The following is a 56,964-nucleotide window of genomic DNA, read 5'->3' as shown; positions in this document are numbered from 1 at the left end:
AATCCGGCTCGCTTCGCGCCGTCAAGGGAGCCCGAGGCGGCCGGGCTGGTACCGGCAGGCCCGCGCCGCACCGCCCGGAACCGGACATGGCCGAACCGCTCCCCAAGGAGCCCTCCGTGGTGGACCATGGACCCGTGGTGGCCGGGACGCGGGGTGGCGGGCCCGGGGCCGGGGACGAGAGGGGCGTCGTGGCGGGGAACGGGCCGAGCGGCCGTACGGGGCGGGGACCGGCCGAGGGGCCGTCGTGACCGAGAACGTGCCGGTGCGCTGCCCGGCCTGCCGCCGGACGCACGGCTACACCCCGCCGTCGTACCCCTGCCCCTGCGGGACGCCCGTGGTGCCGCCGGTGCTGCGGGGCGCCCCGGCCGAGCCGATCACCCACCGCACCTGGACCGACGCCTGGATCACCGCGCGCTGCGCGGCCTGCGGACGCCAGGACCAGTGGCCGCAGCCGGAGCTGGGCTGCCCGTGCGGGACCGTGCTGCGGCTGCCGGTACGGCCGGTGGCCAGCCCCGCGCCGCAGCGCGAGACCCAGGGGGGCGGCTCGGGCCCCACCTCCTCGGCGACCGGCCTGTCCACCGCTCCCGCGCACATCCCGCTGCCGCGCACCGCGGCCCCGCCGCGCCCGGCCTTCCGGCCGGTGACCATCCGCACCGCCCGGGACGCGGTCTCCACCGCCGCCCGCTATCTGCGCTGGCTGGGCTTCCGGGACGTGGTCCAGCCCGAGGAGCGCCCCGCCGGGCCCGTCACCGGGGTGGACCTGCGCGGCCACGGGCTGGTGGCGCGGGTGGATCCGACGACCCGGCCCACCTCGCTGCGGGCCGTGGAGTGCCTCTGGCTCACCGGACTGGCGACCGAGGCCCGCGGCGTCGCCTTCTCGCTGGCCGGATACGCGCCGGAGGCCCGGGCCCGCGCGGAGGGAATCGGACTGCCGCTGTTCGTGATGGACCTGACCGGCATCCCGCAGCCGCTGGGCGGCGCCGCCGACGAACTCCTCGCCGGCGGCGCGTAGGAGGTACGGGAGCGGGGCCGCTCAGCCGGACAGCTCCCGCTCGTCGTACTCCACCCCGGACCCCACCGAGCCCGCGGCCGTGCGCTCGCGCAGCTCCACCCGGCGGATCTTGCCGGAGACGGTCTTGGGCAGCTCGGCGAACTCGATGCGGCGCAGCCGCTTGTACGGGGCGAGGACCGCCCGCGAGTGCGCGAACAGCGCCCTGGCCGTCTCCGGGCCCGGCTCCCAGCCCTCGGCGAGCACCACATACGCCTTGGGCACCGCCAGCCGCACCGGGTCGGGTGCCGGGACGACCGCGGCCTCCGCCACCGCCTCGTGCTCCAGCAGCGCGCTCTCCAGCTCGAAGGGACTGATCTTGTAGTCGCTGCTCTTGAAGACGTCGTCGTCCCGGCCCGTGTAGAACAGGTATCCGTCCTCGTCCCGGGCCGCGATGTCGCCGGTGCGGTAGTAGCCGCCGGCCATCGCCTCGGCGGTGCGTTCCGGGTCGCCGTGGTAGCCGGTCATCAGGCCCACCGGCGCGGCCGCGAGGTCCAGCGCGATCTCCCCTTCCTCCGCGCCGGGCTCGCCGGTCACCGGGTCGAGCAGTTCCACCCGGTAGCCGGGGCTGGGGCGGCCCATGGAGCCGGGCTTGAGTCGCTGGCCGGGGGTGTTGGCCACCTGGACCGCGGTCTCGGTCTGGCCGAAGCCGTCCCGGATGGTGACGCCCCAGGCCCGCCGCACCGCCTCGATGACCTCCGGGTTCAGCGGCTCGCCCGCGGCCAGCGCCTCCCTCGGCGGGGTGCGCAGGGCGGACAGGTCGGCCTGGATGAGCATCCGCCAGACGGTCGGCGGGGCGCACAGGCTGGTGACCCCGTGCCGGTCCATCTCGGCCATCAGCCGGGCCGCGTCGAAGCGGGTGTAGTGGAAGAGGAAGACGGTCGCCTCGGCGTTCCACGGGGCGAAGAGGTTGGACCAGGCGTGCTTGGCCCAGCCGGGCGAGGAGATGTTCAGATGGACGTCGCCCGGCTTCAGCCCGATCCAGTACATGGTGGCCAGATGGCCCACCGGATACGAGACATGGGTGTGCTCGACCAGCTTGGGGCGGGCGGTGGTGCCGGAGGTGAAGTACAGCATCAGCGGATCGCCGGCCAGGGTCTCCCCGTCCGGCGCGAAGGCGGCGGGGGCGCCGGCCGCCTCCTCGTACGCCAGCCACCCCGGCACCGGCCCGCCGTCCGGTCCGCGCCCGACCGCGATCCGGGTGTACCCGCCGGGGACCTGGTCGAACTTGGCGGTGTCCTCGGCGCGGACCACCACATGCCGGGCCCGGCCGCGCTCCACCCGGTCGGTCAGGTCGGCCGGGCCGAGCAGCGGGGTGGCCGGGATGACCACGGCCCGCAGCTTCATCGCGGCGAGCGCCGTCTCCCACAGCTCCACCTGGTTGCCGAGCATCACCAGGACCCGGTCCCCGGCCCGTACCCCCTGCCCGCGCAGCCAGTTGGCCACCCGGTCGGAGCGCTCGCGCAGCGCGGCGAAGCTCAGCCGGGTCTCCCGGCCGTCCTCCTCCACCAGGTGCAGCGCGGTCCGCTCGGTGCCCTCGGCGAGGTCGCGCTCGGCGATCGTGTCGAACCAGTCCAGCGCCCAGTTGAACCGCTCCGGCCGGGGCCAGCGGAAGCCCTCGTACGCCGCGGGGTAGTCCTCCCGGTGCTTCAGCAGGAAGTCCCGGGCCTCCCGGAACGCCGCGGCCCGGTCGCCGTCGTGCTGCGCCATACGCCCTCCTGGTGGTGACCCGCCGGCGGGCGGGAGCCCATCGTCCAACCCCCGCCGGGCCCGGGGCCACCCCGGCGCCCGCCTCAGTCGATCACGGTGCCGAACCGCACGTCCCGGTCCTCCGCCCCGCTCAGCACCCCCGCCGTCCGCCCGGCCTCCTCGACCAGGGCGGTCCGCTCGTCCCGGCTCAGCCTGCCGAACGGCTCCAGCACCACCACCGCCCGCCCGGCGCCCTCCTCCAGCCGCCACACCCCGGCGACCAGCCCGTCCACCAGGAAGACCGGGAACGCCTGGTTCCCCTTCCAGGTGCGGTCCTTGGCGGCGGGCGGCACCAGCCGGCGGCGGTCGGCGTGCGACAGCAGCAGGTTGTCGAACTCGGGCAGCAGCCGCGGCGGAGCCTCCTCGGCTCCGCCCGGGCGCGGGGCGTCCGGCAGGTCGAACAGCTCGGTGCCGCGCTCGTCCCGGAAGACCGCCAGTTCGGGGCGGAGCCGTTCGAACGCCGGGCGCAGCCGGGTCAGTCCGGCCCACAGCTGCATGTCCTTCACCGACGCCGGCCCGAAGGCGGCGAGGTAGCGCTTCACGGTGGCCTCCAGCCCGGCCGGCTCGGCGGCCTCCCGGCCCAGCCACTTCTCGGCCGTGGTCAGCGCGACCTGCCCGCTTCTTCCCCACAGCCCGCGCGGGGTGACCTGCACCAGCGGCAGCAGACAGCGGGCGGCGACCGAGAGGGCGGGCGGGTCGGCGTCCGGCCAGAGCGGCGCCAGCTCCTCGCGCAGCTCCTTCGGTGTACGGGGGCGCTCCTCCACCAGCTCGCGGGCGAGACCGGCCAGCCGCTCCAAGTCGACCCCGGTCAGCCGCCGGCGGAAGATGGACAGCTCCCGTTCCCGGGCGGGCTGCACCAGCGCGCGCAGGGCGAGGACGTCCTCGGCGGTGTGGGTGTGCAGGGTGGAGCGCAGGGTGACGGTACGGGCCACCGCCCGCCGCTCCATCAGCCCGGACAGCTCCTCGGGCCGGAACCCCTCCAGCCGGGCCGCCAGCGCGAGGTAAGGCGGCCGGGTGTTCTGCGCCTGGAGGCCGACCAGCCGGTCCACCGCCTCCTCGGCACCCGTCGGGGCGCGCCGCAGCAGCAGCTGGCGGGCGAGGGTGGCCCTGTTCAGCGCGCGGTCGTCGAGCAGGGGCGCGGCGGGCGTCGTCCGGGTGGTCATGCTCCGCACCGTACGCCGCCTCGCGGACAGCAACTGTCCGCAAGGCGGGCCCGGGTGATGCGGCTCAGCTCGGCGGGGCGTCCAGTGGGGCGGCCTGGAGCGCCTTGGCGACGCCGTACAGGTTGGCGGCCATCGCCCGGCCGGTCCGGTGCGACCAGTCCCGCCCCTTCTCCTCGTCCAGGTAGTCGGGGCCCGGGCCGGGGCCGAGGTGCCAGTAGGTCCAGGACTGGCCGGGGATGGTGTAGCCGATGTCCACCAGCGCGCCGTTGATCTCGCTGATGACGTGGTGGGCGCCGTCCTCGTTGCCGGTGACCACGACCCCGGCGACCCGGTTGTAGGCCACCGGCCGCTCCTGGTCGTCGGTCTCGGACAGCATGGCGTCCATCCGCTCCAGCACCCGCTGGGCGACCGAGGAGGGGCGGCCCAGCCAGGTCGGCGAGGCGACGATCAGGATCTGGGCCTCCAGCAGCCGGGCGTGCACCTCGGGCCAGTCGTCGCCCTCCCCGGCGTCCGTCACCACGCCCGGCTTGAGGTTCAGGTCCACCGCCCGGACGTGCCGCACCTCCACCCCGTAGGAGACGAGCTGCTCGGCCACCACCTCGGCGAGGGCGTGGGTGTTGGAGGGTTCGGGCGACGCCTTGAGCGTGCAGTTGATCACGAGTGCCTTCATGGGGTGACCCGTACCCGCGCGGCCTCCGGCGGGTCGGCGCCCCTGCGCCGTACGGCCCAGCCGTGTCCCCCGCCCGGCCCCGTACCGTGCCCCGTCGTCACTCCGTCAGGTCGCGCGGCTCGCGGGGCGCGTGGCCGGGCTCGATCACGTCCCGGCGGCCCGTGGTGTGCCCCGGCTCCAACCGGGCGATCTCCGGATGGTGCAGGTCGAAGGCGGGCGACTCGGAACGGATCCGGGGCAGGGCGAGGAAGTTGTGCCGCGGCGGCGGGCAGGAGGTCGCCCACTCCAGCGACCGGCCGTACCCCCAGGGGTCTTCCACGGCGATCCGCCGCCCGTACTTGGCCGTCCGCCAGACGTTGTAGAGGAACGGCAGCGTGGACGCGCCCAGCAGGAAGGCGCCGATGGAGGACAGGGTGTTCAGCGCGGTGAAGCCGTCCACGGCCAGATAGTCCGCGTACCGGCGGGGCATGCCCTCGGCGCCCAGCCAGTGCTGCACCAGGAAGGTCAGATGGAAGCCGGTGAACAGGGTCCAGAAGTGGATGCGGCCCAGCCGCTCGTCCAGCATCTTCCCGGTCATCTTGGGCCACCAGAAGTGGAAGCCGGCGAAGGTCGCGAAGACCACGGTGCCGAACACCACATAGTGGAAGTGGGCCACCACGAAGTACGAGTCGGTGACATGGAAGTCCATCGGCGGCGAGGCCAGGATCACCCCGGTCAGCCCGCCGAACAGGAAGGTCACCAGGAAGCCCAGCGCCCAGAGCATCGGCGCCTCGAAGGAGAGGGAGGCCTTCCACATGGTGCCGATCCAGTTGAAGAACTTCACCCCGGTCGGCACCGCGATCAAAAAGCTCATGAACGAGAAGAACGGCAGCAGCACCGCCCCGGTGGCGAACATGTGGTGCGCCCAGACCACCACCGACAGCCCGGTGATGGCGATGGTGGCCGCGACCAGCCCGATGTAGCCGAACAGCGGCTTGCGGCAGAACACCGGCAGCACCTCGGTCACGATGCCGAAGAACGGCAGCGCGATGATGTACACCTCCGGGTGGCCGAAGAACCAGAACAGGTGCTGCCACAGCAGCGCCCCGCCGTTGGCCGCCTCGAAGATCTGCGCCCCGAACCGGCGGTCCGCCTCCAGCGCCAGCAGTGCGGCGGCCAGCACCGGGAAGGCCAGCAGCACCAGCACCGAGGTGAGCAGGGTGTTCCAGCAGAAGATCGGCATCCGGAACATCGTCATCCCGGGGGCGCGCATGCAGATGATGGTGGTGATGAAGTTGACCGCGCCGAGGATGGTGCCGAAGCCGGAGAGCGCGAGCCCCATGATCCACAGGTCGCCGCCGGTGCTGGGGGTGCGCTCGGTGCTGTTGAGCGGGGCGTACGCGGTCCAGCCGAAGTCCGCCGTCCCGTCGGGCGTCAGCAGCGAGCCCAGCACGATCAGCCCGCCGAAGGCGAACAGCCAGTAGGCGAACATGTTCAGCCGGGGGAAGGCCACGTCCGGGGCGCCGATCTGCAACGGCATCACCGCGTTGGCGAACCCGGCGAAGGTCGGGGTGGCGAACAGCAGCAGCATCACGGTGCCGTGCAGGGTGAACGCCTGGTTGTACTGCTCAGTGGAGACGATCTGCAGCCCGGGCCGGGCCAGCTCGGCGCGCATCACCAGCGCCAGCACCCCGGCGACCAGGAAGAAGACGAAGGAGGTGATCAGATACAGCTGGCCGATCTTCTTGTGGTCGGTCGTCGTCAGCCAGTCCACCACCGCCCTGCCCCGTCGCCGGCCCGCCTCGTTGGTGACCGGGGGCTTCGCTGCCGCCGCCCGCCCCTGCTCGCTCACTCGCTCCATCCTCCGGAACCTAGGGTTTCCCCCGGTCCGGGCACGGGTTCCCCGGCGGCCGGTCCGCGTACGTCACCCGAACGCCGACCGGCGGGCGGCTCAGCGCAGGGCGGCGAGCACCTTGTCCGGGGTGAGCGGCAGCTCGCGCAGCCGTACCCCGATGGCGTGGTGGACGGCGTTGCCGATGGCGGCCGGGGTGCCGACGATGCCGATCTCGCCGATGCCCTTGGAGCCCATCGGGTTGAGGTGGGTGTCGACCTCGTCCACCCAGTGGGCGTCGATCTCGGGTACGTCGGCGTTGACCGGGACGTGGTACGAGGCGAGGTCCCGCTCCGCGAAGCCGCCGTGTGCCGCGTCCGAGGTGGAGTGCTCGGTGAGCGCCATGCCCAGGCCCATGGTCATCCCGCCGATGAACTGCGAGCGTGCGGTACGGGCGTTGAGGATCCGCCCGGCCGCGTACACCCCGAGCATCCGGCGCACCCGCACCTCGCCGCTGACCGTGTCCACCCGCACCTCCGCGAAGGAGGCGCCGAAGGCGTGCCGGGCGAACGGCGGCGTGGCCTCCGCCGCCTCGGTGGTGTCGCTCTCCGCGGTCAGCCCCTCCCCCGGCAGGGGGCCGTGGTGGTCCGCCAGCCGCCGGGTCAGCGCGGTGCAGGCCTCGTGCACCGCCCAGCCCCAGGAGGCGGTGCCGGCGGAGCCGCCGGCCAGCGGGCCGTACGGCAGCCGGGTGGAGCCGATCTCGATCGCCACCGAGTCCAGCGGCACCCCGAGCGCGTCCGCGGCGATCTGCGCGAGCACGGTACGGGCTCCGGTGCCGATGTCGGTGGCGTCGATCCGCACCAGGAAGGTGCCGTCGGGGCGGGCGGTGGCGCTCGCCGAGGCCGGGTCGCACATCACCGGATAGGTGGCCGCGGCCACCCCGGTCCCGGTCAGCACATCGCCCTCCCTCCGCACCCCCGGCCGCGGGTCGCGCTGGTGCCAGCCGAAGCGGCGGGCGCCCTCGCGCAGGCACTCGGCCAGATGGCGGCTGCTGAACGGCAGCCCGCTGTCCGGCTCGGTGGCCGGCTCGTTGCGCAGCCGCAGCTCGATCGGGTCCATGCCCAGCTCGGTGGCGAGCTCGTCCATGGCCGACTCCAGCGCGTACATGCTGGGCGCCTCGCCCGGCGCGCGCATCCACGACGGGCTGGGCACGTCCAGCCGGACGGCCCGATGGGTGGTGAGGCTGTGCGGTACGGCGTACATCACCCGCGCCGCCACCGCCCCGTGCTCGACGAACTCCTTGATCCTGGACGTCTGCGCGGTCATCTCGTGCTCGACCGAGGTGAGGGTGCCGTCGCGCTCGGCGCCCAGCCGCAGCCGGTGCAGGGTGGGCGAGCGGTAGCCCACCACATGCGCCATCTGCCCCCGGGGCAGCGCCAGCTTGACGGGGCGTCCGGTGTGCCGGGCGGCCATCGCGGCCAGCACCACATGCGGGCGGGGCGTGCCCTTGGAACCGAAGCCGCCGCCGACGTGCTCGGAGACCACGGTGATCCGCCCCGGCTCCAGCCCGAACAGCCCGGCGAGCGCGGTCCGCACCGGGTGGGCGCCCTGGCTGGAGTCGTACACCGTCAGATGGTCGCCGTCCCAGCGCGCGTAGGAGGCGTGCGGCTCCATGGGGTGGTTGTGCAGCGGCGGGATGGTGTACGAGGTCTCCACCCGTACCGGGGCCGCGGCGAACGCCTCCCGGGCGTCGCCCCGCTCCCGGCGCCCCGGATGCCCGTTGGCGGTCTCGGGGACATAGGCGTCCGGGTGGTCCTCCCGCAGCACCGCGTCATGCGGCCGGACCTCGTACGACACCGTCACCGCGGCGGCCGCCGCGCGGGCGTTCTCCAGGGTGTCCGCCACCGCCAGGGCGACGAACCAGCCTCGGTGCGGGACCTCGTGGTCCTGGAGCACCCTCAGGATCGGGTCGTCGCTCTCCCCGACGCGCGGGGCGTTGTCCGGGGTGAGCACGGCGAGCGTCCCGGGCAGCGCGAGGGCCGCGGAGGCGTCCACCGCGGTGACCCGGCCTGCCGCCACGGTCGCCGGCACCGGCCAGGCGTAGGCGCAGTCCGGGGCGGTGTGCGGCTGCTCGGTGGCGTACCGGGCCGTACCGGTGACCTTGTCGCGGCCCTCCAGCCGCTCGGTCGCCGCCCCCAGGGCGGGCTTTCGCCCTACGGCCCCGGCGGCGGTGGACGTGGCGGTGGGACGCATGGCGACTCTCCTGGGGTCCTTGGTCTGCCGGGTCAGAGGCGTTGGGGGCTGCGGGCCGGGGCGAGCCCGCTGAGCGTGTGCACGGCCAGGTTGCGGGCCAGCGGCACCTTGAAACCGTTGTCCCGCAGCGGCTCGGCCAGCGCCAGTTCGGCGTCCACCGCGCGGGCGACGGCCTCCTCGGTGAGCCGCTGCCCCAGCAGCGCGGTCTCGGCGAGCCGGGCCCGCCAGGGGCGGTGCGCCAGCCCGCCGAACGCCAGCCCCACGGCCCGTACCGTGCCGTCCTCGTCGGTGTCCAGCACGGCCGCGACCGAGGCCAGCGCGAAGGCGTAACTGGCGCGGTCGCGCGCCTTGCGGTACGCGGAGGGCCGGCCCGCCGCCGTGCCCGGCACGGTGACCGCGGTGATCAGCTCCCCCGGCCGGATCACGGTGTCCCGCTCGGGGTGCTCCCCCGGCAGCCGGTGGAACTCCGCCACCGGCACCGTGCGCGCCCCCTCCGGCCCGTACAGCTCCACCACGGCGTCCAGCGCGGCCAGCGCCACCGCCATGTCGGACGGGTGCGTCGCGACGCACCGCTCCGAGTGCCCGAGCACCGCGTGGTCCCGGTGCACGCCGTCCCTCGCCGCGCAGCCGCTGCCCGGCTCGCGCTTGTTGCAGGCGGCGGAGGTGTCCTGGAAGTAGCCGCACCGGGTGCGCTGGAGCAGGTTGCCGCCGGTGGTCGCCATGTTCCGCAGCTGGCCCGAGGCGCCCGCCAGCAGCGCCTGCGACAGCACCGGGAAGCGGTCGTGCACCAGCGGGTGCGCGGCCAGGTCGCTGTTGCGCACCGTGGCCCCCGCCCGCACCCCGCCGTCCGGCAGCTCCTCCACCGCGTCCAGCGGCAGCCGGCTCACGTCCACCAGCACGGCCGGGGTCTCCACCCCGTGCTTCATCAGGTCCATCAGATTGGTGCCGCCCGCGAGGTACCGCGCCCCGGGCGTCGCCGCGAACGCCTCGACGGCCGCCTCCACCGTCGCCGGGCGCTGGTATCCGAAGGGCTTCACCTGGTCACGTCCTCGATGGCGGCGACGATGTTCGGATACGCGCCGCAGCGGCAGAGGTTGCCGCTCATCCGCTCCCGGATCTCGGCGCGGCTCAGCTCCACGGGGCCCTGGCCCGAGGCCCGCCCCGGGTCGGTGACATGCGAGGGGTGGCCGGCGGCGGCCTCCGCGAACACCCCGACGGCCGAGCAGAGCTGGCCGGGGGTGCAGTAGCCGCACTGGAAGGCGTCCCGGTCCAGGAACGCCTGCTGCACCGGATGCAGCTCGTCCCCTGCCGCCAGCCCCTCCACCGTCGTGACCTCGGCGCCGTCCTGCGCCACGGCGGGCAGCAGGCAGCTGTTGGCCCGCCGCCCGTCCACCAGCACGGTGCACGCCCCGCACTGCCCGTGGTCGCAGCCCTTCTTCGCCCCGGTCAGCCCCAGGTGCTCCCGCAGCAGGTCCAGCACCGTGGTCCGGTTGTCCAGCTCCCGCCGGTACTCCACCCCGTTGACCGTCATCGTCACCCACGAAGATGTCCCCGACCCGGTGCCTGTGCTCATCGCGGGATCTCGTCCTCGTCGTCCGGCACCGTGTGCATCGCCGCCTCCTCCGCCGAGGCGGCGGCCCCGTCGATACCGACGTCGGTGGCCACCACGTCCTTCTCCTCGTCGCCGTGCGCGCCCTCGTCGGGTGCCACCAGCCGCCCGGACCGCTCCCGGCCCACCTGGTCCCCGCCGGCGACCTCGCCGTCACCGCCGGGCAGGTCACCGATGCCGTCCCCGGGTGCGACGTCGTCCAGCGTCGGGTCCGGCACCTCCTCGGCCAGCCGCTGGTCCAGCGACTCGCCCTCCCGCTGCTCCCGCGCGGTCGTGCCGTGGTCCTCCACGGCGTACGGGCGCTCCGGCGGGGAGTACCCCTCCTCGTACGGGTCGGCGTCCCGCTCCGAGAGCGTGTCCTCCGGGTCGAGGATGCCGGTGTCCTCCCGCTCGTCCGCGTCGTCGGGCTGGTGGTAGACCTCGTCGCCCATGCTCTCGTCGCTGTCCATGCGGCCTCCTCTGGTACGTGCGGTTCAGGCCCACGGCCCACGGCCGTGTCCGGCTCGCCTGATCGCGTATCCAGCCTGGTACAGGTCACACATCCCGGCACGCCGGGGTGGTCCGGGCGGGGCGGTGGGCGGCTCACGCCGCCGGTGTCCGGGCCTGCCTGCCGCCCGGTGGGTGCGCTGATGGGGGGCGGGTCTGCGCTTGGTTGCGGTCCGGTGGCCGGGTGCGGGCCTGGCTTCGCTGACGCGGGGTGGGTCTGAGCTGGGTGCGACCGGGGGGCCGGGCGCGCGCCCGGTGGGTGCGCTGACGCGGGTGGGTCTGTGCTGGTGGCGGTCCGGTGGCCTTTCGCCGGTCCGGTGGTCGGGTCCGCTCTGCGGTGGGTGGGGGCGTGGGCACTCCGGGCTCACGTGCTCGCGGCTCGTGCTTGCACGTCAGACGGTCAAGCGAACCGTTCGACTTACACTCGTCCGCTGCGCGCGCGACCCTGCGTACCCCCACCCGACCGGCGGCCGACTGACCCGTCTCGCCGTGGCTGATGACCCCCGGGCCGACGGCCCGAACCACCTCTTACCGGGCCCCGCCCGGCCGCGGGCTCCCTCCTCGGGGCACAGGCCCGCACCGGCCGGACCTCACCGCGCGGCGGGTGAGACGGCACGCCGGCTCCGGTCCCGGACCACTTCGCACCCGGGCCCCATTTTCCGGGCCGAGGGCCCGCACCGATCGGGCGCCGTCGCCCGGTGGGATGTACGGCCCTCACCGGGCTCCGGCCCTCGTACGTACCGCCGCGCCGGCGCTATACCCCCGCGACGGGGCCATGCCGGGCCCAGGGCCCGCACCAACGGCGGTGCGGGTCAGGCGTCCGCGGTCCAGTCGAGTACCTGGGAGGCCTGTTCCTGGGTCTGTTCGGCCAGCTTGCGGGTCTCGGTGAGGACGTCGCCCTGCTCCTCGACGAGCTGGTCGTAGATCGGGCTGGTGGGGTGGGCGGTCATGGGGGGTCTCCTTGCGGGGCGGGGCATGCGGGTCGGGGCGTCCCCGGCGCGCAGCTCGCCTGCCCAGGGGTGGCGGGGGCATGCCGGAACGTGGCGCAGGACACGTCAGGCCACCGGGTTCAGGCGGGTGTCGTGGTGGATGGGGGTGTGCGCCCCGGTGAGGGAGGCGCCGCTGCCGCCGCGGCGGGTGGCGACGATCTCCGCGCCGATGGAGAGGGCGGTCTCCTCGGGGGTGCGGGCGCCCAGGTCGAGGCCGATGGGGCTGCGCAGGCGGGCGAGGGCGGGTTCGCCGACGCCGACCTCGCGCAGGCGCCGCTCGCGGTCGAGGTGGGTGCGGCGGGAGCCCATCGCGCCGATGTAGGCGACGGGGAGGGTGAGGGCGAGTTCGAGGAGGGGGATGTCGAACTTGGCGTCGTGGGTGAGGACGCACAGGACGGTGCGGGAGTCGGTGGGGGTGGCGGCGAGGTACTCGTGGGGCCAGGCGACGACGATCTCGTCCGCGTCGGGGAAGCGGGTGGCGGTGGCGAAGACCGGGCGGGCGTCGCAGACGGTGACGTGGTAGCCGAGGAACTTGCCGACCCGGGCCAGGGCCGCGGCGAAGTCGATGGCGCCGAAGACGATCATGCGGGGGGCGGGGGTGCTGGACTCGATGAGGAGAGTGAGGGGCTGCCCGCAGTGGGAGCCCTCCTCGCCGAGGGTGAGGGTGCCGGTGCGGCCGGCGTCGAGCAGGGCGCGGGCCTCCGCCGCGGCGGTGCGGTCCAGCTCGGGGTGGCCGCCGAGGCCGCCCTCGTACGAGCCGTCGGGGTGGACGAGGAGGGCGTGGCCGAGGAGGCCGGCAGGGCCCTCGGTGATCCGGGCGAGGGCCGCCGCCTGGCCTTCGGCGGCGGCCCTGAGGGCGGCGGGGAGGACCCCGCCGCGTACCGGGGTGACGAGGATGTCGATGAGACCGCCGCAGGTCAGACCCACGGCGAAGGCGTCCTCGTCGCTGTAGCCGAAGCGTTCGAGGACGGGTGCGCCGTCCGTGAGGGCCTGTCGGCAGAGTTCGTATACGGCTCCTTCGACGCAGCCTCCGGAGACCGACCCGATCGCGGTGCCCTCGCTGTCCACGGCGAGGGCGGCGCCCGGTTGCCGGGGCGCGCTGCCGGTGACGGCCACCACGGTGGCCACGGCGAAGTCGCGTCCCTGCTCGACCCACCGGTGCAGCTCCTCGGCGATGTCCAGCATGTCGGCCTCCTTGGCTACGGCTGTGTGAGGGGTTCCCAGGTCAGTGCCCGTTACCCATGGCGAAGTAGAAGACGAACACCGCCGAGAGGACCCACATCAGCGCGCTGGGCTCGCGCCACTTGCCCTGGGCGGCCTTGATCGCGCAGTAGGCGATGACGCCGGCGCCGACACCGGTGGTGATGGTGTAGGTGAACGGCATCAGGACGACCGTCAGGAAGACGGGGACCGCGACCGACCAGTCGGTCCAGTCGACGTGGCGGGCGTTCTGGAGCATCATCGCGCCGATGACGACCAGGGCCGCGGAGGCGACCTGGCCGGGCACCAGCTGGGTGAGCGGGGTGAAGAAGAGGCACGCGGCGAAGAACAGGCCGGTGACGGTGGCCGAGAGGCCGGTGCGGGCGCCTTCGCCGACTCCGGTGGCGGACTCGATGAAGACGGTCTGGCCGGAGGCGCCGGCGGCGCCGCCGACCACGCCGCCCGCGCCGTCGATGAACAGGGCCTTGCTGAGGCCCGGCATCCGGCCCTGGGCGTCGGCGAGCTTGGCCTCCTGGCCGACCGCGATGATCGTGGCCATGGCGTCGAAGAAGCCGGCCAGGACCAGGGTGAAGACGATCATCGAGACGGCGGCGTAGCCGACCTTGTCCCAGCCGCCGAACTCGATCGCGCCGAGCAGGGAGAAGTCCGGCATGGAGACGACGCTGCCGTGCAGGACGGGGGCGGTGCCGCCCCAGGCCTTCTCGTCGATGAGGCCGGTGGCGGTGGCGGTGACGGAGATGACGGTGCCGACCACGATGCCGATCAGGATGGCGCCGGGGATCCTGCGCGCCTGGAGCATGAAGATCAGCAGCAGGGTGAGGCTGAAGAGGGCGACGGGCCAGCCGGTGAGCGAGCCGCCGACGCCGAGGGTGACCGGGCCGCCGGCGGTGCTCGGGCCGACGAAGCCGGCCTTGACGAAGCCGATGATCGCGATGAAGAGCCCGATGCCCATGGTGATGCCGTGCTTGAGGGCGAGCGGTATCGCGTTCATGATCACTTCGCGGACGCCGGTGACCACCAGGAGGCAGATCACCGCGCCGTAGATCGCGCACATGCCCATGGCCTGGGGCCAGGTCATCTCGGGCGCGACCTGGGTGGCGATCACGCCGGCGACGCTGAGGCCGGCCGCGAGGGCCAGCGGGACCTTGCCGATGAAGCCCATCGCCAGGGTGGTGACCGCGGCGGCCAGCGCGGTGGCGGTGATCAGGGCGGGCTGGCTGAGCTTGTCCCCGTTCACGTCCCCGCCGCCGAGCAGCAGGGGGTTGAGGAGCAGGATGTAGGCCATCGCCATGAAGGTGGTGATGCCGCCGCGCACTTCCTTGGCGACGGTGGACCCTCGGTGGGTGATGTGGAAATAGCGGTCGAGCCAGGATCGGCCGGCGGGGACTCGGGAGCCGTTGCCGGCTTCCTCCGCTGCGGTCCTGGGCTCCACGGACGACTGGGTCATGGTGCCTGTTCTCCCAAGGTTCAAAGGGGCACCCGCGCGCAGAGGGGCGCATCTGCGGGATTTGGGATGGTGCGTTGGCTGCACGACCCGGGGGACGGCCCGAGACGAACGGGGTCCGCGCGCGGCGTGGGGGCCGCTGGGCGGGGGTGCCGGCGCTTACACGGGTACGCGGACGGCGGGTGCGGGGTCGTCCCGCGTGGGGGTTCTCCGGGCGGTGCGGCGGGTGGAAGTGTGACGTTCCCGGGAGGCACGCACCGCCCGGAGGTCTGACGGGCCCCGGGTGCGGGGCCGGCAGGTCTCCGGGGTGTCCCCGCCCGGTGTGTGGTGGGCCGGGCGAGGGATCCGGAGGGGCTTTCAGGGGGTGCCGGTGAGGTGTTCGGGTCGTACCGGCGTCCTGGTGAGGTCCAGGCCCGTCGCGTTCCGGATCGCCGCGAGGACGGCCGGGGTGGACGACAGGGTCGGGGCCTCGCCGATGCCGCGCAGGCCGTAGGGCGCGTGGTCGTCGGCGAGTTCGAGGATGTCGACCGGGATGGTCGGGGTGTCGAGGATGGTGGGGATCAGGTAGTCCGTGAAGGAGGGGTTGCGCACCTTCGCGGTCTTCGGGTCGACGACGATCTCCTCCATGACGGCCATGCCCAGGCCCTGGGTGGTACCGCCCTGGATCTGGCCGAGGACGGAGAGCGGGTTGAGCGCCTTGCCGACGTCCTGGGCGCAGGCCAGTTCGACGACCTTGACCAGGCCGAGCTCGGTGTCCACCTCCACGACCGCGCGGTGGGCGGCGAAGGAGTACTGGACGTGGCCGTCGCCCTGGCCGGTGACCAGGTCGAACGCCTGGGTGGGACGGTGGCGCCACTCGGCCTCGATCTCCACCGCCTCGTCGGCCAGGACCTCGGCCAGGTCGGCGAGGACCTCGCCGCCGTCGGTGACCACCTTGCCGCCTTCGAGCAGCAGCTCGGCGGTGGCCCAGGCGGGGTGGTGGGTGCCGAACCTGCGGCGGCCGATCGCCAGGACCTTCTCGCGGACCAGCTCGCAGGAGTTCTTGACCGCGCCGCCGGTGACATAGGTCTGCCGGGAGGCGGAGGTGGAGCCGGCGGAGCCGACCCGGGTGTCGGCGGGGTTGATGACCACCTGGGTGACGCCCAGCTCGGTGCGGGCGATCTGGGCGTGCACGGTGATGCCGCCCTGCCCGACCTCGGCCATCGCGGTGTGCACGGTGGCTACGGCCTGGCCGCCGACGACCTCCATGCGCACCCGGGCGGTGGAGTAGTCGTCGAAGCCCTCGGAGAAGCCGACGTTCTTGATGCCGACCGCGTAGCCGACACCGCGGACGACGCCCTCGCCGTGGGTGGTGTTGGACAGGCCGCCGGGCAGGGCCCGTACGTCGGCGCCGGCGGTGCTCTCCCACTGGCGCTCGGGCGGCAGTGGGCGGGCCTTGACCCGGCGCAGCAGCTCGGCGACCGGGGCCGGGGAGTCGACCCGCTGGCCGGTGGGCATCAGGGTGCCTTGCTCCATGGCGTTCATTTGCCGCAGCTCGACCGGGTCCATGGCGAGGGCCTTGGCGAGCTTGTCCATCTGGGCCTCGTAGGCGAAGCAGGCCTGGACCGCGCCGAAGCCGCGCATGGCGCCGCAGGGCGGGTTGTTGGTGTAGAGGGCGACGGCCTCGATGTCGACGTCCTCGACGGCGTACGGGCCGACGGCGAGGGAGGCGGCGTTGCCGACGACGGCCGGGGAGGCGGAGGCGTAGGCGCCGCCGTCCAGCACGATCCGGCAGCTGATGTGGGTGAGCCTGCCGTCGCGGGTGGCCCCGTGCTCGTAGCGGAGCCTGGCCGGGTGGCGGTGGACGTGCCCGAAGAAGGACTCGAACCGGTTGTAGACGATCTTGACGGGCTTGCCGGTGCGCAGCGCCAGCAGACAGGCGTGGATCTGCATGGACAGGTCCTCGCGGCCGCCGAAGGCGCCGCCGACGCCGGAGAGCGTCATCCGGACCTTGTCCTCGGGCAGGCCGAGGACGGGCGCGATCTGGCGCAGGTCGGAGTGGAGCCACTGGGTGGCCACATAGAGGTCGACGCCGCCGTCCTCGGCGGGAACGGCGAGGCCGGACTCGGGGCCGAGGAAGGCCTGGTCCTGCATGCCGAAGACGTACTCGCCGGTGACGACGACATCGGCGCGCCTCGCGGCCTCGGCGGCGTCGCCGCGGACCACCGGCTGGCGGTGCACGATGTTGGGGTGCGCGACATGGCCGGCGTGGTGGTCGTCGCGGTGCGGGTGGAGGATCGGGGCGCCGTCGGCGAGGGCGGAGGTCTCGTCGGTGACCACGGGCAGCTCCCGGTACTCGACCCTGATCCTGGCGGCGGCGCGCCGGGCGGTCTCCGGGTGGTCGGCGGCGACCAGGGCGACCGGTTCGCCGTGGTGGCGGACCACCCCGTCGGCGAGGACCGGGGTGTCCTGGTACTCCAGGCCGTACTTCGTGACGTCGGTGGGCAGGTCGTCGTGGGTGAGCACGGCGTACACCCCGGCCTGGGCGAGCGCCTCGGACACGTCGATGGAGACGATCTCGGCGTGCGCGGTGGTGGAGCGCAGGATCTGGCCCCAGAGCATGTCCTCGTGCCACATGTCGGACGAGTAGGCGAACTCGCCGGTGACCTTGAGGGTGCCGTCGGGGCGGAGGGTGGACTCGCCGATGCCGCCCCTGGTCCGCGAACCCTGGGTGACCTGGGTCGGGGTGCCGGCGGGGGTGGGGGTGGCCGGATTGCCGGTGGGGTTTGGCATGGGGATCAGACCGCCTCTCCCTGGCGTTCCTGGCGGGCGGCCGCCAGGCGGACGGCGTCGAGGATCTTCTCGTAGCCGGTGCAGCGGCAGAGGTTGCCGGCAAGCGCCTCGCGGATGTCCTCGTCGGAGGGTGAGGGGTTGCGCTCCAGCATCTCGTCGGCGGCGACCAGCAGCCCGGGGGTGCAGAAGCCGCACTGGACGGCGCCGGCGTCGATGAAGGCCTGCTGGACGGGGGCGAGCGCGGTGCCCTCGCCGGTCTGGGAGTCCGTACCGGTGGCGGACCAGCCCCGGGCGTCCTGGAGGCTGGTGCCGGGCGCGGCGCAGGCGCCGGTGGCGCAGTGTCCCCCGTGGCCGTGTTGCTCGCGCTGCCGGGCGTAGTCGGCGAGGCCCTCGACGGTGACCACCTCCCGGCCCTCGACCTGGCCGGCGGCGACCAGGCAGGCGCAGACCGGCACGCCGTCCAGGCGGACCGTGCAGGAGCCGCACTCGCCCTGCTCGCAGGCGTTCTTGGAGCCGGGCAGGCCCAGCCGCTCCCGCAGCACGTACAGCAGGGACTCGCCCTCCCAGACGTCGTCGGCCTGCTGCGGGCGTCCGTTGACGGTGAGGTTCACGCGCATGGTCAGACGGCTCCTTCCAGGGCGTGTCCGGTGGAGCGGTACTGCTCCCAGGTCCAGCCGAGGGTGCGGCGGGCCATGACGCCGACGGCGTGGCGGCGGTACGCGGCGGTGCCGCGGACGTCGTCGATGGGGTTGCAGGCGCCGGCGGCGAGGGTGGCGAACTGCCGGGCGATGGCGGGGGTGAGCACGGCGCCGCTGTCCCAGAAGCCGCCCTCGTCGAGCGCGGCGTTCAGGAAGGCCTCGGCCTCCTTGGCGCGCACCGGGGTGGGGGCCGCGGAGCCGATGCCGGTGCGCACGGTGCGGGAGTCGGGGTGCAGGGCGAGGCCGAAGGCGCAGACCGCGATGACCATGGCGTTGCGGGTGCCGACCTTGGAGAACTGCTGGGGGCCCGCGGCCTTCTTGATGTGGATGGCCCTGATCAGCTCGTCCGGCTCCATCGCGTTGCGCTTGACGCCGGTGTAGAAGGCGTCGATCGGGATGAAGCGGGAGCCGCGGACCGACTCCACCTCGACCTCGGCGCCGGCGGCGAGGAGGGCGGGGTGGGCGTCGCCGGCCGGGGACGCGGTGCCGAGGTTGCCGCCGACGCCGCCGCGGTTGCGGATCTGCGGCGAGGCGACCGTGTGGGCGGCGAGGGCGAGGCCGGGCAGTTCGGTGCGCAGGTTCTCCATGATCCGCGTGTACGGGACGGAGGCGCCCAGGCGGACGTTCTCCTCGCCGACCTCCCAGTCGTGGAGCGGCTCGACGCGGTTGAGGTCCAGGAGGTACTCGGGCCGCCGGTGGTCGAAGTTGATCTCGACCATGACGTCGGTGCCACCCGCGAGGGGGACGGCCGAGGGATGCTCGGCCTTCGCGGCGAGCGCCTCCTCCCAGCTTGCGGGGCGAAGGAAGTCCATAGCGGCTCTCTTCTTCGGATCGGGGGGACCACGGGTGGCCGGGGGTCCGCGCGATCCGTCGCGATGGCGGGGCTCCCGGTGGCGGGTGGTCGGTTACTCGTGGGGCCGGCTGCTTCTCGGGGGGGGCTTCCGGGTGGGTGGGGATCGGCCGGCCCGGCGGGTTCGTGTTCATGTGCTGTTCACGCCTCGTGGGCCCAGTACACCCAGCGGTGCTCCACCCGGTGCAGTCACCGAAACCATGAAGGAGTTGGCTGGGCACCCCCTCGGTCTTGTAGATTCGAACGAAAGGCGCGGAGCGGTAACCTCTCCGTTTCCCCCTGGAAACGGTGGCCACAGCCCACCGGCGACATCGAGACACCTCGTGGCCCGGCCCGCCACCCTTCGCCCACCCCTCCCCTCCCTCACGACTTTCACGAGAACAGATCGGCGGACGACGACATGCGGCTGCGCGCACTGCTGGAGACCGACGCGCTGGGCCTCAGGCTCCTCGGCGGCGAGGACGAGCTGGACCGCACGGTACGTGGGGTGATGACCACCGACCTGCGGGACCCCAGCCGCTACCTGTCCGGCGGTGAGCTGGTGCTGACCGGGCTGGCCTGGCGCCGGGACGCGGCGGACTGCGAGCGGTTCGTCCGCATCCTGGCCGGCGCGGGTGTCGCCGGGCTGGCCGCCGGCGAGGCCGAGCTGGGGGCGATCCCCGACGACCTGGTAGAGGCGTGTTCACGCCACCATCTGCCGCTCTTCGCCGTCCATGAATCCGTTGCGTTCGCAACGATCACCGAGCATGTCGTTCGACAGGTGTCCGGCGAGCGGGCCGGCGACCTGGCGGCCGTGGTGGACCGCCACCGGCGACTGATGACCTCCGGACCGACCGGCGGCGGCCCGGAGGTCGTGCTCGACCTGCTCGGCTCCGACCTGGACCTTCACGCCTGGGTGCTCTCCCCCACGGGCCGCCGGATCGCCGGGGCCGGGGCGCCGCTGCCGGGCGACCGGGGCGCCCTGCTGGCCGGCGAGCATCTGGCCGCCACCCGCACCGGCCGCCGCGGCCCGCACCGCGCGGTCATCGGCGGAACCACCTACTCCCTCTTCCCGATCCGGAACACCGGCCGTACCACCGCCCCCGCCACCGCCCGGGACACCCGGGACGTCCGCGAGACGGTGCTCTCCGACTGGCTGCTGGCCGTCGAGGCGGACGCCGGCGACTGGCCGGCCGCCCGGCTGGACCTGCTCCAGGGCGTGACCCAGCTGATCGCGGTGGAACGGGACCGCCGGGACGCGGCCCGTACGGTACGGCGCCGGCTCGCCCAGGAGGTGCTGGAGCTGGTGCAGACCGGCGCCCCGCCCGCCGAGATCGCCGCCCGGCTGCGGGTGGCCGCCCCGGTGCTGCTGCCCGGCCTCGGCTCCGCCCCGCACTGGCAGGTCGTGGTGGCCCGGGTTGAATGGGGCGAGGGCGGCGCGGCCGGCCTGGACGCCGGTCCGGTCGCCCAGTCGCTGCTGGAGGAGATCCTGGTCGACCCGGCGACCTCCGGCCCCGACACGGCCGACCGGATCGCGGTGGCCCACACCGGGGACGAGGCCATCGCGCTGGTCCCGCTGCCCGCCGCGGCCGACCTGGACGGCGCCCCCGCCGAGAGCACCGGCGAGGACCCGGCCGAGGACGGCGCCACCGGCCCGGGGCTGCACGCCGAGGTGCTGCTGACCGCCGTGCAGAACCCGCTGTCCGCCGGCCTCGCCGACGACGGCCGGCTCACCCTCGGGGTGAGCGCCCCGGTGCACTCCGCCGAAGGGCTGCGCGGCGCCCTGGAGGAGGCCCGGCACGCCCGCCGGGTGGCCGCCGCCCGCCCCGGCCGGGTCTGCGCGGCCGGGCACCACGAACTCGCCTCGCACGTCCTGCTGCTGCCGTTCGTCCCCGACGACGTGCGCCGCGCCTTCACCGCCCGGCTGCTGGACCCGCTGCGCGACTACGACCGCCGCCACCGCGCCGAGCTCATCCCCACCCTGGAGGCCTTCCTCGACAGCGACGGCTCCTGGACCCGCTGCGCCTCCCGGCTCCATCTGCACGTCAACACGCTGCGCTACCGGATCGGCCGCATCGAACAGCTCACCGGACGCGACTTGTCCCGGCTGGAGGACAAGCTGGACTTCTTCCTGGCCCTCCGGATGTCCTGAAAGACTGTTCCGCCAACGCACGGACGACCGCCCCACCGCTCGACGAGGACCAGGTGAACGACTCCTCCCCCGCCCACCCCGGTGACCGCCCCGCCGGGACCGGGCAACCGCTCCCCCTCGTCGCCCCCGACCCGCTGCGCGGCGACTGCGCCCACTGCTTCGGGCTGTGCTGCGTCGCGCTGCCCTTCACCGCGTCCGCGGACTTCGCCGCCGACAAGCCCGCCGGTACGCCCTGCGGCAATCTGCGCGAGGACTCCCGCTGCGGCATCCACGACCGGCTGCGCGGCTCCGGTTACACCGGCTGCACGGTCTACGACTGCTTCGGCGCCGGCCAGAAGGTCTCCCAGGTCACCTTCGGCGGGCGCGACTGGCGGCGCGACCCGGCCGCCGCCCGGGAGATGTTCGCCGCCTTCCCCGTCGTACGCCAGCTGCACGAACTGCTGCGCCACCTGACCGAGGTGCTGCGGCTGGCGCCCGCCCGCGCCCTGCGTCCGGAGGTACGGGAGGTGCTGGCCGAGACCGAGCGGATGACCCTGCTCACCCCGGCCGAACTGGCCGCCCTGGACGTCGCCGCCCACCGCGCCCGCGTCGGCGCCCTGCTGCTGCGCGCCGGGGAACTGGCCCGCGCCGACGTGCCCGGCCGCAAGCGCGACCACCGCGGCGCCGACCTGATGGGCGCCCGACTGCGCGGCGCCGACCTGCGCGGCGCACTGCTGCGCGGGGCGTATCTGATCGCCGCCGACCTGCGCGGTGCCGACCTGCGCCAGGCCGACCTCCTCGGCGCCGACCTGCGTGACACCCGGCTGCACGGCGCGGACCTCACCGGCGCGCTCTTCCTGACCGAGCCCCAGCTCACCGCCGCGCACGGTGACGCGGCCACGAAGCTGCCGGCCGGCCTGCCCCGCCCCTCCCACTGGCCGGACACCCTCACTCCCCCGCCCGCTCCCTCCCCCCAGCCCCGCCGCGGCCGCCCGCGCGACTCCGGCCGGCCCCGCCGCGGCCGCCCCCACCGCCCCTGACCGGCACCGGGACCCGGAGTGCCCGGTGGGTGGGGGCGAAGACCTGGCTCCGGCTCCAACGGGCTCCGGCGGCGGGCGCGTTCACCAATTCGGGGGAATCGGGTGGGGGCCGGTGGCGGTGCCGGGGCGAGGGGGTGAGGCCTTGGCGGCGGGTGAGGGGCGCTCCCTGGGAGCGGTCCGCTGTCCCGGGATTGTGAATTGTTTCACTCATCCCTCTTGGCGGGCCCCCCGATCCATGCTGAGATTCTCCGGACCCAACAGCTCAATGGTGTGCTCGGGGAGGGCGATGTGGCGCATACCGTCGTGTCCGGATCCGGAACGGCCGAGAGCGACGATCCCCTCCAGACCGCGGTGTGGCGGCTGCGTTCGCGCGGCTGCTGGAGCGACGCGGCCGAGTTGCTGACCCCCTCGGCGGGTGATCCGCCGGTGGCCCTCCAGCGGGCGGCGCTGCTGATCGAGCGGTGCCTCTACACCGAGCGGGGCTGGGCGGAGGCCGAGGACGCGCTGCGCGCCGCGGAGGCCGTCGCCCGGGACGACGACGAACGGGGCGCGGCCGCCTGTGAGCGGGGCTATCTGGCGTACGCCTCCACCTTGCTCGGGGTGCGCGACCGGGCGGACGAGGCGCGTGCGGCGCTGGGCCGGTCCGCCGCGCTCTACGCCCCCGCCGCACCGGGCCGGGCGCTGCTGGACTTCCGGCGCGGCCTGGTCGCCCAGAACCTGGCGGACTCCCCGCAGGCGGCCCGGGCCGCCTACCGCCGCGCCCATGCGGCCGCCGCCGCCCGGTGCGACGACTTACTGCTCTCCTCCACCTGGCGCCACCTCGCCGGACTGGCCCTGCGCGAGGGCGAGTTGGCGGAGGCGCGGCACGGCTTCGCCGAGTCGCTGCGGCTGCGTGAGGAGCTGGGCTACCTGGTCGGTACGGCACCGGCGCTGGCGTCCCTCGCGGACGCGGAGACCGAGCCGGAGGCCGCCCGGCTGCTCTCGGAGGCGCGCCGGCTGTTCCAGCTGCTCGGCGGGGTGCCGACCTGGCTGGCGGCCAAGCTGGCGGCCGCGCCGGCGGCCTGAGGTGATGTGACGACGGGCTCGCGGACTGGTGGTCAGAAGCGGAAGCCGATGACGCCGAAGCCCGGGCGCCTCGCCGCGTGGCCCATCCAGCCGAGGCACTGGGAGACGGCCTCCTCGACCTCGGGCTCCAGGGACGGTGCCCGGCCGGACTCGGCCTCCGCTCGCCGGGCGGTCTCGAACTGCTCCAGCGCCCGGGCTATCCGATCGGGCGTCCACTCGCCGCAGCCGAGCTCCCAGGTGGACGGCACCGGCGCGGGCGGGCCGCCGTAGCTGAAGTCCTCGACGGACACGGCGGTGACGCCCACGGCCTTCAGGCCCTCGTCGACCTCCGACAGCCAGGCGCCCCGGTGCGGGGTGAAGCAGGCGTTGTCCAGGAACGAGCCGGTGAGCGAGCAGAGGCGCTGGTAGGCGTAGCCGTACTGGAAGGCGTGGTCCGGGTTGTCGCTGAACGGCCCGCCGTGGACGACCGCGTGCAGGGCGTCGTACGCCGTGGGGGCGCCGCCCTCGATCGCGTCGGCGAAGTAGTCGTCGTCGCGGGCCAGCGAGTCCGCGAAGTCGGTGCGGACCACCTTCAGCAGCTGCTCGTCACGGGACCCGACCAGGGCACGGGTGGCGGCGGTGTCGAGCAGATACACACTCAGGGAGGAACTCATGAGAGTGACGGTAGAGGGTGGCACTGACAGTGCCTCCGGGCACTGAGCCGGCGGCACCATCGCGGCCGGCGCCGTACCGGGTCAGGCGGCCGGGGCCAGGCAGAGCAGCGCCTCGTCCATGCCGATGACAAGGGTGCCCGCGCCGGTGACGGCGACCGCACGGACCGGTGGGCCGGGGCGGAAGTCGAGCGGTCCGGCGCCGCCCGGCCGGTGGAGCCGTACCAGGCCGTCCGTCCAGGCGGCGGCGAGCACCGTCCCGGTGCCGGTCCGGGCGGCGTGCACGGCGGCGACCGGGCAGTCCCGCCGGAGCAGCGGGGTGGCGGTGGCCCCTCGGCCGGGGCGCCAGGCCCGTACGGTGCCGTCCGCGCCGCCGCTGTAGACCGTGACCCCGGACCGGCCGCCGGGGGCGGCCAGCGCGCTCGCGGCGGTGACCCGGCCCCGGTGCGCGGCCGTCTGGTGGAGGCCGGTCGCCTCGAAGGCGTGCAGCGAGCCGACCCGGTCCCCCACGACGAGGGTGCCGGCGGCGGCGGTGAGGGCGCTGCCGGGGTGGGCGGTGAGCACGGCGGCGACGGCGTCGGTGAGGGGGTCGGAGTGATCGGCGCCGGAGGGGCGATCGATACCGATAAGGCCATCGAGGTGGCCGGTGGCCAGTCGGCCGCGGTCGTCCAGCCGCAAAACCCGCCCGTCGGCTAGGGGCGCCAGGGCCCGGATCCGCCGGCCGGTGTCCCAGGGCCGCCCGGCCGGGGTGCCGTCCTCGGGGTGGACGGCGTGCAGCCGGCCCGCCGGGTCGGCGGCGAGCAGCCGGCCGGCCGCGGTGGCCAGCGCGCCGACCGGGCCGGGCCACGGCGGGCGGATGTCCCCCTGGACCCGGTTCCAGACCACCCGCCAGGGCGCGGTCGCCGCCTGGGCGGCGAGGGCGGGGCGCAGCCGCGGGTCGGCGGCGTCGGACAGCGCGGCCAGCAGTACCAACGCACGCCGGGCGGGATCGGGTTCGGCGCAGAGCGCCTGCCCGGCCCGCAGCCAGGCCGGGCGCAGCCCGCCGTGGTCGTCCTCGTCGGCGGCGTAGGCCGCGGTGACCGCCAGCGGGTCGGCGGCGCACACGGCGAAGGGGTCGTCCAGCCGGCCGAGGCGGAAGGTATGGCCGCCGGCGCAGCCAGGACGGGAGGGGTGGCCAGGGGCGGCGTCCGGTCGCCTCGGGCCGCCGGTCGGGCCGCCGGCGGTCTCGGGGGTGGCGGGCGGCTCGGGGGCCAGCTCCAGGGTGCCGCGGCGGACGGCGGCCAGCCGGGTGTGGGCGGGGCTGCCGGGGCGGGCGGTGACCCGTAGCCGTACCGTGCCCAGCTCCGCCAGCCACTCGACCAGTTCGCAGACCGCGAGCGGTTCGCGGGCGGCGTCGGCTCCGCTCAGCGTGAGGGTTCGCCGCCGGGGGTCGGCGGCGAGCGCGGCGACCAGCTCGGCGGGGGTGCGGGCGACCACGCCGAGCCGTCCGGCGAGCGTCCACACCACCCCGAGCACGCTCTGCCCCGCCAGTGCGACATCCGCGGTCCGCGTCCCGGCGGGCGAGGTCTCGGTCACTGGGGCTCCCGTGAGGCGGTGCGAAAGGCCATCAGGTATACCCCACCGGCCCCGGCCGGCGGGGCGGCGGTCAGGGCTGGGCACCGGTGAAGTGCTCCCGTACCAGCGCCTGGACGACGGTGAAGTCCTGGGCGGCCAGGGCGTCGAGCAGCGCGGTGTGCTCGGCGGCGTCGGCCAGCAGGTCGGCCTGGCGGGGGGCCGGTCCGGAGACCAGCGGCCACTGGGAGCGGCGGTGCAGGTCCTCGGCGACGGCGACCAGTTGCTCGTTGCCGTCGAGGGCGAGCACCGCGCGGTGGAAGGCGCGGTCGGTCTCGGCGTAGTGGGCGCGGTCGCCGCGGGCGGCGGCGCCGGCGGTGGCCTCGGCCAGCGGGCGGAGCGCGTCCCAGCGGGCGGCCGGGACGGTGCGGGCGAGCCGCAGCATCACCGGCACCTCGATGAGCGCCCGTACCTCGGCGAGCTCGGCCAGCTCGCGGGCGGTGCGGCGGACGACCCGGAAGCCGCGGTTGGGCACCACCTCGACCGCGCCCTCGACGGCCAGCCGCTGCATGGCCTCGCGGACCGGGGTGGCGGAGACGCCGAGCCGCTCGCCGAGGACCGGGGCCGAGTACACCTCGCCGGGTGCCAGCTCGCCGCTGACCAGCGCGGTGCGCAGCAGCTCCAGCACCTGGGCGCGGACCGAGTGCCGGTGCACCGGCGCCGCCGGGGCGCGGGCCGCGGGCACGGCCGTGTGCGGGCGCGCGGACGCGCCTGAGTGTCCTCCGCCGTACTCCACTCGGGGCCTCCTGGCTGCCGGTACCTTGGCCCGACTCGCGGTGCGAGGGGCCGGTGTGCACGATAGGTGGACGGGGCCGTCGTTCACACCTTCGCGAGATCCTGTAAGGTAAGCCTTACCTACCAACGATCTGATGCGGTGGTCACCCGATGTCCGTCTCCGCTCTGCTGCCCGCCCAGGCGTCCCCCGTCGCGGATGCCTATGCGCGCCTGGCCGAGGTGTTCCCCGGCCTGGCCGTGCGGGAGCTGGCGCACGGGGAGGAACCGCCGCGGGAGTCGGGCTGGGTGGGGGCCTGGGAGCTGGCGGCGGGCGGCGCCGCGGTGGACGGGTTCCTGGCCTGGGACGACGCGCAGGTGCTGCGGGACTACGGGCAGCGGGCGCGTCCGGACGTGGTGGCGAGCTTCGGGCTCCACCGGTACGCCTGGCCGGCCTGCCTGCTGGTGACCGTGCCGTGGTTCCTGCACCGCAGGGTGCCCCGGATGCCGGTGGCGGACGTCGCCTTCCAGCGGGCCCTGGGCCGGATGACGGTGCGGGTGCGCGAGTTCGCCTGCCTGCCGGACGACCCGGCGGCCGTGCTGCCCGGTGCCCGGGTGGTGCCCGACGAGGAGGCGCTGCGAGCCGAGGTGCGGGCGGCCGTGGCCGACCATCTCGGAGCGGTGCTGGAGGGCTTCGCGCCCCGGATGCGGCGCGGGCGGCGCGCCCTGTGGGGGATGGCGACCGACGAGATCGTCGAGGGCCTGTGGTACGTGGGGCATCTGCTGGGCGAGGAGCGGCGCGCCATGGCGGAGCTGGCGCTGCTGCTGCCGGGCTCGGCGGCCACCAAGCCGTATGTGGGCTCCGCGGGCTTCCGCGAGCTGAGCGGCCCCTCGGGCGAGACGCTGCCGACCCGGGACCGGGCGAGCTGCTGCTTCTTCTACACGCTGCGCCCCGAGGACACCTGTGTCACCTGTCCGCGCACCTGCGACGAGGAGCGCGTCCGCCGGCTGGCGGCGCCCGTCGCCTGAGGCCGCCCGAGCCCCGCGTCCGGATCGGCCCGCTTCACCCTGCCCGCCTTCCATGCCACCCGTTCGAGTGGCGTGATGCGAACACAACCCTGCGCCTCTGCACGGGCGTTCGAGGATTGCGGCCCCGTTGCCGGGCCGGACGGCCCCGTTGGCGTGCTCTTGTCCCGAAACCGCGCCGGGCCCCGCGGCCGTGGGCCAGGATGACCGCCGGAACTCCCCCACCGCGAGTGATGCAAGGGACTGGCGCATGAGACTGACCGACATATCGCTGGACTGGCTGCTTCCGGGCGCTGTGATGCTGGTGGGTGTCGTGGCGGCGGTGGCGGTCCTGACCCGGGCCCGCAAGGCCGGGGAGAAGGCACCGGCGGACGACTCCTGGGAGCGCACCGAGGAGCGCCGGCGTCGCAAGGAGGCGGTCTACGGCACCGCCTCGTATCTGCTGCTGTTCTGCTGCGCCGCGGTCGCGGCCGCGCTCTCCTTCCACGGGCTGGTCGGCTTCGGCCGGCAGAACCTCAGCCTGTCCGGCGGCTGGGAGTACCTGGTCCCGTTCGGCCTGGACGGCGCGGCGATGTTCTGCTCGGTGCTCGCCGTGCGGGAGGCCAGCCACGGCGACGCGGCGCTCGGCTCGCGGCTGCTGGTGTGGACCTTCGCCGGGGCGGCGGCCTGGTTCAACTGGGTGCACGCACCCAGGGGGCTGGGGCACGCCGGGGCGCCGCACTTCTTCGCGGGGATGTCGCTGTCGGCGGCGGTGCTGTTCGACCGGGCGCTGAAGCAGACCCGGCGGGCGGCGCTGCGCGAGCAGGGCCTGGTGCCCCGTCCGCTGCCGCAGATCCGGATCGTCCGCTGGCTGCGGGCGCCCCGGGAGACCTTCGGCGCCTGGTCGCTGATGCTCCTGGAAGGCGTACGCACCCTGGACGAGGCGGTCGACGAGGTCCGCGAGGACCGGCGGGAGCGGGAGCGCGCCCGGCAGCGGCAGCGGGAGGAGCGGAAGCTGGAGCGGGCCCGGCTGAAGGCCTTCAACCGGCAGCACCGGGCCTTCGGTCTGGGCCGGGGCGGCCGGCAGGTCGACGTCCGGGCGGCCGCCGCCATGGGCGCCGGTCCGGGGCCGCTGGAGGTGGGCGCGGCGCCGAGGGCCGGGGCGCTGGAGGGGCCGGGCACGGGGGGCCTGGGCGGCGGGTCCGCCGCGGAGCCCGCCATATCCGGCGCGGAGCAGCTGCCGCTTCGCCAGCGGCCGTCCCTCCAGGCGGTGAAGCCCGCGGGGGGCGAGCCGCCGCGGACCGTCGATCTGACCGCCGAGGACGACACCCAGGCGCTGCCCCGGCTGGACTCGCTGGAGCAGAAGCTCAAGCACCTTGAGCAGCAGTTCGGCTGAGCGGTTCGCTCCGGTCGGCCTTCTGCTCCGGACGCCCCCGGCTTCCCCGCCCGTCAGGCGGCGCCGGGGGCGCTCGCCTGTCCGGGGATGTGCGGCATGCCGGGCCTCGCCGGCTCCGCCGAGGGGGTGTCCTGGGGCCGGCCGCGACCGGTGGCCAGCTCGAACCAGACCACCTTGCCCACCCCGTCCGCCGAGACGCCCCAGGAGTCGGCGAGCGTCTGCACCAGCATCAGCCCCCGCCCGTGGGTGCCGTCCTGGACGGTCGGCTCGCGGGGGGTGGGCAGTACGCCGGTGAAGTCCCGTACCTCGACCCGCAGCGCGGCGCGGGGCGCGGGGCCGACGGTGGCGGTGACCACGGCTCCCCGGTCGGTGTGCACCAGCGCGTTGGTGACCAGCTCGGTGGCGCACAGCTCGGCCGAGGCGGCGTCCTCACCCTCCGTCCAGTGGTGCCGCAGCAGCTCCCGTACGGCGCGCCGGACCTCCGGTACGGCGGTCAGCTCGGCACGTGCGACATGCCGGCGCCATCGGTCCGGCCGCCCCGTGCCGCGGACGCACCCCTCGGACACCGCTCCGGCCCCGCTCTGACGCCCCATCGTCTCCCCCACCCGCACGTCGACTGCCCTTCTGCTCGAACAGGTTCACGGGATGCATGCCCGTGCCTGCGCAGCGTCACGCCTTCGGCGGCCCTCCGCCTAGAGGCGTCCGGGGGGCGCACTGCTCCAACAGGGGCTCTTGGCCGGGGTACGGGGCGGGGTGCGGCGCCGGTGCCGTGCGCGGGTCCGCGCGCGCCCCGTACCGGAGGCGCTCCCGGGGCCGCGGCCGTGTGGTGTCTAGGGGCGCGGGACGTTGCGGAGGTTGGAGCGGGCCATCTGGACCATCCGGCCGACCCCGCCGTCCAGCACCACCTTGCTCGCCGAGAGGGCGAAGCCGGTCACCATCTCGGCCTTGATCTTCGGCGGGATGGAGAGCGCGTTGGGGTCGGTGACCACGTCGACCAGGGCCGGCCCCGGGTGCCGGAAGGCGTCCTTCAGCGCGCCCGCCAGCTCCTTGGGCTTCTCCACCCGTACCCCGTAGGCCCCGGCGGCGCGGGCGATGGCGGCGAAGTCGGGGTTGCGGTTGTCCGTGCCGTACGCGGGAAGCCCGGCCACCATCATCTCCAGCTCGACCATGCCGAGGGAGGAGTTGTCGAAGAGCACGATCTTGACCGGCAGGTCGTGCTGGACGAGGGTGAGGAAGTCGCCCATCAGCATCGAGAAGCCGCCGTCGCCGGAGAGCGACACCACCTGCCGCCTGCGGTCGGTGAGCTGGGCGCCGATGGCCTGGGGCAGGGCGTTGGCCATGGAGCCGTGGCTGAACGAGCCGATGATCCGGCGCCGCCCGTTGGGTGAGAGGTAGCGGGCGCCCCAGACGTTGCACATCCCGGTGTCGATGGTGAAGACCGCGTCGTCGTCGGCGAGTTCGTCCAGCACCGCGGCGACGTACTCGGGGTGGATGGGGGTGTGCTTGTCCACCTTGCGGGTGTACGCCTTGACGACCCCCTCCAAAGCCTCGGCGTGCTTCTTCAGCATCCGGTCCAGGAACTTCCGCTGGTGCTTGGTGCGCACCCGCGGGGTCAGACAGCGCAGCGTCTCGCGGACGTCGCCCCACACGGCGAGGTCCAGCTTGGAGCGGCGGCCGAGGTGCTCGGGGCGCACATCCACCTGGACGATCTTCACGTCGCCCTGGGGCAGGAAGGCCTGGTACGGGAAGTCGGTGCCGAGCAGGATCAGCAGATCGCACTCGTGGGTGGCCTCGTAGGCGGCGCCGTACCCCAGCAGCCCGCTCATCCCCACGTCGTACGGATTGTCGTACTGGATCCACTCCTTGCCGCGCAGGGCGTGGCCGACCGGGGCCTTGACCCGCTCGGCGAAGGCCATCACCTCGGCGTGCGCCCCGCGGGTGCCGCTGCCGCAGAACAGGGTGACCCGGTCGGCCTCGTCCACCAGCTTCACCAGGGCGTCGATCTCCTCGTCGCCGGGGCGCACGGTGGGCCGGGAGGTGACCAGGGCGTGCTCGTAGGCCTTGGCCGGGGCGGGCTCGGCGGCGATGTCGCCGGGCAGCGCCACCACGCTGACCCCGCCGCGCCCCACCGCGTGCTGGATGGCGGTCTGGAGCACCCGGGGCATCTGCTGCGGGCTGGAGATCAGCTCGCAGTAGTGGCTGCACTCGGTGAACAGCCGGTCGGGGTGGGTCTCCTGGAAGTAGCCGAGGCCGATCTCGGCGGACGGGATCTGGGAGGCGAGGGCCAGCACCGGGGCCATCGACCGGTGGGCGTCGTACAGCCCGTTGATCAGGTGCAGATTGCCCGGCCCGCAGGAGCCGGCGCAGGCCGCCAGCCGCCCGGTGATCTGCGCCTCCGCGCCGGCCGCGAACGCGGCGGCCTCCTCGTGCCGGACGTGCACCCAGTCGATGCCCGGGGTGCGGCGGATGGCGTCGACCACCGGGTTGAGGCTGTCCCCGACGACGCCGTACAGCCGCTGCACCCCGGCGCGGGCGAGGATGTCGACGAACTGTTCTGCCACGCTCTGTTTGGCCATGGCTCCATCCACGCACGGCCGCGGCCGCCTCGCCTCCCACGCACCGCCGGGCCGGTTACGCCTCCCAGACGGCCGCGCACGTACGGTCGTCGGCGTACCCCTTCACCCGCAGCTGGGTGTCGGCGAGGAAGGCGGCCAGTCCGGGCGGCGCGCCCGTGCCCCAGCGGGCGGCCAGCTCGTCGGCGAGCGCCGGTTCCCCGCGTACCGGCTCGGCGAGGCCCCGCCCGGCGAGCAGCAGCACATCGCCGGGGCGGGCCACCGAGGCGCGGAAGCGGAACGGCTCGGGCGGCGGCTGCACCGGGCCCGGCAGATAGCCGGCCGGGGGCGGGGTGAGGCCCAGGTCCAGGGTGAGCCGCTCCCCCTCGGCGGTCTCGGCGGGCACGTCCGCCGCCCCGGGCGGCGGGGTAGCGCGGTCCTTGTCCGGCGGCGGCAGCGGAGGCACCGGGGGCTCGATGTCCTGCCAGAAGCCGTCCCGCAGCCGGAACAGCCCGCCGTCGCCGACGCCGAAGAACACCCGGGTGCGGCAGGCCGGGTCGGCGGTCAGCAGCAGGCAGCGCAGCCCGGCGGTGTACGCCTCGGCCGGGACGCCGAGGTCGGCGGCGCGGCCCCGGAGCCTGCCGTAGGAGCGGTCGGTGAGCCGGTGCAGTCCGGACTTGAGGTCCCGTCGGCGGCCGGAGCGGATGTCCTCGGAGAGCCGGGCGTGGCTGCGGCCCACGGCCTCCGCGATCCAGCGGCTGACGTCGGCGGCGGCCCGGTGGGCGCCGGTGGCGGTACGGCCGCCGGTGGCGACGGCGACCAGCAGCAGCGCCCCCTCGCCGGTGCCGAACCGGGCGGTGAGCAGGGCGTCGCGCCGCTGCTCGCCTCGGTAGCGGGCGGAGTCGCCGCGCACCGAGGCGGCCCGCAGGGTGCAAGGGCCGTAGCGGGCGCCGTCCAGCACGGTGTCGGCGGTGAGCTGGTCCAGCTCGTCCGGGTGCGCCGCGGGCAGCGCGGTGGGCTCCGGGTCGTAGGTGGGCGGGCCGTCGCCGACGTGCGCGGTACGCGGCCGGGGCACCCCCGCCGGGGCCTGCGGCGGCGGTACGCCGGGGCCGGGCGGCGCGCCGGGGAACGTGCGCGGGGTGCGCCGCTCGTGCGCCGCCTCCTCCCAGGGCGCCGGGGGACGCGGCTCGGGCCGCGGCGAACCGGCGGAGGGCGAGGAGGGCGGCTCGGCCGGGTCGGCGCGGTCGCCGGACTGGTCCGGATCGCCGCCGTACAGCTTGTCCCACCAGTCGTCGTCCGGGGCATGGGTGGGCTCCCCCTGGGGACTCATACCCCTCATCATCGACCGCGCGGCGGCCGGGAAAACGGCCGCCGGGCAAATGTGCTCATCGGGCCGGATGGCCGGAAGGGGTCCGCCGGGCGTCCCCACCCCCCACGGGAAGGACGCCCGGCGGACCGGTCTCATGGCCGTCGGCCGGACGGCGGCAATGGCAAGTGGCGGTGGCGGCGCCCCATGCGGCCGGTGCGGCCGGTGCGGCCGGTGGCGGTCAGTACGGCTGGGGTGGCTGCCCTCGGCGCCGTACGCGCCGCCGGTGCCGGGCGGTTCGCCGTACGGGATGCCCCTCGGTCGCAGGTCGCCGGGCGGGGTGCGGGGGTGTCGCCGTGCCTGCCCTCGGGGCCCCGGATGTCGTGCCGGGGAGGAGCCGCGCAGGTGGGGTGGTGGTGCGGTGGTGTCACCGTGGCAGAGCTGCGCGGGGTTCGGGGGCGGAGCCTCGGGCGGGTTTACGCCGTGGCCGATTCCCGCCACAGTGGTGCCCGGCACCGGGTGGCGGGCCGGACGGGCCTGAGCAGGCCGGGAGAGGTGGGGCGGGGCTGTGCTGGGGGCGATAGGGCTGGACGAGCGCCAGGAGACGGCGTACCGCGCGCTGGTGGCGCTGGGGGCGGCCGAGGTCCCGGACCTGGCGCGCCGGCTGGCGCTGCCGGAGCCGGAGACCGAGCGGGCGCTGCGGGGGCTGGAGTCGCAGGGGCTGGCCGCGCAGTCCTCGGCGCGTACCGGCCGGTGGGTGGCGGCGCCGCCCGCGGTGGCGCTGGGGCCGCTGCTGACGCAGCAGCGGCACGATCTGGAGCAGGCGGAGCTGGCGGCGGCCGCGCTGGCGCAGGAGTACCGCGCGAAGGCCGCCGAGCCGGCCGTGCACGACCTGGTGGAGGTGGTGACCGGCGCGGCAGCGGTGGCGCACCGCTTCCGCCAGCTCCAGCTGGGCGCCGCGCGGGAGGTGTGCGCGCTGGTGACCGGTGAGCCGGTGGCGGTGACCGGGCCGGAGAACCAGGCCGAGGAGACGGCGGTGGCCCGCGGGGTGGCCTACCGGATCGTGGTGGAGCGCTCGGTGCTCGCGCTGCCCGGAAGCATCGGAGAGCTGTCCGCCGCACTGGGCCGGGGCGAGCGGGTACGGGTGGTGGACCGGGTGCCGACGAAGCTGGTGGTCGCGGACGGAACGCTGGCGATGGTCCCGCTGAGCGGGCGGGGAGCCGAGCCGGCCGCCCTGGTGGTGCACGCCAGTGGGCTGCTGGAATCGCTGACGGCGCTGTTCGACGCGGTGTGGGGCGTGGCGCTGCCGCTGCGGCTGGGCGGCGGGGACGTGGTGGGCGAGGACGGTCCGGGCGGTCCGGACGCCACCGATCTGGAGGTGCTCTCACTGCTGCTGGCCGGGCTGACCGACGCCAGCGTGGCCAAGCAGCTCGATCTGGGGCTGCGGACGGTGCAGCGCCGGGTCCGGAACCTGATGGAGCTGGCCGGGGTGACGACCCGGCTGCAACTGGGCTGGCATGCCCGGGAGCGCGGCTGGATGTCCCAGGACGGGGCGGCGGCGGACGGCCTCGGGGGTGAGGGCGACGGGGGTGCCGGCATCCGGGGCGATGGCGTCGGGGGTGAGGGCGACGGGGGCGCCGGTGTCCGGGGCGAGGGCGACGGGGGCGAGGGCGTGTGGGACGGGTCGCTGCCGGGGTGAGCCCTGTGCCGGACCGGCCGGTGTGAGCACCGGCCCAGGTGGCCGGGGAGCGGCCTGGGGGGGGCTGGGGCGGCCGACCTGCGGGGGGCGGGAGGGTCCTGCACTCTGTCCCCATGGGCGCGTGGCAGCTCCTCCTGGTCGGCTTGGTGCTGCTGCTCGGCCTGTTCGGGGTGCTGGTGCCGGGGGTGCCGGGGCCGTGGCTGGTGTGGGCCGCGGTGATGTGGTGGGCGCTGCATGTCCGGACCGGGCCCGCTTGGTGGCTGCTGGTGGGGGCGAGCGGGTTGATGCTGGTGACCCAGGTGGTGGTGTGGCAGCTGCCGGCCCGCCGGGTGCGGCCGCTGGGGGTGACCGGCCGGATGGTCGCGTACGCGGGGACCGGGGCGCTGCTCGGGTTCGTCCTGTTGCCGGTGGTCGGGGTGGTGCCGGGGTTCGTCGGCGGGATCTACCTCGCCGAGCGGTTGCGGCTCGGTGGGCACGGGCAGGCGGCCGCCGCCACCCGGGCGGTGATGCGGTCGGCCGGGACGAGCGTGCTGGTGCAGCTCTCCGCCTGCCTGCTGGTGGTCGCCGCCTGGGTGGGAGCCGTCCTCGCCGGTTGAGACGTCCTGCGCGGACGGGGGCTGTGGAGGTCCGGCGGCGGCTCAGGCGGCGCGGCCAAGGGCGGCCACGCCGTCGGCGGTCGGCGTCAGGGCCAGATAGCGCGCGGCATAGCTCCGCCAGGGCCGCCACTCGGGGCGGTCGGCCGCCGGGTACGGGGCGGTGTCCGGGTCGCCGAGCGCGCGGGTGCGGATCAGCGCGGCGGCCTCGGCCGTGACGCCGGGCAGCGCGCGCAGCGCCCGTTCCGCCTCCTCCCGGTCGGCTCCCGGGTCCAGCCGAAGCCGCCCGGAGGCCAGCGCCTCGGCGAGCGGTCCGGCGACGGGGTGGCCGGTCAGCGCCCCGGGCTCCGGGAACAGCCGGGTCATCCCGGAGCAGGGCACCTCCAGCGGGGTGCCGTGCTCGTCGACCGCGCGCCGGGACTCCTCGGGTCCGAGCACCGTCCGCAGGGCGTACTCCTCGGGGTCGGCGGCGCCGGGCGCGCGCACCCCGGGCCGGGCGGCGACCAGCGGGCCGAGCAGTGGATCGGCGCCCAGGTGCTCGGCCACCGCGTAGGGGTCGGCGTCCAGGTCGAACAGCCGGCGCAGCCGCTGTACGGCGGTGGTGAGGTCGCGCAGGTCGGCGAGGTGGATACGGGCCTCCAGCCAGCCGCGCCCCGACCGGCCGCCCCTCCCGCCCCCGCCCCCGTTTCTGTCCCCGGTCCCGTCCCAGGTGGCCTCGTCGGCTTCCGCGACGGCGGCGATGCCCTGGCCGTGCGGGAGGCGCAGGGTGCGCCGGTAGACGCGGGCGCCGGGAGGCCCGGTGACCTCCTCGATGCCGGGAACGGCCTCGTCGGCCAGCAGGTCGAAGACCTCGCGGGCCGCGTAGGGGCCGCGGTGGGCGAGCCGCAGCGGCACCCCGGCCGCGGTGGCCGTCGGGCGGGACCGGCGGCGGGTGGCGGACTCGGCGCGCAGCCCGCTGGGGGTGCGGGCGTAGATCCGGCGGATGGTGTCGTTGAACTGCCGCACGCTGGCGAAGCCGGCCGCGAAGGCGATGTCGGTGACGGGCAGTTCGGTGGTCTGGAGGAGTACCCGGGCGGTGTGGGCGCGCTGGGCGCGGGCCAGGGCCAGCGGGCCGGCGCCCAGTTCTGCGTTGAGCTGCCGCTGGATCTGCCGGGCGCTGTAGCCGAGCCGTCCGGCCAGGCCGGGGACGCCCTCGCGGTCCACCACGCCGTCCCCGATCATGCGCATGGCCCGGCCGACGACATCGGCGCGTACGTTCCAGGCGGCCGAGCCGGGCACGGCGTCGGGCCGGCAGCGACGGCAGGCCCGGAAGCCGTGGCCCTGGGCGGCGGCCGCGGTGGGGTAGAAGGCCACGTTCTCCCGCTTGGGGGTGACGGCCGGGCAGCTGGGGCGGCAGTAGATGCCGGTGGTCGCCACGGCGAAGAAGAACTCCCCGTCGAAGCGCGCGTCCCGGCTGCTGACCGCCTGGTACCTGCTCTCCTCGGTCATCACGTCCGGCGCGGCGCCCACCGGGACGTCCGCCGCCCTGTCCGTCATCGCTTCCGTCGTCACGCCCTCCAGTGTCCGCCCTCCCCCGGGGCCGGGCTGGCGGCTTTCGGACGCGGCGCTCCGGGAGGGGGGCGGCGGCCGGGCCGGGGCACGGGTGGCACCCGCGCCCCGGCCCGGCCATGCCACGATCCGGCCCTCCGGCCGGTCAGCCCTGCCGGCCGCGCTTGGCCCGCAGCGCGGCGCGGCCGGCGGCGTGCTTGCGCTTGTAGTCGTCGCGGATCTCGGCGCGCAGCCGCGCGTCGGTCTTGGCGACGATCCACTGGTTCTCGCGCTGGAGCTTGCGGTAGCTCTCCAGCCGCCGGTGCGGCAGGGTGCCGTCCTCGATGGCCGCCCGGACCGCGCAGCCGGGCTCGGTCTCATGGGCGCAGTCGTGGAAACGGCAGTCCTCGGCCAGCGCCGCGATCTCGGAGAAGGTCTGGTCGACACCGGCACCCGCGTCGTACATGCCGACGCCCCGCAGGCCCGGGGTGTCGATCAGCACCCCGCCGCCGGGCAGCACCAGCAGGTTGCGGGTGGTGGTGGTGTGCCGGCCCTTGCCGTCGACCTCGCGGATGGCCTGGACGTCCATCACCTCCTCGCCGAGCAGGGCGTTGGCGAGGGTGGACTTTCCGGCGCCCGAGGTGCCGAGCAGCACGCTGGTACCGCCGCTGACCAGCTCGGCGAGCGGTTCCACGCCGTCGTCCTCGGTGGCGCTGACCGCCAGCACCCGCGCCCCGGGGGCCGCCGCCTCCACGTCCTGCACCAGGTAGGACAGTCCTACCGGGTCGGGGATGAGGTCCGCCTTGGTGAGCACCACGAGCGGCTGCGCGCCCGACTCCCAGACCAGGGCGAGGAAGCGCTCCAGCCGGCCGAGGTCCAGCTCGGCCGAGAGCGGCACCGCGATGATCGCGTGGTCCACGTTGGCCGCGAGGATCTGGCCCTCGGAGCGGGTGGAGGAGGTGGAGCGTACGAGGGAGGTGCGGCGCGGCAGGTACGCCTGTACGTACCGGGGGTTGCCGTGCGGCTCGACGGCCGCCCAGTCGCCGGTGCAGATGACCCGCAGCGGGTCGTGCGGGGTGACGAAGGCGGTGTCGGCGTGCACGGTGCCGTCGGCGGTGACCAGGTCGCAGCGACCGCGGTCCACCCGTACGACCCGACCGGGCAGCAGCCCGGTCTCGGCGTAGGAGGCGAACTCGGCCGCCCAGCGGTCGTCCCAGCCGTAGCGGGCGAGCGGGTGCGACGACGTGGCGGAGAGAGGCGACGGAGAAGAGAGATTCAAGGGGAACCCTTCACAGGGTGGCCCCGGCGGCGCGCTCCGGGCGCGCGAGTCGAGTGGGTGTCAGCCGGGGACCACGGGGGTGGGGACGTCGGACTTCTGAACGCGGGCAGCGCCCGCCACCGTGACAGTCATCAACGTCCCCTCCTCCTGCTGCTTCTCGACGAACCAACACCATGCCCTGGGCAGCGACACAGCCGCGCCCTGGAACGAGCAGAACCATAGCCCCGCCCCAGGGCACGGCACCACCGATTAAATTCGGGCCCTCACCTGTACGACGCCGACGACCAGCGGACCAGCGTCACGCCGCAAGTCTTACAGCATCCTGGACGAGGACCTGGGTCCTGCCGATCTCAACGACCGGTCGCCTGTAGCTCACCGCGATCCCGGAGCGCGTGGTGAACTCCACCAGTTCGTACCGAAGTACACGCCCGACCGGAACAGCAGCCGCGTCCAGTGCGGCAGCCAACGCGGGCAGCTCGACAGCAAGCTCCCACGAAGTCGACACGAGGGAGAACACACTCAGCGCAGGAAGGTCCGCCAGCCGGAAGCCGACCCGGACGGGATCCAATGCGGATACGCGTGGCCGATCCGCCCTGGCGTCGTCGAGCTTCCGATCCCGACTGGGGCTGTAATGCGAGTGGAGAGCCATGGTCTTCCTCCGGCAACGCGATGTTCAGAGGCTTCAAGGATCCGATGCCCTCGCTGGTTGGCGTAGCAGGAATTCACGTGTAGAGAGATGTCAGCTCGCACGTCATGAGGTCCGAGCCAGGTCTGATCAGTTCCACCAGCACCGCGATCTCAGCGACAGCTCCGCTGCACGCCTACCCCCCGGACAAGCCCCCTTGCCGTAGCGCGCCCGCACCTTGTGGTCTCCATGCCTCGCGACCGCGGTCCGGGTCGTCATTGTCATGTCCTTCCGCCCGGCGTGACCCCGATGCAGTCACGCACTGGCTCTGAACACGAGACCGACAGCCGTCCGCCGAAGGCGCGCCGGAACAGCTCGAGGCTGCAGACGGCCACGCATGGCAATGGCGACCAGGTTCGCCGCGGACACTCGGTGCAGCCAACGCCTGACGGCCCTGTCCATGTCCCAGAAGGCCATCAAAGCGGCGGAGCCACCCGACAACGGCTCCGATGCCCCGGCACGCCGCTCCAGGTGGCGCCAATGCGGTACAAGATCGCCCGTGCGTACCTCTGTGCACGTACGCTGGAGGCCTCGGGGCTGATGTACAGGAGTGGCAGCATGTTGCGCCGTACCGAGAACGTCTCCGTCAGTTTTGCGAGGTCCTGGCCAGGCTCAAAAACGGGACGCATGATCATCCGCATTGGGAAGACCACATTCCGCAGCAATCGGAACGATCAAGCAAACTTCGACGAGTCGCAAGAGATCCAGCGCCACGCACCACTCCAACTGCTCACCCATGGCGATCGCACCTACTGGCAGTTCCAGGACAGGTTCTACTGGGAGGACGACCACCTGACCGACGCTGATGTGCACGCACTCCTCATCAACAGGCAACAACGCGAGCGCCAGCGAATCGACCGGGCCAGGGCGATGGTTGCCATGAGGGAAGAACCGCGGACTGCAGCCCGCGGACACATACCCGACGACGTCAAGCAACTCGTCTGGCAACGCGACCGGGGGCGCTGCCGACGCTGCGGCGCAGTCACTGAACAGCAATACGACCACATCATCCCGGTCGCCATGGGCGGGGCCAGCGCAGCAGAGAACCTGCAGATCCTCTACGGCCCCTGCAATCGACACAAGGCCGCTGGCCTGACCACGTATTAAGAGGTTGTCTCGCATGGTGGTTCAGCTGCTCGACCGCGCTCGTGAGGTATGGGTGGAACTCAGCGGAAAGATTTCGCACCTCCTCGCCGACCCCGTGCACGGTGGTGGTCTAGGAGTGCCACTCCTCGGACGACGCCGGTCGTAGATGCCCCACGTCAGGTAGACAGCCTGGTGCGGACGTGGGAAGAGTGCATGCCTTCGCAGACGTCGGTAATGCCGGCTCGCGGAGTCCCCTATGCTCGCGGGGCAGTTGGTACGAACAGCTCAGTTAAGGGGCGGGGAGCCGCATGGCCGACGAGATCAAGTACGAGTACAAGACTGTGCAGACAGTACGGGGCACCGACAGCTTGGTGATCTCGAAGATGCAGAGGGACGGCTGGGAACTCGTGGAACGAGGCCAGGGCAGGCTTCGCTCCACCCTCGAATTCCGTCGGCCCAAGAAGCCGCAGCCGTGGCTGCTGATCGGAGCGGCGGCCGCGGCTCTCGTGACCCTCGCCATCGTCATCGGCGTTGCCGCCGCACTCAGCGACGAAGACGAGAAGACGGACGTGCCGGGCAGCTCAACGGCTGCTGCAGGCGAGAAGCCCGCCACTGCACCCTCTCCAACCACGGCCGAGCCGGCTGCCGCTGAGGTGATCACGCCTCGGAACAACCCGGAGTTCGCGACACTGCTGAAGGCGGACTCGTGTAGCGAAGCGAACCGGAACTTCGCGACCAGACACAAGGGCCAGACCATCGCGTTTGACGGCTCGATCGTGGACATGGCACCCCACGGGAACTACAAGACCCGCTACGACTTCCTCCTAAGCCCCGGCGACGAGGGACCGAACACGGCGGTCGGCCCGAACTTCAAGTATGAGGACGCCGGCATCTCTGACCTGGAACTGACTGGCAAGAAGATCCCCGCCACCGTCGGCGAAGGCGACAAGTTCCGCTTCATCGCCGTGGTGGGCGAATACAACGCGGCCCAGTGCCTCTTCTTCCTCGACCCGGTCTCGACGGAGGTCCGGTAGTCAAGCGGGGACCCGCCACGGAATGGCGGGGCCCCGGCTCCGCCTGTGAGGAAATCTGTTCGTACAGAACCTCCTGCGCCTCCCGCAGCTCGCGCTCGACGGCTTCGGTGAGGTTCGGGTTGTCAATGAGGACGCCGAACTCGACGTTGTTGTTCTCTGCGCTCCAGGAAAAGTTCGCGCTGGTGACCAGCAGGAGGTGGTGGTCAATGGCTGGGAACTTGGTGTGATTGCGGACGTACCTGCCGTCGAATTCCTTGGTTCGCCATACCTCGGCCGGGCCAGGTGCGCGGCGACCTCCGTGGTGGAGGGGGGCGTGTACGGTCCATTGCCTTCGGCGGCCCGGGTGTCCATGTAGACGCGGACGGCGACGCCGTCGCGCTGCGCGGCCGTCCGAAGTGACGTCCAGAGTGCCGAGCTGCGCTGGAAGTTAAAGGTCGAGCACTTGATCGCGTGGCGGGCACTGTCCACGAGGCGGGTGACCGAGGTGGTGAGTGGCCCGCTCCGGGTGAGGTGTCCAGGCATGGTCCACAGCGGTGACAGTGTGGGGAAGGGCCCGGGCACCCTCGATCGCTCGCAGGACGAGTACCTGCTGGTACGTCGCTCCAGTGTCTCGGACGATCGCCTCCAGTAGTCGCCGGACCTCTGCTCGCTGGCCGACCGCGACGGCCTTGAGCGCGGTGGTCAAGGTGTCGCCGTCGACCAGGCGTTCCGCTATGTCCTTTGCCTCGGTTCCGGTCAGAAGCCGGCCGAGCTGCCGTGGCGCGTCCGTGTCACTCATGGGTTTGGAAGGAGCCAAGGTCGCTGCCGGGCAGGTCGAGGAGGAATCGGCGGTCGAGGAAGCGGTTGGCGCGCTCGCAGGGGGTCTCCGAAGCCATGACGCAGCAGTGGCAGGCGGCGCCGTGGAGAAAGTCCTCGGATCTTGCGTGGTGCGCTTGGAGCAGATGGGGTCGGAAGGTGGTCGGCGACGGCGGCCCGGTAACGCGGGGGCATCCAGGCCGACAAAGCCTCCAGCGGGGGAGAAGGTCTCGGGCTCACCGGCCCGGGCTATCCGGTCCTGAGTGTCCTCGCCGAGGGTCAGCGGTTGGCGGTGATGGGTCCTCGGTATAGGCGGCAGCGGCACCGGCCGGATTGGTCCACGCCTGGTGGACGGACACGTTAGACGGGAAGCCCGGCCGCGCCAACTTGCCAGAGCGCAATAGTGGCCTCGTTGACCATGCTGGTCAGCATGATCGGGGTGCTTGGGGTTGGCCGCGAAGTTCGCTGGCCCGGCGCAGATGTGCTCCGGCGCGATGCCCTTGCTCGGGAGCTTCTTGGTGATCCGGCCGAGGTGGCCGATCACATCGCTCGGCGGACGGTCGCCGCAGGCGGCGACGTACTCGCCGACGAGCTGGTTGGCCGAGACGCCATCCGCGGGCGCCATGCGCCCCGTAGGGACTAAGGATCCAGGATCCTAGATCCAGGCGCCGAGCCCTCCCCGAGGCTTCGAGGAGGATTCGGGGAGCCCTCGGCGAACGTGCCCTGACCTGCACTTTTCAATCCCTCGTGCTATCTGACGCCGACGATGTCACCGAAGGTGTCCTGTCGGGCGGCGAAGACCTCGCCCGTGGGTTCGCGGGGGTCGCGGCGACGGGCGCGGCCGGATCGAGGCTTCGAGGAGTGTTCGGCGAAGCCTCCTCGAACCCTCGGAGAGTGGTGGACGAGTCCTCGGCTACCAGGCTGGCTGATGGACCGTAGGCATTGGTAAGCAGAGCCCCGCCGCTCCGGGCACGTGGAGTTTCTACGGCCGTCTCCCGTCGAAAACGAGTTCAGTCACTGTCCTTGCATGGAACTGGCGCGCCGCCAAGCCCAGCCAGCACGATCCAGGCGGCCTTGGTGCCGCGTTCCGCGACGCGGAACCCCCACTGTCCCTGGGCCAGCTCGTTCACCATGCGCAGTCCTCGTCCACGCTCGACAAGGACCCTGCCCCGCTCCTCGGCCGGTTCGACGTCCGAAGGCGACGTGGCACCGCTGTAGAAGCCTGCGGGGAGCGGAAGGTCTCTGTCATAGATCTCGCAGATGTACCTCCCGGCGGCCGAGCAGACGTGCATCTCGTACGGGCCGCACGCGTGCTCGTGTGCGTTCGCCACGGGCTCCGAGACGGCCAGGGCGCCGTCACTGATGAGGTCCCCAGACAGCCCCAGGTCCTTGAGGACACGTCGCAGAACCGCGCGGGCTTTGCCCGTCGAGTTGGGAGTGCGGTCGGTCCAGCGGTACACGAGGCCGAGAGCGGCGGATGGCGCGCTGATCATCGGGCGACGGACCTCCTATAGGTGACGACGATGGCCTACTCCCGGGGCTGCGACGTGGTCGCGGAAATGCGGCCAGTACGCCGCTGACAGACATATGGCCGCAGGAAGCATCTGGCTTCGGGCACGCGGCCCCGGAAGGATCGTGGCTCAAGCACCGGCCACGAGGCCGGTCGCGAGTCACGTACTCAACGATGGATGTTGGTGTCCCTGGTGCTCATGGGCGTTTATGAGCACCAGGGGGTGCGAGCGGGCGACAGGGTGCTCTAGCGAGACCGCCGACCCGGCGCCGGCCTTCGCCTCCGCGACTCTGATCACTGGGAGTATGGGCAGGTGAGTGCTGACGTGTTGGGACGCTGGGTGCCGGATCGCCCCGTAGATGTGGCCGCGATCTTCGCCAAGGCGGACTTCCCTTGGTGGATCGCCGGTGGCTACGCGATCGAACTCGCGGTCGGCCGCGAGCTGCGGGCACACGGCGATCTCGATGTCCTCGTCCTCCGGCGCGACCAGGCCCTCGTACGTGGCTTGCTGGCCGACTGGGACCTATACGTGGCGGACCCGCCCGGCCAAGGGGAGCTTCGACCGTGGCGTCCTGGAGAAGTCCTTCAGCCGCCGCTCCACGACATCTGGTGCCGCCACACACCCAAGGCGCCTTGGTCCGTGCAGCTCATGCTGGACGAGGCCGAGGACACCCAGTGGGTATCGCGGCGCACCCCAAAGATCCGGCTTCCGATCGGCCAGCTCGGACGCACGACCGAGACGGGCATCCCGTATCTCGCGCCCGAGGTGCAGCTCTTTTACAAGGCCAAGGCGACCCGGGACAAGGACGAGACCGACTTCGAAGCAGTACTGCCGCTGCTCGACGCCCCGGCACGTGTCTGGCTGGCGGACGCGATCAAGGTGATCGCGCCCGGCCACCACTGGCTCCGCCGGCTCCTGCCGGTCAGCCGAACGTGAGCAGCGGGACGTCGTAGAGGTCGGGGTTCCGAGGCCGGGTCATCGTGGGCGAAGTGACCTCCACGATCAGCAGCTCGCTGAGGAACTGCACCTTGGCGCTGAGGAGGTGGCTCGTCCTGCCGTCGGCCGAATGGGCCTTCAGGCCGACGGAGACGTGGATGTGCGGGAGTATCCCGCCGGTGGCGGGGTCATGGGCGAGGGTGCCGGCGCCGAACGCCTCGACGTTGGTGACGTACGTCTTCGCCCAGACCGGTGCGTCCGGGTCAGCGAGCTTCTCGCAGGCACCCACGATCTCGGCCTCCGCGAAGGCTCCGATGAACGAGGGTATATAGCCCTGCCGTACGCCGTTGTCCCGGCAGAAGGTGGACAGCGCCTCGAAGAAGTCCTCCCCGTGGTCGAAGGTGACGCCGAAGGTACGGCCGACGGTCAGCTCGTGAGCACGCATGCGCGGGTGTCTCCTGATGGGGTGGGATCAGCGGGCGGAGGCGGTGGTGAAGGTCTCGCGGACAGTCGCCCCGTCGGCGCCCTGGGCGAGCAGGGCCTGCAGCAGGAGCCTCGCCTGGTACGGGCCGAGGTCTCCGGCACCGATGAGCCCGCGGCCGAGGAGGTCCTTCTCGGAGCCGGGGAAGCCGTACGTGTCGGACAGGACGGGTCCGTTGCCGATGCGGGATGCGAGGACCACGGGGACGCGGACCACGAGCTTGGTGAGCCCTTCGACGAGGCGCTCCGGGACGTGGCCAACGCCGAAGGCCGCGACCACGAGTCCGTCGCAGTTGCCGTCCCACAGGTCGAGCAGGGCTCCGTCATCGCCGAGGGTGACGGTATAGAGCCCAACTCGCGCCTCACGGTCGGGGGCGCCGACCAGCGGTCCGCGGCGCGGCAGGCCGCTCACCATCCGCACCCGATTCTCCGCGACCCGCGCGATCGGGCCGCACGCTGGTGAGGCGAAGGCGGCGGGGCTGGTGGTGTGGGACTTGCGGACGGTCCAGGCCGAGTGGATCTCGTCGCCGAGTACGACGAGGCAGCCAGCGCCCCGGAGTACGGGGTCGGCGGCGGCCAGGACGGCGGCGTGGAGGTTGGCCGGACCGTCGGCGCCGGGCAGGGTGGGATTGCGCATCGCGCCGGTGACGACGACCGGCTGCTCGTGGCCGTGGTAGAGGTCGAGGAGGAAGGCGGTCTCCTCGATGGTGTCGGTGCCCTGGGTGATGACGACGCCGTCGACTTCCCCGGTCTCCAGCTCCGCCGCGATCGCGGCGGACAGGGCGGTGAGGTCCTCGAAGGTCACGGAGGCGCCAGGCAGACGGCGGAAGTCCCGCACCTTGAGGCCGATGCCGCTCGTGGCCAGGGCGGGTACCGCGGCGAGGAGCTCGTGGGCCGAGAGCGCAGGTACGACGCCTCCGGTGGTGGGGTCGGTGGTCATGGCGATCGTGCCGCCGAGGGAGAAGACCGCCACGTTCCTGACCGACTCCGTCATATCCCCTGCTCCCCTGACCGGACGCCGCCGAGCGCGGCCTCGCGAGTGGTTCACGCAGGCTATCGGGTCGGCACCGTCCGGGTACGCAAAATGATCACCAGCTGCTCGGCCACGAACCGGCAGGCGGCCTCCAGCCCTTCGAGGCCGAGCAGCCGGCTGCGCGGCCGGGCGAGCCGCTCGGTGCCGACGGCCGACAGCTGTGCGCACCGGCGACCGAGCCAGGAGGCGTCGAGACCGAGGTACTCCGCGGTTGCCGCGAGGCGCTGTCCGGCCTGCTCGGCCGCCGTGGCCGAGTGGTGGCTGACGTGGCCCGTCACATCGGCGAACGTCCGCAGGGCTCCCGGCCGCGCGGTGACCGCGAGGTGGGACGCTCCATCGGTCCGTACCCATGAGGCAATGACGGCGCGGCGCCCGTGGGAGAGCGCGAAGCCGTCGGTGTGGGCGAAGCCCCCGTCATCGGTCACCCAGGTGCGGATGCCGGAGGACTCCATGAGCGCGATGGCGAGGAACAGCAGAACGCGCTCGTACGCCGGCGAGGCGGCGACCGCCGTCTCGGGGACACAGAACCCCCGGCCACTGGTACCTCCCGGTCGCCGGGGTGCCATTCGTTCGAGGTAGCGGTACTTGTGCCGGAAGAACAGCCACGTGGCGGCCTCCTCACCGCGCTGTTCCCTGGTCCAGAAGACGGGTGCGTCGCCCAGGTGGTCACGGTGGCCCAGGATGTACCGGGCTGCGGTCTCCGAGCCGATGAGCATCCGGGAGACTTCGGTCAGTCCCTGAGCGGAGGCGATTGGCGCGCCTGGGGAAGCGGTGAGCGAGGCCAGCGAGGTGTGCAGAGTCTGGTCGTCGCCGAGCAATGCCGCCTCGAATCCCGACACGGCCCACAGGATGCCGTAAGTCAGGTCGTCCAGTTCGTACGCGGCGGGAATGTCGACCGGGTCGGAAGCGGTGGCGCGTACGCCGCTCGGTCGAGCGTCGGTGACGAACTGCCGGACCGTCCCGTTCACCGTGCGGTTCGCGACGACGACCGCGCGCATCGGCATGGTGCGCCAGGCATCCAGCTCCGGGCGGGAGTCGAGTCTCAAGCTGTCCCCAAGGAAGGAGGCCGCGGGAAGAGTCAGCACGGGAAGCGCCGTCGTCGAGACGGACCGTCCTGCGGGTAACAGAAGCTGGCCTGGTCCTTCGGGCAGCGCCGCGTATCCACGGGCTCCAGTGTTCGCCGTTCCCTGTCGGCCCGCGGAGTCCGGGATGTGCGGATCGGCCGTGGGCAGGAGCCCGAACAGCTCGTCCGGAACTCCCAGCGCATCGGTCCACTGGACGAACTGCCGTCGGTCGCGGATCTGTTTGAGCCCGCGCTCGAGTCTGCTGACCTCGGCCTGGTCGATGCTGACCATCCGCGCCACGCCGGCCTGGGAGAGGCCCGTGTGCTTCCTGAACAGCTTGACGACGGTGCCGAGTTCCCATGCGGCCACGGCTCGCCGGACCGTCGGATCACGCCAGAAGGCCGGGTCGGCCCGTCGGGCGGCCGGCCCGTCCTGGCACGAGGCGCATCGTGTACCGGCGTTGAAGCGACTGAGAAGGGCACAGCAGCGCGTGCACCGCCGCTGCTGTCCGCTGTCGACCATGGTCGGCATTCTCCCTCGCTCTGCGACCTCCCGGACACGTTCCGCTGGCGGGGCTCATAAACACTCATAGGCGCCTGCCTTCGTGGCGGCCATCGTGGTGGGGCACCACCGATCGGAGCCGCGTGCCGCGACTCCCCGGACGTGAGGATTCGACCTGTGACCTCCTTGACCCTGCCGCCCCGGCCACCCGGTTCGCCGCCGCTGGCCCATGCCTGGCAGACGCTGGCGGACGGGCTGCTGACCCAGCGGCTCCATCTCCATCTCGACGAATGGCGGGCTGCCGTCGCCGAGAAGAAGGCGCTGCCGGACGTGCCGGGCGCCGATGTCTCCGTGCTGGCCCAACGCCCGTCGCCGCTGCCGGGTGGCGACGAGTCCGCGATGGCGCTGCTGGAGGACGCCGGGCTCGGCTTCTGGTGGGATCTGCCCCAGCGGCACGGAGCGGAGTCGCAGATCCGGCGTGGGGCACTTCACCGCGCCGCCGACACCGCTGCCCAGAGTATCCTCGCGGAGCAGTCCGGGGCGGCTTGGTCCGACGCCGTGACCGCTGTGAGCGCTGCCGGCGCGTGGTGGGTGGGCTTCCTCGCGGTCATTCGCCACCGCGGGGTGCACCACATCACGCTGGAGCCGCACCCGGGCCCGCTCCATGAGCAGGCCCTGGGCACCGCAGTGGGCGTCGTGACCCACGGCATGGCCACGCGGGTGCTGGAGGCGGCGCTGCGTGACTCCGACGACGACCCGGCTCTCCGCGCGGCGTACTGCCGGGCCATCGAGGTCGGAATCTGTGTCGAGCCCGAGCTGCCCCGCCTCATCGACGAGTTGGCGGAGCTCCGGCTCGTGGACCTGGTGTCCACCACGGCCCGCTGGCGGGGCCGCTTCACCAAGTACGCCGGCGGCACGGGGGCGGGGCAGGTCGAATGAACCACCGCTATCCGTTCATCGTCATCGAGGGGCTCGACGGCACCGGCAAGACGACGCTGCGCAAGGGTCTGTTCCGTCTCTGGGAAGGGCTCTACGGCGTCACCCCGCTCTGCATGCTCACCACCAACTTCCTCGCCGCAGACCAGGCCGCCGCCATCGTCACCGGCAAGTACCAGCCGAACGCCGGGAGCCGTGACGCCTACCTGTCCGCGATCGCGGCGGACAAGCGGGCCACGCTGGATCGCCTCGTGCTCCCCCAGCGGCCGGCCCGGCCCGTGATCGCGGATCGCTGGCTCCTCAGCGAGCTGGCCTTCTTCACCGTGAAGCACGACATGAGGGTGTCGGAGACATACGAGGCGCTGGCCGCGCAGCTCACCGCGGCCCCGGATCTCACGCTCGTCCTGGACCTGGAGACCGACACCTCGATGAGCCGGGCACAGGCCCGACAGGGAGACGCCGTCCGGGCCGACTGGGACGTGCACGACGTCCAGATCCGGGTTCGCGATACCTACGAGGCCGTGGTCACGAAGCCCGACGAGTTCCCGCTCCTCGGCGACGTGGTCCGCCTGGACGCCCGCCGGCCCCGGTCCGAGGCGCTGCTCGCCGCCTGGGACGTACTGCGCGAACGGCAGCTGGTACCGCCCATCACCGCCCACACGGAAGGAGGAGAGACCCATGGCTGACGACACGAAGGCGATGCATCTGCGCAAGGCCCTCGACGACAGCGAGCGGAAGCACCCGCTTCTGGCGATCGGTGCGGTCAACGCGCTCGCCGCGCATGTCGCGGCGGAATCGGGCTTCGACGCCCTGTGGGTGAGCGGTCTGGAGGTGTCCGCGGCCTCCGGGCTGCCGGACGCCAACGTCCTGGGCCCGCGCGACCTGTCCGACGTCGTCGCCTCACTCGGCCGCGTCACCGAACTGCCCGTCGTCGTGGACATCGACAACGCGGGCGGCTCGGGGCGCACGGCGGAGCGGTTCGCGTACGACCTGATGCGCGCCGGAGCCGCGGCGGTGTGTGTCGAGGACAGCGCGTACCCGAAGTGCAACAGCTTCGCGGCCCACCGGGCCCAGAACCTCGCCGACCGGGACCTGCTGTGCGAGCAGGTGGGGCGCATACGGAAGATCGCCGGTGACGGCCTCGTGGTCGTGGCCCGCACCGAGGCCCTGATCGCCGGTGAGGACATGGCCTCGGCGATCGCCCGTGCCGAGGCGTACACCGAGGCCGGAGCGGACGCGGTGCTCATCCACTCCAAGGACGCGACCGGTGAGCAGGCGCGGGCTATCGGGCGAGCGTGGAGTCACGGCGTGCCGCTGGTCAGCGTGCCGACGGCGTTCCCCGACCTGAGCGCCGCCGAACTCGGCGAGGCCGGCTTCCACCTCTGCATCTACGCGAACCAGCTCAGCCGTGCCGCCCTCGCGGGTATGCGCGCCGCCGCCCGTCAGTTCCGGTGCGGAGGGAGTTTCCGTTCCACCGTCGCGGGGTCTCTGGCGGAGGTCGGCGACCTGATGCGCGTCGGCGAGCCGGAGGCGCTGTCGTGCCTCTGACGCCCGAGCTGCCTCGGATCAGTGTCTCCGTGAAGGCGGCGATCGTGCGCGACGGCGCCGTCCTGCTGCTGTCGTACGACGACAAGGCCGGGTTCCACTACAACCTTCCCGGCGGCAAGGCCCAGGTCGGCGAGGACCTGCGCCAGGCCGTGAACCGCAAGGTCGCCCAGGAGACCGGCCTGCAGGTCGTGGCCCGGCGTCTGCTGTACGTCGTCGAGTACGTCCCCGAGTCGTGGAAGGGCGAGTTCGGGGACGTACAGAAGGTCCAGTTCAACTTCCTCGCGGAGCAGGTGGACGACGCAGAGCCACGCATGCCGGAACCGCCGGACCCCATCCAGGTGGGCTTCGAGTGGGTCCCGCTGGAACGTCTGGGCGACGTGTACCTGCTACCCCGGATCAACCACCCGCTGTCCGCGGCGTTGAGCGGGGAACTCGCCGACCCCTTCGTGGACAGGTGGTGACCTTCATGGATCCGACGTTGAAGGATCTGCGGGAATGGCTACTACGGGAGCACGCCGGCACGGTCTGTGCCGACCGGCTCCGCGTGATCGCCGACGAGCTCGCCAACCTGATCGCCCGCGGTCTGCAAGGCGCTGTGGTGGAACTCGGTTGCTACAGGGGCGCGATGGCCTTCTGGATCCGTAGCGTGCTCGAATCGCTGGGCGACCACAAGCGCGAGATCCATGTCTACGACTCCTTCCAGGGCATGCCCGTGCCCGGCGCCGAGGACTCGGACCATCTGGCGGCGGGCGAGCTCCGGTCGTCCCCGGACGACGTGCGCGCCACGCACGCGGCCTGGGGCAGGCCGGCGCCGGTCATCCACCCGGGATGGTTCGACGAGATCCTTCCCAAAGAGTTGCCCGACGAGATCGCGTTCGCCTACCTGGACGGCGACTTCTACGACTCGACCCTCACGGGACTCAAGCACTGCGTCACCCGCCTGGTACCGACAGGTGTGCTGCTCGTCGACGACTACGCGGACACGGCGGTCAATCCGCGGGCCTGGGACGGGCTCCCGGGGGTGAAGCGCGCCTGCGACGTGTACTTCGGCGCGCCTTCGCCCGTGACCGTCGTCGCCGGCGAGGGCGATCTCGCCTTCGGCCGGTACGAGAAGCCGGAGTTCCCCGGATGAGCGCTGTCCTGGTGCTACGCGGTGCGGCGGACGCGAGCGCGATCCGCCGCGCCCTGCCCGATGTCCTCGTACACGAGTTGCCGAACCTGGACTCGCCTATGCCCACCGACACGGCCGTGCTCGTCCTGCGCTCCGGCATCCGTGTCGGCGAGAGGGAGCTGGACGCGCTCCCTCACCTGCGGCACGTCGTACGGGCCGGCTCCGGCATCGACCACATCGACGTGAGTGCCCTCCGGCACCGTGGCATCACTCTGCACCGCAACGCCGAAGCCGGCGCGGGCGCCGTGGGCGAGTGGGTCCTCGCTGCTGCCCTCACCCTGGCCCGGCGTATCCCTTTGGGGCAGCACGCGCTGCTGCTCGGCCAGCACGAGAAGCAGGCGTGTATGGGGGCGTCACTCGGCACCCTCGCCGCGGGCATCTGGGGCGCGGGCCCGGTGGGGCTGGCCGCCGACTGGGCCCTCGCCCCCTTCGTGGGCCGCACGGCCTTCGCCGCGTGGCCGTCGAACCCTCCCGGTCTGCGGGAGCTGTCGGCGACAGCCCTCATGGAGCAGTCGCAGGTACACGTGATCGCTCTGCCGCTGCGTCCCACGACCGAACAGCTCATCGGCGAGGACTTCCTCGCGCGCGTCGCTCCGCAGCGGCCTCTGCTGATCTGCGCCGGGCGGCTGGAGACCCTCGACGTCGCCGCCTGCCTGCGGGCACTGGCGGACGGAAGGCTCTCGGGCCTTGCACTCGATCCGGTCGAGCGGGAGCACCTGCCGCTCCTCACCGGCTCCACGACGCCGCTCAACCTTCTGGCCTCGCCCCACATCGGCGCCCAGCGCTCCGACGTGCGCGGCGCTCTCGACCGATGGGCCGTCGATCTCCTCAAGGAGATCACCGCTGACAACACGATCCTGATCGAAGGAGGCCACCGGTGAACCCATCGGCACGACTGCGCCGGGAGATCGCCGACAGAGTCGCCCGGGCGCTGGTCGCGTCCGGCGAGGCCCGCGAGGTCTGGCTGGAGGGAGCCCTCGCCTGTGGCTTCGCCCACGCAGCCAGCGACATCGACCTGCGTGGCATCGTGGACGGCGAGCTTCCGGCATGGAAGTCGCGCATCGTGGACGGCGTCCGGGTCGACCTCCAGCCGACGGCGCCGCAACGGGCCGAGGAACTCCGTCACCTGCTCCGCTTCTTCGATGTGCGCTGTGGCGACCTCGGATCGTTCCGCCGGGTACGCGCCTCGATGCACGACCTCATGTGTCTGCGTACCGCCCTCTCGTACAGCTCCGGGCGCTGGGATCCGGTACTCGCTCCCGGGGAGCGCCAGGGCTACCGACGCTGGGCGGTCGCCGACCAGGCCGAGGTCGCGGCGAGTCTCGCGGAGGACCTGACCGGCCTCGTCGAGGACGGCCTAGCCGAGTCGGCCGGCGTCGTGTGCCGGAAGCTGGAGACCTGCCTCACCGCGCTCGGTTGCGCGGCGGCCGGCCAACCGGTACTGGGAGACAAGTGGCTGCCGCTGCTCGCCGGCGCGCAGCCCCGCCCGTCGATCGACCCGGCTCACGCAGAGACGTGGGAGTGGTTCCGTCCGGTTCAGCGAGGCGTGACGAGAGCGCTTCTGGACTGCTGGCCCGTCGACGACCCGCTGCAGAAGCCTCCCCATCTTGGTGCCCCTGACGCCGGCTGGCTGCCCCAGCGGTACGCCGACGGGTGGTTCCTTCACCGTGGCGACGTCCACATCCCCATCACCGGCGGGCAGCTTCTCGGGTGGCTGTCCACGGTCTCCACCGATGGCGCGTAGACCGCGCCTCTCCTCCTCCGGAGTCCTCTCATGCCCGTCACCCGCACCGCCTCCATCGACCTGGAGAGTCTCTACGCCCCGCTGTCGCGCACCGGGCCGGACACGGCCGTCTCCGTCATCCTCAAGCTCCGCGGGGAGACCTGCGACATCGACTGCCTGTACTGCTTCGAGAAGCGCAAGGAGTCACCGGGCGGCGCCCGGATCAGCGCGGAACAGGTCCACCGCCTCGGTTCGATCTTCTCCGGGCGTCCGCTCAGCGTCGAACTCCACGGCGGTGAGCCTCTGACCGCCGGCCGGGAACGGATCGCGGAGATCCTGGACGCGCTCGGCGCACAGCCGAACGTCATCCGCGTGAGCCTCCAGACCAACGGCCTCCAGCTCGACGACGCCTGGCTGGACCTGTTCGAGCGGCACTGCCCGGAGCTGGAGATCGGCATCTCCCTCGACGGGGACGCGCTCGGGAACTCGTGGCGCGTCGGGTACGACGGCCGCCCCACGTACCCCCGAGTGGTCGAAGCCCTGGAACTCCTCGGCCGTCGGGAACGCCGCGTCGGCGTCATCTGCGCCGTCACCCCGTACGTCCTCGGCCGGGCCTCCGAGGTCATGGAGCACCTCGCCTCCTTTCCCGCCGTGACGACGGTCAGCCTGGTGCCGTGCTTCGACGCGGCGGTCACCCGTTCGACCACGGTGGCGGGATCCCGTACGCCGACCAGCCGGGCACTCCAGCGACGGGCCATCGGCCCCACCGGCCCGGCCTGGGCCGTCACGCCGCGTCAGTACGCCGACTTCGTGCTGGAGGCCGGCCACCACTGGGTGGCCGACGGGCTGTTCCGCCGCGTCAAGCTGGAGCCCGTCGTCTCCGTCATCCGCCGCCTGAAGGGTCTACAAACCCGTTCCTGTCACTTCTCCGACCTGAAGTGCGACCACGTCCTCACCCTTTATCCCGATGACCGCCTGGGAAGCTGTGACGAGCTGCCCTGGCCGCAGGCCGGCCTGGCCGCGCTCGGCAACGTACACGCCGAGGCCGACGTGGCCGGCGCCCAGGGCAGGTCTCCCCTGCTCCGGCAGGCACGCTCCCTGATCACGAAGTGTACGACCTGCGACTACCGCGACACCTGCGGCGCGGGCTGCCCGGCGGTCCGCCTCCGCTTTGCCGCCGCGGGCGACGAAGACGCGTACTGCGACCACCGTATGCGTCTGATCGACGGCATCACCACCCTGCTCGCCCAGCCGGATCTCCCGCCCGGTGCCTCCTGTTCCCGGCTGCACTGGCGTCCCGTCCGCCCCAACGGCATGCACCACGTCGGGGCGTTCCTGGCCCGCTGGGATGACCCCGCCGCACCGCGCCCGCCGGCACGCCTCCAGGTAAGCGCCCACGGCAACATCAACACGGTCGGCCTCCCCGGCATCCACGAGGCGGACGATCTCGACCCGCGACACCCCCAGTGGTACGAGGGCATCGAGCCCGGCGTCCTCCCGGTCGTCGACGCGCTCACCGCGGGCTGGAACACCGTCACCTATGACAGCTGCCAGGGCCACGCCTACGCCAACCTCGCCGGAGCCGAGCCCCGGTTCCTCTCGGTCGGCGTCCTGCCGCGCGACCGCGCCGAGTACGCGCGAACAGCCGCGCGCCTGTGCCGTGCCGCCAGCCGAGCCGAGTCCTCCCTGCCCGGAGCGTGTTCGCTGGTCCTCGGCCGCAACGAGCTCACGTGCCGCACCACCGGCCGGGTGTATCCGACGCTCGACCTCCATCTCGTACCCTCTGCCGGCACCACGCCTGCCGAGTACTTCGAGAACCTCACCGACGCCGTTCACGTACTCAAGGAGGCCCTGGCCGAAGCCGCCGCTGCCCCGCCGTCCGCCCTCTGCGCCTGCGCGGGCGAAGCCCACTCCAGCGATGGAGGCGAGCAGTGATCCACATCGCCGAGACGCTGTCCATCCGGACCGTGGAGAGCTTCCTCAAGCCGAACGAGATCGAGCGCCTCGACGACGTCATGGACGACGCACTCGGCCCCCTCGGGCACGACCGGTTCGGCGCGGGCCGCCATACGACCATCCACGAGATCCCCGGCCACTCCCCCGCCGAGGCGCAGGACGTCTACGAGCCAGTCGGTCGGATCGAGATGACCGACATCCCGTACGAGGCGACCGCCCTCCTCGACCAGGCCCTCAAGCTCCACATGGCCGCCATCACGCGCACCCTGCCGTCGGTCACCGGCCACCGGCCGTGGATCTACCTCGAATACGGCGCCGGTCAGTACATCACCCCGCATGCGGACGGCATCGCCCCCGATCCCCTCTCGCGTCCCCGGCAGATTGCCGCCGCGACGGTCACGCTCACGGACATCCAGGACACAGGAGGGGCGTTCTACGTGGAGACCACGGGCAGCGAGGCCGCCTGGACCGCCGACGAGGCGCCGACCGGGTCGGGTTACGTCCCGGGGATGCACTTCGCACACGACGGGGCGGACATGTCCTCTCCCTGGTTTCGCAGCATGCCGCGCACGCGATGGAGCGTCGCCCCCTCTCCCGGCACGCTCGTGGTCTTCGGCAGCCAGCTCGTCCACGGCACCGAACCGGTCCGCGCCGACCGCGTTCGTAAGTTCCTGACGCTCTTCGTCTCCGAGTAAGGAGCCGTGCATCCGTGACCGGCCCCCGCGGCCCGCCCGCACCAGCCCTTCGCCCCGACCCCCCGCCCCTACCTGAGGAGAGAGAGCGAGCAGTGGCAGACGAGAAGACGTTCGACGAGTTCCTGGAGGCGGTCGCGTTGCTGCGTGACAGCGACCCCGTGCGTACCACCGCGCACACCTCCAACGCGGCCACCGAGACCTGGCTGGCCACCACGGTGCAGCCTGACGCCGCTGAGCCCACCACCGAGTCCTGACCCGCCACGGGGTCGGGCCCGTCCCGGTCCGGCCCCGTCTCACTCCCGGAGCTCCAGATGAGCGCTCTCTCCCCGGAAGCCCTGGTCGCCCTCGGTGGCATCGCCGACCACCAGCGCCAACGGACCAGCCGTATCGCCTCCGTACTCGGCAACCGCCTCGGCTCGTCCGCGCTCGACTACGCCATCGCCCACCACCTGCTCGAAGGCGCCGAACACGCGGCGCGCGCCCGGGACGCGGACCGCCTCGCTTGGTACCGCCGTACGACGGTGCGAGACCTGACCCACCTGTCAGCTGGCCCGCACATCGTGCTCAGCCCGCGCCCCGCGGACCTGTTCCGCTCGGAGATCTCTGAAACGGCGTACTACCTCGTCCGCCCCAACACCAGCCCTGCCCTGCCCGAGGTCCACGGCCTCGTTCGTGCCGCCCTCGCCTCCGCGACCGAGCACGGCTTCGGCACCCTGCTCACCCGGCACGCCCCCGTCATCTGCCTGCTCAACCGTCGCCGACTCGACGAGACCCTCCACAGCTGGGCCCTCACCCGCCTCCCGGGCACCGTCTTCACCGACTACACCGCCCACCCCGAGGTCCTGGCCCGCGACCTCATCCACGAGGCCGCCCACAACTGGCTCAACGACGCCCTGACCGCGCACGACGTCAGCCTCCCCGCCGACATCACCTTCTTCTCTCCCTGGCGAGGGACCTCTCGTCCGGTCTACGGCTTCCTGCATGCCTGCTGGGCCTTCTCCCTCACAGTGCTGTACGCGCGGCGGGCCCGCTGCGGCGCCACGGGTGCTGTGGCTTCCTTCCTTTACGCCCACCTGCGCCAGCAAGAGAGCCAGTTCGCCTCGGCATTCGATTCGCTGGCTGAGGCACTCTCATACGTCCCCGCCGACGCGCTCCGTGATCGCGTCAGCCGCGCCGTCAACGAAGCTGTACTACCGGGGTAGCACCGGCGGGCTGACCACAGCTCGACGGTGTCCCGGCGGTCCACTCGACCCTTACGTGGCCGGTTCAACGAGTCCATCCGCACCATGGCCATCGCCATCGCGCTTTCACGAGTTCTGCCGACCTCGCCGCCGAGTAGATCGGCCGGCACCACAGATGAGCGACGCTCTCGCGCGGGCGTTGACTGCGTGCTGCCTCCCCCAGTGGCCGCCACGCGCCTGATGGCGGCCAGCGGTAGGGGCAGTGACGACAGCACCAGGGGTCGGGATGAGTGCGGCTCGGATGGTGGCGTCCCCAGCCCAAGATCATGTCGCGTGGGCCCAACTTCACAACTGGAACGATCCGTTAATCCGTTGCATCCCACGTCCTAGGGTGCCTTGCTGCGGCGCAGGTAGAGGTCGACCAGTTCCTTCGGGGTCTTCTCCGCCAGCTCCTCGGGAGAACCGTCCCGGAACTCCTCTGCCGTCTTCTTCGCCATAGTGCCCTCCTACCTCACAGATCCGGCCGCTTCAAACGGCATCTGTGCAGGTGAGGGCTGCTGTGTATGACGCGGCGCTCTCCCAGGCCAGGGCGAGGAAGCGCTCCAGCCGGCCGAGGTCCAGCTCGGCCGAGAGCGGCACCGCGATGATCGCGTGGTCCACGTTGGCCGCGAGGATCTGGCCCTCGGAGCGGGTGGAGGAGGTGGAGCGTACGAGGGAGGTGCGGCGCGGCAGGTACGCCTGTACGTACCGGGGGTTGCCGTGCGGGTCGACGGCCGCCCAGTCGCCGGTGCAGATGACCCGCAGCGGGTCGTGCGGGGTGACGAAGACGGTGTCGGCGTGCACGGTGCCGTCGGCGGTGACCAGGTCGCAGCGACCGCGGTCCACCCGTACGACCCGCCCGGGCAGCAGCCCGGTCTCGGCGTAGGGGGCGAACTCGGCCGCCCAGCGGTCGTCCCAGCCGTAGCGGGCGAGCGGGTGCGACGACGTGGCGGAGAGACGCGACGGAGAAGAGAGATTCAAGGGGAACCCTTCACAGGGTGGCCCCGGCGGCGCGCTCCGGGCGCGCGAGTCGAGTGGGTGTCAGCCGGGGACCACGGGGGTGGGGATGTCGGACTTCTGAACGCGGGCAGCGCCCGCCACCGTGACAGTCATCAACGTCCCCTCCTCCTGCTGCTTCTCGGCACATCGACGAGCCGGCACCCGTCACTCGGGAGCGGCTGAGCAGAACCGTAGCCCCACCTCGGAACACCGCGCCACCGATTAATCGCGGGGCCCTGCCGGACGTGCGCGACATCGTTGCAGGGTGCCTCCCGGTCATATCCG

Annotated in this window: 48 protein-coding genes and 2 pseudogenes; 22 read left to right on the top strand and 28 right to left on the bottom strand. The window is 73.1% G+C overall.

Translation table 11 applies throughout. The features are described 5' to 3' along the window. Positions 1-244 precede the first annotated feature (244 nt). Positions 245-1,012: a hypothetical protein gene (locus M1O15_RS15020; protein WP_248634327.1), complete on the top strand. Its 768-nt coding sequence runs from the start codon at positions 245-247 to the stop codon at positions 1,010-1,012. Between the two features lie 21 nt (positions 1,013-1,033). Here M1O15_RS15020 and M1O15_RS15015 read toward each other — a convergent pair whose 3' ends face one another. The 14 genes from M1O15_RS15015 to M1O15_RS14950 all read right to left on the bottom strand — a co-directional run bounded on the left by M1O15_RS15015 (position 1,034) and on the right by M1O15_RS14950 (position 18,724). Beyond that, positions 1,034-2,758 carry an AMP-binding protein gene (locus tag M1O15_RS15015; protein ID WP_248634326.1) on the bottom strand — a complete coding sequence of 575 codons (1,725 nt, stop codon included), beginning with the start codon at positions 2,756-2,758 and terminating at the stop codon, positions 1,034-1,036. 83 nt (positions 2,759-2,841) lie between these two features. Next, positions 2,842-3,960 carry a winged helix DNA-binding domain-containing protein gene (locus M1O15_RS15010; RefSeq protein WP_248634325.1) on the bottom strand — a complete coding sequence of 373 codons (1,119 nt, stop codon included), beginning with the start codon at positions 3,958-3,960 and terminating at the stop codon, positions 2,842-2,844. A 64-nt stretch (positions 3,961-4,024) separates the two neighbouring features. Next, positions 4,025-4,630, bottom strand: coding sequence for a flavodoxin family protein (locus M1O15_RS15005; protein ID WP_248634324.1), 606 nt, complete (start codon positions 4,628-4,630; stop codon positions 4,025-4,027). A 97-nt stretch (positions 4,631-4,727) separates the two neighbouring features. Then, positions 4,728-6,470 carry an aa3-type cytochrome oxidase subunit I gene (gene ctaD / locus M1O15_RS15000; RefSeq protein ID WP_248634323.1) on the bottom strand — a complete coding sequence of 581 codons (1,743 nt, stop codon included), beginning with the start codon at positions 6,468-6,470 and terminating at the stop codon, positions 4,728-4,730. 90 nt (positions 6,471-6,560) lie between these two features. Then, positions 6,561-8,693, bottom strand: a complete 2,133-nt coding sequence (locus M1O15_RS14995; RefSeq protein ID WP_248634322.1) for a xanthine dehydrogenase family protein molybdopterin-binding subunit — start codon at positions 8,691-8,693, stop codon at positions 6,561-6,563. 32 nt (positions 8,694-8,725) lie between these two features. Continuing rightward, complete coding sequence (locus M1O15_RS14990; protein WP_248634321.1) at positions 8,726-9,730, bottom strand: FAD binding domain-containing protein; 1,005 nt, start codon at positions 9,728-9,730, stop codon at positions 8,726-8,728. Further along, positions 9,727-10,224, bottom strand: coding sequence for a 2Fe-2S iron-sulfur cluster-binding protein (locus M1O15_RS14985; protein ID WP_248634450.1), 498 nt, complete (start codon positions 10,222-10,224; stop codon positions 9,727-9,729). Before M1O15_RS14985 ends, M1O15_RS14990 begins: the two co-directional genes overlap by 4 nt. A gap of 38 nt (positions 10,225-10,262) precedes the next feature. Then, positions 10,263-10,751, bottom strand: a complete 489-nt coding sequence (locus tag M1O15_RS14980) for a DUF5709 domain-containing protein (RefSeq protein ID WP_248634320.1) — start codon at positions 10,749-10,751, stop codon at positions 10,263-10,265. A gap of 849 nt (positions 10,752-11,600) precedes the next feature. After that, the gene (locus tag M1O15_RS14975) at positions 11,601-11,738 is read right to left on the bottom strand and encodes a hypothetical protein (protein ID WP_248634319.1); all 138 of its coding nucleotides are present in this window, start codon (positions 11,736-11,738) and stop codon (positions 11,601-11,603) included. Positions 11,739-11,843: 105 nt separating this feature from the next. Continuing rightward, entirely contained in the window at positions 11,844-12,962 is a 1,119-nt protein-coding gene (locus M1O15_RS14970; RefSeq protein ID WP_248634318.1) for an XdhC family protein, read from the bottom strand. Positions 12,963-13,002: 40 nt separating this feature from the next. Further along, complete coding sequence (locus tag M1O15_RS14965) at positions 13,003-14,445, bottom strand: NCS2 family permease (RefSeq protein ID WP_248634317.1); 1,443 nt, start codon at positions 14,443-14,445, stop codon at positions 13,003-13,005. A gap of 354 nt (positions 14,446-14,799) precedes the next feature. Then, entirely contained in the window at positions 14,800-17,214 is a 2,415-nt protein-coding gene (gene pucD / locus M1O15_RS14960) for a xanthine dehydrogenase subunit D (protein WP_248634316.1), read from the bottom strand. A gap of 5 nt (positions 17,215-17,219) precedes the next feature. Continuing rightward, positions 17,220-17,831, bottom strand: coding sequence for a (2Fe-2S)-binding protein (locus tag M1O15_RS14955; RefSeq protein WP_248634315.1), 612 nt, complete (start codon positions 17,829-17,831; stop codon positions 17,220-17,222). A gap of 2 nt (positions 17,832-17,833) precedes the next feature. Beyond that, positions 17,834-18,724 carry an FAD binding domain-containing protein gene (locus M1O15_RS14950; RefSeq protein ID WP_248634314.1) on the bottom strand — a complete coding sequence of 297 codons (891 nt, stop codon included), beginning with the start codon at positions 18,722-18,724 and terminating at the stop codon, positions 17,834-17,836. A 438-nt stretch (positions 18,725-19,162) separates the two neighbouring features. On the opposite strand from M1O15_RS14950, the gene M1O15_RS14945 reads away from it, so the two are divergent. From M1O15_RS14945 to M1O15_RS14935, 3 genes are all read left to right on the top strand, one after another. Next, a complete protein-coding gene (locus M1O15_RS14945; protein ID WP_248634313.1) occupies positions 19,163-20,893 on the top strand; it encodes a PucR family transcriptional regulator in 1,731 nt (576 codons plus the stop codon). A gap of 53 nt (positions 20,894-20,946) precedes the next feature. Continuing rightward, positions 20,947-21,912, top strand: coding sequence for a pentapeptide repeat-containing protein (locus M1O15_RS14940; protein ID WP_372499471.1), 966 nt, complete (start codon positions 20,947-20,949; stop codon positions 21,910-21,912). Between the two features lie 288 nt (positions 21,913-22,200). Then, the gene (locus tag M1O15_RS14935) at positions 22,201-22,977 is read left to right on the top strand and encodes a hypothetical protein (RefSeq protein WP_248634312.1); all 777 of its coding nucleotides are present in this window, start codon (positions 22,201-22,203) and stop codon (positions 22,975-22,977) included. A gap of 32 nt (positions 22,978-23,009) precedes the next feature. Here M1O15_RS14935 and M1O15_RS14930 read toward each other — a convergent pair whose 3' ends face one another. The 3 genes from M1O15_RS14930 to M1O15_RS14920 form a co-directional block, all read right to left on the bottom strand. Next, positions 23,010-23,630: a DUF7691 family protein gene (locus M1O15_RS14930; protein ID WP_248634311.1), complete on the bottom strand. Its 621-nt coding sequence runs from the start codon at positions 23,628-23,630 to the stop codon at positions 23,010-23,012. Between the two features lie 81 nt (positions 23,631-23,711). Next, the gene (locus M1O15_RS14925) at positions 23,712-25,202 is read right to left on the bottom strand and encodes a WD40 repeat domain-containing protein (RefSeq protein WP_248634310.1); all 1,491 of its coding nucleotides are present in this window, start codon (positions 25,200-25,202) and stop codon (positions 23,712-23,714) included. 70 nt (positions 25,203-25,272) lie between these two features. Beyond that, entirely contained in the window at positions 25,273-26,061 is a 789-nt protein-coding gene (locus M1O15_RS14920) for a GntR family transcriptional regulator (protein ID WP_372499470.1), read from the bottom strand. 62 nt (positions 26,062-26,123) lie between these two features. Here M1O15_RS14920 and M1O15_RS14915 point away from each other — a divergent pair, with 62 nt between their 5' ends. Together M1O15_RS14915 and M1O15_RS14910 are read left to right on the top strand one after the other, a co-directional pair. Beyond that, the gene (locus M1O15_RS14915) at positions 26,124-26,978 is read left to right on the top strand and encodes a (2Fe-2S)-binding protein (RefSeq protein ID WP_248634309.1); all 855 of its coding nucleotides are present in this window, start codon (positions 26,124-26,126) and stop codon (positions 26,976-26,978) included. A 247-nt stretch (positions 26,979-27,225) separates the two neighbouring features. After that, complete coding sequence (locus tag M1O15_RS14910; protein WP_248634308.1) at positions 27,226-28,350, top strand: DUF2637 domain-containing protein; 1,125 nt, start codon at positions 27,226-27,228, stop codon at positions 28,348-28,350. A gap of 146 nt (positions 28,351-28,496) precedes the next feature. On the opposite strand, the pseudogene M1O15_RS14905 reads toward M1O15_RS14910, so the two are convergent. From M1O15_RS14905 to M1O15_RS14895, 3 genes and pseudogenes are all read right to left on the bottom strand, one after another. Continuing rightward, positions 28,497-28,943: pseudogene (locus M1O15_RS14905) on the bottom strand (ATP-binding protein); the annotation flags it as partial. Between the two features lie 237 nt (positions 28,944-29,180). Then, on the bottom strand, positions 29,181-30,926 hold the full coding sequence (locus M1O15_RS14900; protein ID WP_248634307.1) for a pyruvate dehydrogenase: 1,746 nt from the start codon (positions 30,924-30,926) through the stop codon (positions 29,181-29,183). A gap of 55 nt (positions 30,927-30,981) precedes the next feature. Then, on the bottom strand, positions 30,982-32,244 hold the full coding sequence (locus M1O15_RS14895; RefSeq protein ID WP_443735617.1) for a protein phosphatase 2C domain-containing protein: 1,263 nt from the start codon (positions 32,242-32,244) through the stop codon (positions 30,982-30,984). A 532-nt stretch (positions 32,245-32,776) separates the two neighbouring features. Here M1O15_RS14895 and M1O15_RS14890 point away from each other — a divergent pair. Both M1O15_RS14890 and M1O15_RS14885 read left to right on the top strand, forming a co-directional pair. Continuing rightward, positions 32,777-33,907: a helix-turn-helix domain-containing protein gene (locus M1O15_RS14890; RefSeq protein ID WP_248634304.1), complete on the top strand. Its 1,131-nt coding sequence runs from the start codon at positions 32,777-32,779 to the stop codon at positions 33,905-33,907. A 113-nt stretch (positions 33,908-34,020) separates the two neighbouring features. Then, positions 34,021-34,503, top strand: a complete 483-nt coding sequence (locus M1O15_RS14885) for a DUF456 domain-containing protein (protein WP_248634303.1) — start codon at positions 34,021-34,023, stop codon at positions 34,501-34,503. A gap of 42 nt (positions 34,504-34,545) precedes the next feature. Here M1O15_RS14885 and M1O15_RS14880 read toward each other — a convergent pair whose 3' ends face one another. Next, entirely contained in the window at positions 34,546-35,988 is a 1,443-nt protein-coding gene (locus M1O15_RS14880) for a DNA-3-methyladenine glycosylase 2 family protein (protein ID WP_248634448.1), read from the bottom strand. A gap of 205 nt (positions 35,989-36,193) precedes the next feature. Beyond that, complete coding sequence (gene rsgA / locus M1O15_RS14875) at positions 36,194-37,306, bottom strand: ribosome small subunit-dependent GTPase A (RefSeq protein WP_248634302.1); 1,113 nt, start codon at positions 37,304-37,306, stop codon at positions 36,194-36,196. Positions 37,307-38,618: 1,312 nt separating this feature from the next. On the opposite strand from rsgA (M1O15_RS14875), the gene M1O15_RS14870 reads away from it, so the two are divergent. Both M1O15_RS14870 and M1O15_RS14865 read left to right on the top strand, forming a co-directional pair. After that, positions 38,619-39,098, top strand: a complete 480-nt coding sequence (locus M1O15_RS14870) for an HNH endonuclease (protein ID WP_248634301.1) — start codon at positions 38,619-38,621, stop codon at positions 39,096-39,098. 287 nt (positions 39,099-39,385) lie between these two features. Further along, positions 39,386-40,111 carry a DUF4839 domain-containing protein gene (locus M1O15_RS14865; RefSeq protein ID WP_248634300.1) on the top strand — a complete coding sequence of 242 codons (726 nt, stop codon included), beginning with the start codon at positions 39,386-39,388 and terminating at the stop codon, positions 40,109-40,111. Here M1O15_RS14865 and M1O15_RS31860 read toward each other — a convergent pair. Both M1O15_RS31860 and M1O15_RS14860 read right to left on the bottom strand, forming a co-directional pair. Then, a complete protein-coding gene (locus M1O15_RS31860; RefSeq protein WP_372499479.1) occupies positions 40,035-40,517 on the bottom strand; it encodes a phospholipase D-like domain-containing protein in 483 nt (160 codons plus the stop codon). The two genes, M1O15_RS14865 and M1O15_RS31860, sit on opposite strands and share 77 nt — an antisense overlap. Positions 40,518-41,916: 1,399 nt before the next feature. Then, complete coding sequence (locus M1O15_RS14860; protein WP_248634299.1) at positions 41,917-42,399, bottom strand: ATP-binding protein; 483 nt, start codon at positions 42,397-42,399, stop codon at positions 41,917-41,919. A 330-nt stretch (positions 42,400-42,729) separates the two neighbouring features. Here M1O15_RS14860 and M1O15_RS14855 point away from each other — a divergent pair, with 330 nt between their 5' ends. Then, on the top strand, positions 42,730-43,353 hold the full coding sequence (locus M1O15_RS14855) for a nucleotidyltransferase domain-containing protein (RefSeq protein ID WP_248634298.1): 624 nt from the start codon (positions 42,730-42,732) through the stop codon (positions 43,351-43,353). Here M1O15_RS14855 and M1O15_RS14850 read toward each other — a convergent pair. From M1O15_RS14850 to M1O15_RS14840, 3 genes are read right to left on the bottom strand one after another with little or no spacing between them, the layout of a single operon-like run. Then, complete coding sequence (locus M1O15_RS14850; RefSeq protein WP_248634297.1) at positions 43,340-43,798, bottom strand: PPC domain-containing DNA-binding protein; 459 nt, start codon at positions 43,796-43,798, stop codon at positions 43,340-43,342. The genes M1O15_RS14855 and M1O15_RS14850 overlap by 14 nt on opposite strands. Positions 43,799-43,825: 27 nt before the next feature. Next, the gene (locus M1O15_RS14845) at positions 43,826-44,827 is read right to left on the bottom strand and encodes an asparaginase (protein ID WP_248634296.1); all 1,002 of its coding nucleotides are present in this window, start codon (positions 44,825-44,827) and stop codon (positions 43,826-43,828) included. A gap of 59 nt (positions 44,828-44,886) precedes the next feature. After that, complete coding sequence (locus M1O15_RS14840; RefSeq protein ID WP_248634295.1) at positions 44,887-46,452, bottom strand: helix-turn-helix domain-containing protein; 1,566 nt, start codon at positions 46,450-46,452, stop codon at positions 44,887-44,889. 156 nt (positions 46,453-46,608) lie between these two features. On the opposite strand from M1O15_RS14840, the gene M1O15_RS14835 reads away from it, so the two are divergent. The 11 genes from M1O15_RS14835 (at position 46,609) to M1O15_RS14785 (ending at position 55,662) form a co-directional block, all read left to right on the top strand. Continuing rightward, on the top strand, positions 46,609-47,370 hold the full coding sequence (locus M1O15_RS14835) for a hypothetical protein (protein ID WP_248634294.1): 762 nt from the start codon (positions 46,609-46,611) through the stop codon (positions 47,368-47,370). Then, positions 47,367-48,053, top strand: a complete 687-nt coding sequence (locus tag M1O15_RS14830) for a dTMP kinase (RefSeq protein ID WP_248634293.1) — start codon at positions 47,367-47,369, stop codon at positions 48,051-48,053. The genes M1O15_RS14835 and M1O15_RS14830 overlap by 4 nt, the downstream gene beginning before the upstream one ends. Next, positions 48,046-48,915 (top strand): isocitrate lyase/phosphoenolpyruvate mutase family protein, encoded by an 870-nt coding sequence (locus M1O15_RS14825; protein ID WP_248634292.1) that lies wholly within the window; start codon positions 48,046-48,048, stop codon positions 48,913-48,915. Before M1O15_RS14830 ends, M1O15_RS14825 begins: the two co-directional genes overlap by 8 nt. Beyond that, positions 48,906-49,376, top strand: coding sequence for an NUDIX domain-containing protein (locus M1O15_RS14820; RefSeq protein ID WP_248634290.1), 471 nt, complete (start codon positions 48,906-48,908; stop codon positions 49,374-49,376). Before M1O15_RS14825 ends, M1O15_RS14820 begins: the two co-directional genes overlap by 10 nt. Positions 49,377-49,381: 5 nt before the next feature. Continuing rightward, positions 49,382-50,047, top strand: coding sequence for a TylF/MycF/NovP-related O-methyltransferase (locus tag M1O15_RS14815; protein ID WP_248634447.1), 666 nt, complete (start codon positions 49,382-49,384; stop codon positions 50,045-50,047). Next, positions 50,044-50,967 (top strand): NAD(P)-dependent oxidoreductase, encoded by a 924-nt coding sequence (locus M1O15_RS14810; protein WP_248634288.1) that lies wholly within the window; start codon positions 50,044-50,046, stop codon positions 50,965-50,967. Before M1O15_RS14815 ends, M1O15_RS14810 begins: the two co-directional genes overlap by 4 nt. Then, positions 50,964-51,830 (top strand): nucleotidyltransferase domain-containing protein, encoded by an 867-nt coding sequence (locus M1O15_RS14805; protein WP_248634287.1) that lies wholly within the window; start codon positions 50,964-50,966, stop codon positions 51,828-51,830. Before M1O15_RS14810 ends, M1O15_RS14805 begins: the two co-directional genes overlap by 4 nt. A 30-nt stretch (positions 51,831-51,860) precedes the next feature. After that, the gene (locus M1O15_RS14800) at positions 51,861-53,744 is read left to right on the top strand and encodes a radical SAM/SPASM domain-containing protein (protein ID WP_248634286.1); all 1,884 of its coding nucleotides are present in this window, start codon (positions 51,861-51,863) and stop codon (positions 53,742-53,744) included. Then, positions 53,741-54,460: a 2OG-Fe(II) oxygenase gene (locus tag M1O15_RS14795; protein WP_248634285.1), complete on the top strand. Its 720-nt coding sequence runs from the start codon at positions 53,741-53,743 to the stop codon at positions 54,458-54,460. Before M1O15_RS14800 ends, M1O15_RS14795 begins: the two co-directional genes overlap by 4 nt. A 92-nt stretch (positions 54,461-54,552) precedes the next feature. Then, positions 54,553-54,714, top strand: a complete 162-nt coding sequence (locus M1O15_RS14790) for a hypothetical protein (protein ID WP_248634284.1) — start codon at positions 54,553-54,555, stop codon at positions 54,712-54,714. A gap of 57 nt (positions 54,715-54,771) precedes the next feature. Next, positions 54,772-55,662, top strand: coding sequence for an aKG-HExxH-type peptide beta-hydroxylase (locus tag M1O15_RS14785; RefSeq protein ID WP_248634283.1), 891 nt, complete (start codon positions 54,772-54,774; stop codon positions 55,660-55,662). A 510-nt stretch (positions 55,663-56,172) separates the two neighbouring features. Here M1O15_RS14785 and rsgA (M1O15_RS14780) read toward each other — a convergent pair. Continuing rightward, positions 56,173-56,661 (bottom strand): annotated as a pseudogene (rsgA, locus tag M1O15_RS14780) (GTPase RsgA); the annotation flags it as partial. Positions 56,662-56,964 lie beyond the last annotated feature (303 nt).

Source organism: Streptomyces lichenis (assembly GCF_023218175.1).
In the GTDB taxonomy this organism is placed as follows: Bacteria; Actinomycetota; Actinomycetes; order Streptomycetales; family Streptomycetaceae; genus Streptomyces; species Streptomyces lichenis.
This window is presented reverse-complemented; position numbering and strand designations above follow the sequence as displayed.

Coding starts and splice junctions, on each gene's coding strand:
- M1O15_RS14810 (WP_248634288.1), top strand. CDS start 50,044: ATGAGCGCTGTCCTGGTGCTACGCGGTGCGGCGGACGCGAGCGCGATC.
- M1O15_RS15005 (WP_248634324.1), bottom strand. CDS start 4,630: ATGAAGGCACTCGTGATCAACTGCACGCTCAAGGCGTCGCCCGAACCC.
- M1O15_RS15010 (WP_248634325.1), bottom strand. CDS start 3,960: ATGACCACCCGGACGACGCCCGCCGCGCCCCTGCTCGACGACCGCGCG.
- M1O15_RS14870 (WP_248634301.1), top strand. CDS start 38,619: ATGATCATCCGCATTGGGAAGACCACATTCCGCAGCAATCGGAACGAT.
- M1O15_RS14910 (WP_248634308.1), top strand. CDS start 27,226: ATGAGACTGACCGACATATCGCTGGACTGGCTGCTTCCGGGCGCTGTG.
- M1O15_RS14800 (WP_248634286.1), top strand. CDS start 51,861: ATGCCCGTCACCCGCACCGCCTCCATCGACCTGGAGAGTCTCTACGCC.
- M1O15_RS14950 (WP_248634314.1), bottom strand. CDS start 18,724: ATGGACTTCCTTCGCCCCGCAAGCTGGGAGGAGGCGCTCGCCGCGAAG.
- M1O15_RS14815 (WP_248634447.1), top strand. CDS start 49,382: ATGGATCCGACGTTGAAGGATCTGCGGGAATGGCTACTACGGGAGCAC.
- M1O15_RS14895 (WP_443735617.1), bottom strand. CDS start 32,244: ATGATGAGGGGTATGAGTCCCCAGGGGGAGCCCACCCATGCCCCGGAC.
- M1O15_RS14945 (WP_248634313.1), top strand. CDS start 19,163: ATGCGGCTGCGCGCACTGCTGGAGACCGACGCGCTGGGCCTCAGGCTC.
- M1O15_RS14845 (WP_248634296.1), bottom strand. CDS start 44,827: ATGACGGAGTCGGTCAGGAACGTGGCGGTCTTCTCCCTCGGCGGCACG.
- M1O15_RS14900 (WP_248634307.1), bottom strand. CDS start 30,926: ATGGCCAAACAGAGCGTGGCAGAACAGTTCGTCGACATCCTCGCCCGC.
- pucD (WP_248634316.1), bottom strand. CDS start 17,214: ATGCCAAACCCCACCGGCAATCCGGCCACCCCCACCCCCGCCGGCACC.
- M1O15_RS14825 (WP_248634292.1), top strand. CDS start 48,046: ATGGCTGACGACACGAAGGCGATGCATCTGCGCAAGGCCCTCGACGAC.
- M1O15_RS14915 (WP_248634309.1), top strand. CDS start 26,124: ATGTCCGTCTCCGCTCTGCTGCCCGCCCAGGCGTCCCCCGTCGCGGAT.
- M1O15_RS14840 (WP_248634295.1), bottom strand. CDS start 46,452: ATGGTCGACAGCGGACAGCAGCGGCGGTGCACGCGCTGCTGTGCCCTT.
- M1O15_RS14980 (WP_248634320.1), bottom strand. CDS start 10,751: ATGGACAGCGACGAGAGCATGGGCGACGAGGTCTACCACCAGCCCGAC.
- M1O15_RS14970 (WP_248634318.1), bottom strand. CDS start 12,962: ATGCTGGACATCGCCGAGGAGCTGCACCGGTGGGTCGAGCAGGGACGC.
- ctaD (WP_248634323.1), bottom strand. CDS start 6,470: ATGGAGCGAGTGAGCGAGCAGGGGCGGGCGGCGGCAGCGAAGCCCCCG.
- M1O15_RS14850 (WP_248634297.1), bottom strand. CDS start 43,798: ATGCGTGCTCACGAGCTGACCGTCGGCCGTACCTTCGGCGTCACCTTC.
- M1O15_RS14955 (WP_248634315.1), bottom strand. CDS start 17,831: ATGCGCGTGAACCTCACCGTCAACGGACGCCCGCAGCAGGCCGACGAC.
- M1O15_RS14785 (WP_248634283.1), top strand. CDS start 54,772: ATGAGCGCTCTCTCCCCGGAAGCCCTGGTCGCCCTCGGTGGCATCGCC.
- M1O15_RS14930 (WP_248634311.1), bottom strand. CDS start 23,630: ATGAGTTCCTCCCTGAGTGTGTATCTGCTCGACACCGCCGCCACCCGT.
- M1O15_RS14865 (WP_248634300.1), top strand. CDS start 39,386: ATGGCCGACGAGATCAAGTACGAGTACAAGACTGTGCAGACAGTACGG.
- M1O15_RS14885 (WP_248634303.1), top strand. CDS start 34,021: ATGGGCGCGTGGCAGCTCCTCCTGGTCGGCTTGGTGCTGCTGCTCGGC.
- M1O15_RS14995 (WP_248634322.1), bottom strand. CDS start 8,693: ATGCGTCCCACCGCCACGTCCACCGCCGCCGGGGCCGTAGGGCGAAAG.
- M1O15_RS15015 (WP_248634326.1), bottom strand. CDS start 2,758: ATGGCGCAGCACGACGGCGACCGGGCCGCGGCGTTCCGGGAGGCCCGG.
- M1O15_RS14965 (WP_248634317.1), bottom strand. CDS start 14,445: ATGACCCAGTCGTCCGTGGAGCCCAGGACCGCAGCGGAGGAAGCCGGC.
- M1O15_RS14830 (WP_248634293.1), top strand. CDS start 47,367: ATGAACCACCGCTATCCGTTCATCGTCATCGAGGGGCTCGACGGCACC.
- M1O15_RS14860 (WP_248634299.1), bottom strand. CDS start 42,399: ATGATCAGCGCGCCATCCGCCGCTCTCGGCCTCGTGTACCGCTGGACC.
- M1O15_RS14880 (WP_248634448.1), bottom strand. CDS start 35,988: ATGACCGAGGAGAGCAGGTACCAGGCGGTCAGCAGCCGGGACGCGCGC.
- M1O15_RS14975 (WP_248634319.1), bottom strand. CDS start 11,738: ATGACCGCCCACCCCACCAGCCCGATCTACGACCAGCTCGTCGAGGAG.
- M1O15_RS14985 (WP_248634450.1), bottom strand. CDS start 10,224: ATGACGGTCAACGGGGTGGAGTACCGGCGGGAGCTGGACAACCGGACC.